The following is a 57389-nucleotide window of genomic DNA, read 5'->3' as shown; positions in this document are numbered from 1 at the left end:
ACGATCACGGCGCCCGCCAGCGTCAGGGCGAACTCGCGGAACAAGGCGCCCGTCAGCCCGCCCATCAGGCCGATAGGCGCATATACCGCCGCCAGCGTCAGCGTCATCGCCACCACCGGCCCGGCAATTTCCCGGGCGCCTACCAGCGCGGCCGCCACCGGGCTTTTGCCGCTCTCGATATGGCGGTGCACATTTTCCACCACCACAATCGCGTCATCCACCACCAGGCCGATGGCCAGCACCATGGCCAACAGGGTCAGCAGATTGATACTGAAACCGAAAGCCAGCATCAAGCCTGCGGCACCCAGCATGGATAAGGGAATGGCCACCACAGGAATAATGACGGTGCGCAGCGACCCCAGGCACAGCCAGATCACCAGCACCACGATCAGCACCGCTTCCACCAGGGTATGCATGACTTCGCCGATGGAAGCCTCGATAAAGCGCGCCGTTTCGAATGCCAGCTCCACATGCACATCGGGCGGCAGGGTTTTCTCGATTTCCGGCAGCAGCTGCCGGATACCGTCAACAATCACCAGCGGGTTCCCGGCAGGGGTGGAAAACAAGCCCAGGTGCACCGCATTCCTGCTATCCATGCGGGCGCTGGTTTCCGTCGCGGCCGCGCCCAGCTCCACCGTGCCGATATCGCGCAGGCGCACCAGGCCATTGCCGTCATTGCGTATCACCAGATCCTGGAATTCCTGCACGCTGCCCAGATCGGTATTGACCCGGACATTGGACACCACATACTGCCCCCGTACCTGCCCGGGCGCCGCCTGATAGTTATTGCGCCGCACCGCGTCGGCCACATCACTGGCCGTCAGGCCGCGGCCCGCCAGCTTCTCGCTATCCAGCCACAGACGCATGGCCAGCTTCTGGCCGCCGAAAGTCTGCACTTTGGCCACGCCGTCGATACCGGAAAACAGCGGCTCGACCACACGCGACAGATAATCCGTCAACTCCGGGGTGGACAGGCTATCGCTGGAAAAACCGACATAAGCGACAGCCGTGGAATCCCCGGCGGACAGCTCCACCACCGGGTCATAGGCCTGATCCGGCAAGCGGTAGCGCACCTGATTGATCTTGGCCATGGTTTCCGTCAGCGCGCGCGTGGAATCGCGATTCAACTCCATGCGCAACGTCACCTGGCTATGCCCTTGCGTAGAGGAAGACGCCAGGTAATCCAGGCCTTCGACAGAAGACACCGCCTGCGCGATAGGCTGTGTCACAAACCCCTGCATCAGCTCCGCCGACGCGCCGGGATACTCGGTGCTCACAGTGACGGTCGAACTTTCCAGCAGCGGATACTGACGAATGGGCAGCTTGCCCAGCGCAAACAGGCCCAGCAGCACGATCAGGCAGCTCACCACCAGCGCCAGCACAGGGCGGCGCACAAACATATCGGTGAACTTCATGACCCGGCTCCTTCCGCAGCCGGCGCCTGCGGCGCGGCGCCGCCGGTTTCGTTCAAGGCGTCGCGCGCCACAGGCTCCACCTGCATGCCATCGCTCAGCTTGATCTGGCCGGACACCACGACCTGGTCGCCTTCGGCCAGACCGGATGCGATTTCCACCCTGCCATCCCAGCGTTCGCCTGTTTTCACTGCCATGCGGTGTACCGTCAGCCCTTGCTTGTCATTCTGGCGGGTCAGGAACACGGTCTGGCCGTACGCGTTGTAGGTCAGCGCGGTTTCCGGCACCGCCAGCACCATTTCCTGCTGCGGGCGCTGCACGCGGATTCCGGCAAACATCCCGGCACGCAGCACGCCATCGGCATTGGGCAGGCTGGCTTGCACCTGCACTGTGCGCGATGCACCTATCATCGGGTCGATGGCGGTAATGCGGGCTTCGAACGATTGTTCCGGCCAGGCGTCAAGCTGCAACACCACCGGCTGCTGCGGATGCAGATGCCGGACAGCCTGTTCATCCAGAGAAAAATTCACGTGCATGGTATGGGCATCTACCAGGCTCGCCACAGCATCACCGGCATTCAGATATTGCCCTTCATGCACGCGGCGGATACCGATGACCCCTGCAAACGGCGCACGCACCGCCTTTTGGGCGATCACCGCCTCGACACGGCGCAGCTCGCCTCTGGCCATATCGCGGGCAGCCACGGCATTGTCCAATTGCTCCTGTGTGGCCACCTGATCCGCCCGCAGAACACGCGTACGCGCCAGCACAGTTTCCGCATTACGCAATTGCGCCTGCAGCCGCAGCCGTTCGGCCTGCTCCGGCGCATCGTTCATTTGCACCAGCAACTGGCCTGCCTTGACCGTTTGCCCGGACTCAAAGGCAATGCGCGTTACCCGTCCCGGCGTTTCAGCCGCCAGCTCCACCTGGCGCGCCGCTTCCAGCGCCCCCACACCATGCAAAGCCCGTGGCGCCGCAAGGCGTTCCACCGGCGCCAAGGCCACTTTGGTGGCAGGCCAGGCGCCGCCTGCTTCAGCGCTGGAACGGTCTGTCACCAGCAACACCACCACCGCCAAGGCCGCCACGGCGACAGACACCGTCGCCATCCCCCAAAAACCCGTATTTCTTTTCATGATTTCCTCACTTCCCATCAGGGCCTAGCGCAGCCGCACCGGAATGGCCGCAGGCCGCTGGCGCAACCGGCTGGCAATCGCCGCTGCTATCAGCCCGCCAACCACCGATGCATGCTCCAGCGCCCAGAACAGCGCCAGCTTCGCCTGCGCTTCCGGCAGCGCCCAGAAGCGGTGCACAATCACCACTGCCAGCACCATAAAAACCGCCAATGCGCCGGCACCCAGCCACAACGCGCGGTCCAGCACGATCAGCAAGGAACCGCCCAGCAGCAAGACAGCGGTCGCAATATTGAAAAACAGGGCAGGCTCCAGGCCCGCGGCACGCATTTCCGCCAAGCCCCCTTGAAAGTCGATCAGCTTGGCCAGCCCGGAAGATACAAACACCACAATCAGCAGAATGCGGGCCAGCCACCAAAGCCATCTGCTTTCCAAAGCGTTATCGACAAAACTGCGCATGTGCATGACTCCAGAAGACGAGCCGGCAAGCGCTGCCGGGCTCACGAAACCGTAGGGGAACGAGAACAATGCAGACTTGCATTGGGGCTTGGGCTGGACTATAAAACCTCAAGTTAACTTGAGGTCAAGCATCATGGCGACGCAACAACCCATAGACTTATCCCGCCCGCTGACGGTGGGCGAAGTGGCGCACCGCAGCGGCGTGCCTGTCTCGACAGTGCATTTCTATGAATCCAAAGGCCTGATTGCCAGCACCCGCAGCGGCGGCAATCAGCGCCGTTTTCCGTCGCTGGTGCTGCGCCGCATCGCCATCATCAAAGTGGCGCAACGCGCTGGTATTCCCCTGGAAGAAATCAAGGAGGCACTCTGCCGCTATCCCGCCGACAGCAAACTGAGCGCCAAACAATGGCACGAGATGTCGTCGCTCTGGCGCGTCAGCCTGGACGAGCGCATCACCCGCCTGCAACGCCTGCGTGATGAGCTCGATAGCTGTATCGGCTGCGGCTGCCTGTCCATGGAGGACTGTCCGCTGCGCAACCCCGGCGATATCCTGGGCCAGGAAGGCGCGGGGCCGCGCATACTGGAACGGCCCCTCTCAGCACCGGAACAAGCGCAGGGCTAGGCCTGGCCGATTGCAGTGCCAATGGCCGCGGCAGTGAGGGGCAGAGCGCTCAGGGCTGGCCTTGCGCCAGCACCTGGGTCATGGCTTCCAGCAGGAAGTCCAGTTCCTCCGGCGTGATCGTGAACGCTGGCGTGACATAGGCGATCCGGCCAAATGGCCGGATCCAGACCCCGGCATCGGCAAAGCGGCGCTTGAGCGCTTCGCGGTCCTGAATCTGCCGCAGCTCCACCGCACCGATCGCGCCCAGCACGCGCACATCCGCCACCCAGGGCAAATCGGCCAACGGCGCCAGCCGCGCGCGCAACACGGCTTCGATGGCAGCCACCTGCACCAAGCGCGGCTCCTGCTCGAACAGATCCAGCGAGGCGTTGGCGGCTGCGCACGCCAGCGCATTCCCCATGAAAGTCGGACCATGCATCAAGGCGTGGCCCGGGTCATCAGACAGGAAACCATCGAATACCCGGCGGCTGGCCACCGTTGCTGCCAAAGGCAAGGTGCCCCCGGTCAGGGCTTTAGACAGCGTGATGATATCCGGCCACACGCCCGCCTGCTGAAAGGCGAACATCGTGCCGGTGCGTCCAAAACCGGTAAAAATCTCATCGAAAATCAGCAGCAGGCCGTGGCGGTCCGCCAGACGCCGCAAGCGCTGCAGCACAGCAGGCGCATGCATGAGCATGCCGCCCGCGCCCTGCACCAGGGGCTCCACCAGAATGCCAGCCAGCGCATGTGCCTCGCGCGCGAGATAACCGTCCAGCGCCGCTTCGGCGGCATCGTCCGTTGGCAAGGCAACGATGTCATGGCCAATCAGCATGCCCTGAAAGCGCGTGTGCATGCCTTCTTCCGGGTCACACACCGCCATCGTGCCCAGGGTATCGCCGTGATAGCCGCCACGAAATGCCAGAAAACGCGTGCGGCCAGTTTCTCCCTGGTTCAACCAATACTGCACGGCCATTTTCATCGCCACTTCCACCGCCACCGAGCCCGAATCGGTATAGAACACCCGTTCCAGCCCGCCGCCCAGAACGGCTGCCAGGCGCGCCGCCAACCGCAGCGCCGGTTCATGCACCAGCCCGCCAAACATCACATGCGGCATGGCTGCCAATTGCTGCTGCACCGCCGCGGCGATATGCGGATGGTTGTAGCCATGGCAGGCCGTCCACCACGAGGCCACGCCATCGACCAGCGTGCGCCCATCGGCCAGCTCGATCTGGCTGCCCGCGGTACGCACCACCGGCAGCGGCGGCGTGGCCGTCTGCATCTGGGTGTACGGCAACCAGATATGCCGCATGCCTGCCGCCATCCAGGGATTGGAATACGCGTCCATTTCACTTCACCCCATTAAAAAGTTAAAGATGAATATTGAATTTTGGCGCCATAAAGAACGCCGATAGGCACATTTTGAGCGACGATTGCCAAGCCAATTTTCCTGACTACAATCCGCCAAAACGCGATTCGGCGAGTGTACCCATCTCTTCGAAACCTCCAATTGCCGCTAAAACGCACCCATCTTCGCTCAATTGATGTCAAAAATAGATTCCATTTTGCAGCAGCACCTGGATAGGGCAGACGCGGCGCAGGCGCGCCGGCACTTGCGGCCCTGCCGTTCGGCGCCCGCCGGCTATGTCTGGCGGGAGGGGCAATTGCTGATGAATTTTTCCAGCAATGATTACCTCGGCCTGTCACGCCACCCCCTGCTCGTTGAGCGCGCTCACGCGTGGAGCCAGACATGGGGGGCAGGGGCCCAGGCTTCCCGGCTGGTATGCGGCACCTTCGATATCCACCAGCAGGTCGAAACCCGCCTGGCAGCGCTCAAAGGCACGGAAGCCGCGCTGCTGCTGGCCTCTGGCTGGCAAGCCAATGCCGCCGTGCTGCCTGCCTTGCTCAAGGCGGGCAGCAGTGCCGCGCCCCCGCTGGTTTTCTGTGACAAGCTGAACCACGCCAGCCTGCACATGGGCTGCCAGGCAGCCGGCGCGCGGCAGATCCGCTACCGCCACAATGACCTGGCGCATCTGGAAACCTTGCTGCAAGCGCGTGCCCATGAGCCCGGCACGCGCTTCATCGTCACTGAAAGCGTGTTCAGCATGGATGGCGATCAGTCCGATGTCGCCGCGCTGGCCGCGCTGGCCCGCCGCTACCATGCCTTTCTCTACCTGGATGAAGCCCATGCCACGGGCGTGCTGGGCCAGAATGGCATGGGCCTGAGCAGCGGCATCCCCGGCGTGGACCTGGCCATGGGCACCTTCAGCAAGGCGCTGGGCGGGTTTGGCGCCTATATCGCCGGATCCCGCGTCCTGTGCGACTATCTGGTGAACACCTGTTCCGGCCTGATCTACACCACCGCCTTGCCGCCCGCCGTGCTGGGCGCCATGGATGCGGCGCTCGAACTGGTGCCCGGCATGCAGGCCGAACGCGCCCGCCTGCAGTCTCACGCCAGCGGCATCCGCGGCCTGCTGCAGGAGCTGGGCCTGGATTGCGGCCCCTCCAGCACGCAAATCATTCCTGCCATCGCCGGCAGCGCCGAACACGCGCTGGCGCTCAGCCAACACCTGCAAGACCTGGGCTGCCTGGCCATTGCCATCCGTCCGCCCACCGTGCCCAGCGGCACCAGCCGTCTGCGGCTGACACTGTCTGCCGCCCACGGCGACACCGAAATAGACCGGCTCGCCAGCGCCTTGCGGCAGGCGGCCAGGCACTTGCCCCGGCGGCCCTGAACCCATGCCCGCCCCATCATCCCGCCCCGGCGCCAGCCTGCCGCCATGCACGCTTTTATTCGTCCACGGCTGGGCCTTTGACGCCAGCTTCTGGGCCGAGGTGCGCGCCCATCTTGCGGCCCGGCTGCCGCAATATCCGCAAGCCGCCCTGGATGCGGGCTACTTCACAGCCCCATCAGCCGCAGGCGCTGTGCCTGCCCATCGCCCGCAACCGCCAGCATGCCCTGGCAGCGGCCCCGTGATTGCCATCGGCCATTCCCTGGGCGCCATGCGCCTATTGGGCGAGCTGCCGCCCGCTTGCGCCGGGCTCGTGCTGGTCAACGGTTTTGCCCGATTCAGCCGCGCCCCGGATCATCCTCATGGCACACCGCCGCGCGCGCTCACACGCATGCTGGAAAAGCTCGCACAGGCGCCGCGTGAGCTTGTGGACGAATTCCGTGCCCGCTGCGGGGCGCCCGCCGCCGCCGGCGTGCCCGCGGCAGCCGCGCTGGCGGATGGGCTGCGCGCCTTGCGCGACCGGGATGAACGCAATGCGCTGGCATCCTTGGCGCTGCCGGTGCGACTGCTTGCCAGCCTGGATGACCCCCTGGTCCCCGCCGCCCTGTCCCAAGCCATGGGGATTCAAGATACCCACTGGCATGCGGGCGGCCATCTGCTGCCCCTGACGGACAGCGCCTGGTGCGCCAGCCGGATTGCGGAATTTGTACTGGACACCTATCCAGCGGGTAACGCCCATCCCCCTGGCCGCCCCTGTGATTCGCCCCCGCCAGCCATCGTTACTCACAAACTTATCCACAAGCCGGACATTGCCCGGCGCTTCAATGGCAGCGCCGCGCGCTATGACCAGCATGCCAGCGTGCAACAGCATGCCGCCCGTGAATTGGCGCAGCGCATTGCCCGTCTGCCGCTGCCGCCGCGCCCCCGCATCCTGGAAATCGGCTGCGGCACAGGCCTGCTGACGCGTGAGCTGGCAGGCCTGCTAGGGCCCGCTTCGTGGACCCTGACAGACATTTCTCCTGCCATGCTGAGCCAGGCCCGGCGCCACTTTCCCGGCGATTCGCAGCAGTTCCTGGCGATGGACGGCGAATATCCGTCAGGCCTGACAGGCCACTTTGATCTGATCTGCTCCAGCCTGGCCGTGCAATGGTTCGACGACCTGAACAGCGGCCTGGCACGCCTGGCGGCCTACCTGGCGCCTGGAGGCTGGCTGGCGTTCAACACCCTGGCGGCGGGCACTTTCCGCGAATGGCGCGCGGCCCATGAGCAACTGGGCTGGCAGGCCGGGACACGAAGTTATCCACCGGCAGCGCACATAGGCCGGAGCCTGCCATTTTCCGGCCATCTCGTGACGGAATCCCTGCGTGTGGCGCACACCGGCGGCCTGTCATTTCTGCGCGGCTTGAAGGCCATCGGCGCCACCTGTCCGGCCAGCCATCACACCCCCCTCTCGGCCAGCCAGTTACGCGCTGTCCTGCAGCGCTTCGACAAGGAACACCAAAGCGTGAGTTACGAAATTGCTTACGGCGCCTGGCGCCGCCCCCCCGCCGGCGTGTTTGTCACCGGCACGGATACAGGCGTTGGCAAAACCCTGGCCAGCGCCGTCCTGGCCCATGCCTGGCAAGCCGATTACTGGAAGCCCCTGCAAACAGGCCTGGCCGACGAAGCCGGTGACACCGACACCGTCGCCCGCCTGGCCGGGCTGCCGCCGGAACGCATCCACGCCCCGGGCGCCGCCTTGCAAGCCCCGCTATCCCCCTGGGCGGCCGCCGCCCTGGAACACACCGCCATCGACATGCACACGCTGCACCTGCCGGGCACGCAGGCGCCGCTGATCGTCGAAGGCGCAGGCGGGCTGCTGGTTCCCATCAATGAACACGATCTGATGCTGGATCTGATTGCCCGCTTCGACCTGCCGGTCGTCCTGGTGGCGCGCAGCACCCTGGGCACCATCAACCATACTTTGCTGAGCCTGCAGGCGCTCGCCGCCCGCCGGATACCTGTGCTGGGCGTCATTTTGAATGGCCCGCCGTCGCCCGGCAACCGCCGCGCCATCGAACATTTCGGCCAGGTCAGGGTACTGGCAGAGTTCCCGCCATGCGGCACGCTGGACACAGCCGCCGTGCATCACCTGGCCGCGCTCGTGCCTGCGCTGGATCGCTGCCTAGCGCAAGCGCCAGAATCTGCGCCAGACTCTGCGCCAGACTGTTCGCCATAACACCGCGCCGCCACGGCCTGCCAGCCCCAGGGCAGACCGGTCTGCCCTGGGAAAACACTACTACCCCCCAGTACCCCAAACAGGCTTCACTGTTCCGTGCCGGCCATCCTCACGCCCATGCCACGCTGCGCTGCGACCACGCCCGTCCGGGCAAGACGCGGCCCTCCATGCCTCCTGGACAGACTCTGCGTGCGGCAACCGGCAAGGAGACCAGGCATCATGGCCGCAACAGAAATACGCACCAGCAGTGTCCAGCAGTGGAGCGATATCGCCAGCAAGAACTTCCTTGAACTGGATATCGAATCCTCACGCAGCACCCGTTTTTTCACTAGCGCCCTGATCGCGCAATTCGGCGACAGCATTGCAGCCGAGCTCTACCTCACCGCCACGCGCGTGCTGCGCCCCCGGCTGATTGCCGAAAACGGCCCGCTGCCCTGTTTCAAGCTGTATTGGCAGCTCGATGGTGAAAGCCGCATCTGCCAGGGCAACCAGGACACGCGGCTGCGCAAAGGCATGTGGTCGGTCTATGACACGACACGCGAATACAGCATCGAGTCCTCCGAATACAGCCGTTCACTGGTGTTGCTGGTGCCCCAGCACGAAAGCCGCGGCTGGTCGCCTGCGGTGGCGGCGCTGGCGGGCCGCGCCATGGCAGGCGGCGGCACCGCCCATATCGTGCTGTCCAGCCTGAGCGCGCTCTTGCGCGAACCCGGCCCGCTGGATCCCGGCAGCCAGCAAGCGCTGCAAGACGCCACCGTCAACCTGCTACAGCAGGCGCTGGCCAGCCAGGCCCGCCAATATCTGGATACCCGCATCCAGGAACCCGACGCCCGGCTTCAACGGGCCATCCGCCTGATCAACGAACGCCTGTCCGAGCCGGGCCTGACAGCTGATGTCGTCGCGCGCGAGCTCGGCATGGCGCGCCGCACCCTCTACAACCTCTTTACCCTGTCCGGCACCACCCCTCGCGCCTTCATTCAGCAGGCACGCCTGGACTGGGCTTGCCAGATGCTTGCGCAACCGGCCTGGCGCGATACGCCAGTTGCCGAAATCGCGCGCCATACGGGCTTCGCCGACCCCGCCCATTTCAGCAAGGTATTCACCGCCAGACATGGCGTATCGCCCGCCATCTGGCGCATCGGCCAGCACAGCGGCAAAACCCCAGAACGGCCGCGCCCGCGCCCCGCCGCCCGCGAGCACTGACGCCTGCCCCGCGCCTGGCCTGACAGGCGCCAGCCCTCAGCGCCGCAACGCAGCCTGGCACGGGTGCGGGGCGCAAGCGGGCGCCCACGCATCCCGCCGCCGGCTGTCGGTGTTTTCCCTGAGCCTGCACAACCGGCCAAGACCGGTGCACATCCACACAAGGCCTGCCGCTTGCGTCTTCCTAGAATGGTTTCACCACAACAGGAGACACGCATGCAAGCAGCCGAACTTGCCAAAACAGCCATCCGCACCCAGCTTTTCATCCAGGGCCGGTGGTGCGATGCCGAGCAAGGCGCCACCTTCCCCGTTTACGATCCCGCCACAGGCGCCGAGATTGCCCAGGTTGCCGCCGGCACCGAGCAGGACATAGACCGCGCCGTGCAAGCCGCGCGCCAGGCGCTGCAATCCGATGCCTGGCGCCGCATGACGCCCGCCGCCCGGGAACGGCTGATCCTGCGCCTGGCCGACCTGCTGGAAACCCACGGTGATGAAATTGCCGCGCTGGAAACCCTGAACCAGGGCAAGCTGCTGCCCTGGTCACAAGCCATAGAAGTTGGCGGCAGCGCGCAATGGCTGCGCTATATGGCCGGCTGGGCCACCAAAATAGAAGGCAGCAGTTTCGACCTTTCCCTGGCCTTTCCGCCGGGTGTCCGCTACCGCGCCAGCACCTTGCGCGTCCCGGCAGGCGTGGTCGGCGCCATCGTGCCCTGGAATTTCCCGCTGGCCATGGCCATCTGGAAAATTGCCCCGGCTCTGGCCTGCGGCTGCACGGTGGTCCTCAAGCCCGCTGAAGAAACCCCGCTGACCGCGCTGCGCCTGGCCGAACTGGCCCATGAGGCCGGTTTTCCTCCCGGCGTGCTGAACGTCGTCACCGGTGATGGCCCGCATGCGGGCGCGGCCCTGGCGCGCCACCCTGGCGTGGACAAGATCACCTTCACCGGTTCCACCGAGGTCGGCAGGATGATAGGCGCGCAATGCGGCCACGATATCCGCCGGGCAACGCTGGAGCTGGGCGGCAAGAGCCCCGTCATCATCATGGACGACATGGACGTCGCCCAGGCCGTGCAAGGCGCCGCCGGCGCGATCTTCTTCAACCATGGGCAGGTATGCACCGCCGGCTCCCGTCTCTATGTGGCCCGGCCGCTGTATGACGCTGTTCTGGCTGGATTGGCTGACATTGCCGATGGCACGGTCCTCGGCAGCGGCTTTGACCCCGGCGCGCAGATGGGCCCCATGGTGTCCGCGCGCCACCGCGCCCGCGTGCTGGGATTTGTCGATGACGCCATCCGCGAAGGCGGCGACATCGTCGCGGGCGGCGATGCCGACGACAGCAACGGCTTCTTCGTGCGCCCAACCATCATCGCCAACCCCGGCGGCAAGCCCCTGACGCTGCTGCGCGAGGAAGTCTTCGGCCCTGTGCTGACGGCCATGCCTTTCGACGATTTCGATGAGGTGCTGCGCCAGGCCAATGACAGCAGCTATGGCCTGGGCGCGAGCATCTGGACCAACCGGCTGGACAGCGCCCAGCATGCCATCGACACCCTCCAGGCCGGCACAGTCTGGGTGAATAGCCACAACATGGTTGACCCCAACATGCCCTTCGGCGGCTTCAAGCAGTCAGGCCTAGGCCGCGAGCACGGCCGCAGCGCCATCGACGCCTATACCGAACTCAAATCGGTCTGTATCGCCTACTGAAGCCGTGCCGCTGACCGCCCCCTGCCTCCGCATCACTTCCCCATCACCTCCCTCTGATTTCAACAAGGAACCCTCCATGCCAGTCTCTCCCCACCACGCCGCCGGCCTGGCCTTGCGGCACCAGATTTTCGGCGCTGCCGCCACGGATGCCCAGATCGCCAAGGCCAGCGCCTTTCTGCGCCCCATGCAAGACATGGTGACCGCCGATTGTTTCGGCCAGGTCTGGACCCAGCCCGGCCTGGATCTGCGCCAGCGCAGCCTGGCGACCATCGCCATGCTGATCGCCCTGGGGCGCTCGCACGAGTTGCGCATTCATGTCCGGGGCGCCATTCAAAACGGCGTCACCGTGGAAGAACTGGGCGCGCTAATGCGCCATGCCGCGCTCTATTGCGGCATTCCCGCCGCCGTCGATGCCTGGCTCAATACTGATGCCACCTTGCAGGATCTGGGCCTGGTTGCTGCCGCGCCGGAGCAAACGCCATGACCGGGACCACGCAAATTGCCTTCATCGGCCTGGGCAACATGGGAGAACCCATGGTGGCCAACCTGGCCAAGGCCGGATTTCCCCTGCGTGTCTTCGACCTTGCCCCGGAACGCCGCGACCACATCGCCAGCCAATATGGCGCCGTGCCATGCAGCAGCTGGGCCCAGCTGGCCGCCGGCACCCGGATTGTCATCACCATGCTCCCTACCGGCAAAGAAGTCCGTGCCGTGCTGCTGGAAGCCGATGGCGGCCTGGCCGCCCATCTGGCCCCAGGCACCATCATCATCGACATGAGTTCCGCAGACCCGCTGGGAACCCGCGCCCTGGCGGCGCAATTGCAGGCCGCCGGCCTGACCCTGATCGACGCGCCTGTCTCCGGCGGCGTCCCGGGCGCGGTGGCTGGCACGCTGACCATCATGGCCGGAACGAACGCCGCAGACGCCATCGACACGGCCATGCCGGTGTTCAACGCCATGGGGCAGCGCGTCTTTCGCACGGGCGGCTCGGGCTCAGGCCACGCCATGAAAGCACTCAACAACTTCGTCGCCGCTGCCACTTATGCGGCCACCGCGGAAGCCTTGATGATAGGGCAGACCTTCGGCCTGGACGAAAGCCTCATGGTGGACATCATCAACCTATCTACCGGGCGCAGCTTCAATAGCGAAAAAGTCTTCGCCGGACATGTCGTCACCGCCACCTACCAAACCGGCTTCGCCCTGGGCCTGCTCACCAAGGATGCGGGCATTGCCAGCCAATTGGGCCAGGCGCTGAACACCAACGCGCCTGTCAGCCGCCTGGTGGCCGAACGCTGGGCCGCCGCCTGTGAGGCGCGCGGCCCGGCCTGCGACCAATCGACCGCCTGGCTCGCCTGGCGGGCGGGGCATTAAGGAAACGCCATGACCACTGTGGATCACTCCCTGCCCGCGCTGGGCTTCATCGGCCTGGGTGTGATGGGCCGCCATATGGCGTCTCATCTCTCCCGCGCCGGCTATCGCCTCAGCCTCTATGACATTGACGCGGCCGCCGCCGCGCAATTGGCGGCCACGCTCACGCACGCCCGCGCCGCCAGCACCCCGGCGGACGTCGCGCGCCATAGCGACATCATCATCACCATGCTGCCTAACGGCCAGGTGGTGCAGCAGGTCGTGCAAGGCGAAAACGGCTTGCTTGCCGAACTGCGCCCGGGCAGCCTGCTGCTGGATACCTCATCGTCCGAACCCTGGATCACGGAACAAACAGCCGCTGCCCTGGCCGCCCGCGGCGCCAGCATGGTCGATGCGCCGGTTTCCGGCGCCCAGTGGGGCGCCGAAGCGGCCGAGCTGGTCTTCATGGCTGGCGGCACCGACGCGGACATGGCGCGCGTGCGGCCCCTGCTGGATTGCATGGGCCGTGCCACCTTCCACCTGGGCGGCCTGGGCGCCGGGCATGCCATGAAATCGCTCAACAACATGATTACCGCCATGAATCTGCTGGCGCTGTCGGAAGGTCTGGCGCTGGGCACCCGGCTCGGTCTGGATCCTGCCGTCATGACGGATGTCCTGCTGCAATCCACAGGCGGCTCCTGGGTCTGCCAAACCCATGTCCGCCAGCGCGTGCTCAACCGCCGCTTCGATGATCCGTTCAAACTGGAACTGATGCTCAAGGATATTGGCATCGGCATGGAGCTGGCCGCGCGCCAGCACATGCCCGCGCCATTTTCCGGCAACGGCCAGCAACTCTGGCGGGCCGCCTCACTGGCCGCCGGGCCCGGCGCCAGCGTCAGTGAACTGGTGCGCTGGGTCGAGCAATTGACCGGCACGGACATCGTCTCGGCCTCCGAACCGCCAGCACCTGCCTGACCAGCAGGCAGCCACCCCCGCGGCTGCCCCCGCAGCCGCTGCCTCACCGGCAACACCCCACCCGCGACACCTCAGATATCCCATAAGAAAACGAGGAGACATCATGTCCAAGATCATCCGCCACTGCCGCCAGCTCTGTCTGGCCCTGGGCCTGCTGGCCAGCCTGCCGGGCAGCGCCAGTGCTGCCACCGAACTGACCGTCTCATCCTGGCTGCCGCCGGGCTATTTTTTCGTCACTGACGCGCTTCGCCCGTGGGCCGAAGCGGTGGAAAAAGAAACCGAGGGCAGGGTCAAAGTCACCATCCTGCCCGCGCCGTTAGGCCGCCCGCAGGCCGCCTTCGACGTCGTCCGCGAAGGGCAGGCCGATGTCAGCTATGGCGTACACGGCTACCAGCCCGGCCGCTTTGAACTGACCAAGATTGTTGAACTGCCTTTCACCGGCAACTCTGGCGAAGCGATCTCGGCCGCCTACTGGCGTATCTACAAAAAATACCTGGAAGCGGCCAATGAACACCGCGGCGTGCAGGTGCTAAGCGTCTATACCCACTCGCCCGGCCATATCTTCCACCTCACCCGGCCCATGCTGTCGCTCGACGACCTGAAAGGCCAGAAGATGCGTGTGGGCGGCGGCATCATGAATGAAACCGCGCAGAAACTGGGCATGAGCCCGCTGTTGCATCCGGCGTCCGAGCTTTACCAAATCCTTTCCAACAAGATTGCCGACGGCGCGCTGCTGACCCTGGATGCGCTGGAAGGCTTCAAGATCAGCAACCTGATCAAGCACATCACGGAAGTGCCGGGCGGCCTCTACAACTCGTCCTTTTTCTTCGTCATGAACCGCGATAAATTCGGCCAGTTATCCCCGGAAGACCAGGCCATCATCATGCGGCTGTCCGGCGAAAATTTCGCGCGCATGGCCGGCCGCTCCTATGATCAGGTTGCCAATAAAGCGGCGGATGTCATCCAGGAACACAATATTTCCCTGCATGCCGCGCCGCAAGACCTGCTGGCGGACATCCGCGAACGCACCGCCCCCATGGAGGCCGCCTGGATCGCCAACGCCGGCAAAAAAGGTGTGGACGGACGCAAAGCCATCGACGAACTGCGTGCGCTGGCGGCTGAATTCGCGGAAGCCCAGCCATGAACCGGCCGCCCTCACTGCCAGTCAGGCTCGTCGCGGGCCTGACCACTGCGCTGAACGCCATCGCCGCCATCCTGCTGACGGCCATGATGCTGCTGACCGTCATTGATGTCGGCGGGCGCTACTTTTTCAACCGCCCCGTGCTCGGCTCCTTTGAAATCACCGAAATCATGCTGGCGGGGCTGGTGTTCTGCACGCTGCCGCTCGTTACCCTGGCGCATGAGCATATTTCAGTGGACTTGTTCGAGAACGCGCTGCCAGCCCGCCTGCGGCGGCTGCGCAATGCGCTGGTGCAATGCCTGTGCGCCGTCGCCATGCTGTTTGTTGCCTGGCGTCTCGTGCCCAAGGCCATGGACGCCAGCGCCTATGGGGATACCACGGCTTCGCTGCTGATCCCCATGGCTCCGCTGATCTGGCTCATGTGCGCCATGGCGGCGCTCACCGGCCTGGTATTTCTGGGGCAGGCCGGGTGCTCGCTCTTCGCCGCCCCGGCTTCAGGCTCCGGGACGCCTCTTTCTCAGGCAGAACAACAATGACTGCAACCCTGATCGGATTTCTGGTGTTATTCACCCTGATGGGACTACGCGTTCCCATCGCCTTCGCCATGGGCCTGGTGGGCTATGCCGGGTTCGGCTTTCTGGTCAACTGGAATGCCGCCTCCGCCATGGTCGCCAGCACCGTCTATGAAACCGGACTGACCTACAGCCTCGCGGTCATTCCCCTGTTCATCCTGATGGGCAACCTGATTACGCAGGCCGGGCTATCGCAACAGCTCTATGCCGCCTCGTATGCCGTGCTGGGGCACTACCGCGGCGGCCTCGCCATGGCCACCATCCTGGCCTGCGGCGGGTTCAGCGCGCTATGCGGCTCCAGCCTAGCAACCGCCGCCACCATGGCCAAGGTTTCCTATCCGTCGATGTCGCAGTATGGCTATTCCCCCCAGCTCGCCAGCGGTTCGATTGCCGCCGGCGGCACACTGGGCATTCTGATTCCACCCAGTGTCATCCTCATCATCTATGGCCTGATGACTGAACAGGATATCGGCAAACTCTTCATTGCCGGCCTGTTGCCCGGCCTGCTGGCCATCCTTGGGTATCTCGCGGCCGTGATGTTCGTCACCTGGCGCAATCCCAAAGCCGGCCCGCCGGGCGCCAAGCTGCCGCGCAGCGAACGCATCCAGGCCATCAAGAACGTCTGGGGCATCGTCGTGCTGTTCGGCGTGGTCATCGGCGGCATTTATGGCGGCATTTTCACGCCCAACGAAGCCGCCGGCATCGGCGCGGCAGGCGCACTCTGCTTCACCCTGGCCCGGCGGCAACTCACCTGGAAGCTGTTCTTCCGCATCCTCGTCGATAGCGCGCGCACCTCGGGCATGATTTTCGCCGTCCTGATCGGCGCGATCATCTTCTCGAACATGATCAACATGACGCAAACGCCGCTGCGCCTGACGGAATGGATCATCGCTCAGCAGCTATCGCCCATGCTCGTCATCCTGGTCATCATCGTGATCTACCTGCTGCTGGGCGCCGTCATGGAAAGCATGTCCATGATCCTCCTGACCGTGCCCGTGTTCTACCCCATTATCGCGGCCCTGGATCTGGGCGGCATGATGGATCCCGGCATGGTTTTGATCTGGTTCGGCATCGTCGTGGTCGTGGTGACGGAAATCAGCCTGATTACCCCGCCAGTCGGCATGAATGTCTTCGTCATACGCGCCGTGATTCCCGAGCTCTCGCTAGGCACGATTTACCGCGGCGTCACGCCTTTCTGGATCGCGGATATCGTCCGCCTGGCCATCCTGATCTTCCTCCCGGCCATCACGCTGTGGCTGCCATCCCTCATGTAAGCCCGCAGGGCGCCGCTGGCGCCCACAAAAAACCCGGCCTGCCGCGCAAGCAGCAGGCCGGGAGGCAGGCAAAAACCGTGAACTCAATATTTCATGCCATTCGCCTCGGCGATTTCCTTCAAGGCTGCCGCCAGCGCGGCGCCATCCAGTTTCTTTTCACCGGCTTCGGCAATCCAGGTATCCGTCAGCGCCTGGCCGGCATCACGCATTTTTTGATACTCCACCGTGGATATCTCGGCCACCTGCGCGCCTTGCGTGCGTACCTGCTCACGCGCCGCATTGGCAGAACGCTCCCAGTTCGCCCCCATGCTCATGGACAGCCCCAGGCCGCTGTTGCGGTCAACGATTTCGCGCAAATCATCGGGCAGCGATTCATAGCGCTTCTTGTTCATCAGCAGACTGAGCAAGGTTGTGGAAAAAATGGGCTGGTCTTCGGCAGGCTCGGCATGAAAACGCGTGACCTCATCCAATTTGAGGGCGGGCAGCACTTCCCAGCCGACCAGCGCGCCATCCACCACGCCCTTGGACAAGGCTTCCGTCAATTGCGCCGGCGGCATGCTGACCGGCGTCGCCCCCAGGCTATCGAGCAGCCGCGCCGTCATCCGCGTGGAGGCGCGCAGCTTCACGCCCTTGAAGGCCTCCAGCTCAGTCACCGGCTTATTTGCCGTGTGCAGCTGCATGCCGCCGTCGCTATGCAAGGCCAGCACATGGTAGTCCTTGAAATCATCCTTCAAGCTGCTTTCGTAAAACTCCCAGATGATCTTCGAACCGATTTCCCCCTTGGCAGGCAGCATGAAGGGCAATTCCACCGCTTCGCTGCGCGGGAAGCGGCCAGTCGAATAACCCGGCGCCGTCCAGACCACATCGGCCGCGCCGCGCCGCGCCGCACCTGGTCAGCCAATTGCGCAGGGGTGCCGCCCAGCTGCATGGAAGGGTAGATCTGGCAGGTCAGGCGCTGCTGCGATTCGCGTGCCAGCGTATCGCACCAGGGCTGAATGACATTCACCTGGGCATTGGAGGTGGCCGGCAGGAAATGGGAAACGCGCAGGACAACCTTGTCCTGCGCCTGGCCGAGCGCGGGTGCCATACAGGCCAGCGACAAGGCGATAGGGGTCAATGCCTGGGATAGACGACGCATGAAATGTCTCCGGTCTTGTTTTCTTGTATTAGGTTGCTGGTTTGTGGATATCTCTATGGATAACCCTGTTGGTATGACATGAATATCGCTGTGGATACCTGGCTGATAACCTTGTCGATAACTTTTCCGGCGCCAGCCGGAAAGCCGCATCCAGCCTGACGGATAGCGATACCGCCAGGCTGGATCTGTCTTTGCTGGACGCATGCCGCGGGCGTCCTGGCCGCGCTGCTCAGGCGGAGACGCCCGTCAGCTGCGCCAGGCGCGCCTGCGCCTCGCGGTCGGCGCGTTTTTTCAGGTAAATCCGCATGGCCACCGCAGGCGCATCGCTGCCGACCGAGATTTCATAGTGGTTTTCATCCACATCGTCGATCACGGCTTCCAGCGCCCCCAGGCCATCGACATCCTCCTTGAAGGCGGCAAACAGCTGCTCGTGCATGAATTCCCCCAGCGCCGTATCGGCCTGGGCAAAATCACGGCCATGCACAATGTGGTAATGCATGCTGTGGTCGGTTTCCGGGGTAATGATGTGCGCGGTATGGATATGGAAAACCGGGCGGGTTTCCTCGGGCAGGGCGGTGTCGTAGAACGTCACGCTGACGCGGTGCAGGCCGGGCGACAGGAATTCGGAAGTCACGATACGCGCGGCGGTCGGGCCGGTAATCCCCGTGGTATTGCCCCAGACCGGCGACAAGGTCGTCGGCACAATACGCCGCAGCAGCCGGTAATAGCCTTCTTGCTTCAGATCCAGCTCAAAGGGCGCGCTGGCGTAGTCGGGCGTGCCTATGGTGTTGGCATGCAGGAATTGCAGGTGTGTCAGATCCAGCAGATTCTCGTGCATGCTGACGTAATTGCCGGGATGGTGAAAATAGCCTGAGCTGCACTCCCAGTCAGGATTCTCTATCCAGGGCTGATGGGGCAGGGTGCTTTCATCGGCCAGCTCCGGGTCACCCATCCAGATCCACAGCAGCGGGCCTTTTTCCGCCAGCGGATAGGAACGGACGCCTATCCCGCGCGGACAGGTCTTTTGCGAGGGCGTTTCAATCAGATTGCCCTGCTCGTCATAACGGAAGCCGTGATAGCCGCACACAATGGTGTCGCCATCCAGCCAGCTGCGCGACAGCGGAAACGAACGGTGCGCGCAGCGATCTTCCATGGCGACCGCCTTGCCATCCAGCGTGCGATAAAACACCAGGCGCTTGCCCAGGATCGTGCGCGCCATCAGCTCACGCCCGACATCCCCGGAAAAAGCCGCGACATACCATTCATTAAACACAAACGGCGTATGGCGCGTGGCCATCTGCGCCGAAGCCTTACGGGAATTGACGATGATGTTCGAAGTCGGCAGGGTCATTCTTGTCTCCTCTTTCTGATGGCTGCGCGCCCGGCTTCAAACCGCTGACGCCAGCCTAAAAATCTGTTGATAACTTATGTATAAACCTGTGCATGACATGCCTCGCGCCGCTTGCGGCCTGGTGGCGATGGCAAACTCCGGAGCCGCTACAGTTCCAATTCCAGCGCAGGCGTCAGCGCACGCGAACAGCAGATCAGCATGGTGTCATTGGCCTGTTTTTCTTCATCCGACAGCACTAGATCGCGGTGATCCGGCGTACCGGCATGCACGCGCGTTTCACAGGAACGGCAAATCCCGGCGCGGCACGAAAACGCTGGCGACAGGCCAGCCTCTTCCATGGCTTCCAGAATGCTTTGTTCCTCGCTGACCCACAGCGTTTGCCCGCTCTGGCGCAGGATGACTTCAAACCCGCCGCCGCTGCCGGCAGCGGTGGCGGCGGCTGGCCCGGCATCGGCACCCGGCGCGCTGACCGGCGCGGCAAACCATTCGAAATGCACCCGCCCGGCCTGTGCCGCCGTGGCCTGCCTGACCGCTTGCATCAAGGGATCGGGGCCGCAACAGTACAGATGCTCGTCCGGCCCCAGGGAAGCTGCCAAAGCCTCCACCGCCAGCAGACGGCCAGCCTGTTCATCATTGAAATGCAGCTGCACCCGGCCACGCCCCTGATCCAGCGCCAGCAGGTCTTCATAGAAAGCCGCCCGGTGACGGCCGCGCGCGGTATAGATCACCCGCCAGGGGCGGCCCTGGCGTTCGGCCCAGCGCGCCATAGCCAGAATCGGCGTGACGCCGATGCCGCCCGCCACCAGGCAATACCCGCCAGCCTGTTCGTCCAGCGCGAAATGATTGTGCGGCCCAGTCACCTTGACGCTGTCGCCTTCGCGCAAACCGCCATGAATGAAACGCGAACCGCCGCGGCTATCCGGCGCCAAACCCACGCCCACGACGTAGCGCTGGCGCTCGCTGCAATCATTGAGCAAGGAATAATGGCGGATCATGCCGTTGCCCAGGCGCATTTCCAGGTGCGCGCCCGGCGTAAAAGGCGGCAACGCCGCGCCGTCGGGATCCACCAGCTCGATGGCCAGCACATCCTTGGCTTCCGCCGTCACGCGGCTGACCCGCAAATTCATGGAGTGGGGCGCGTTGCTCATTATCGTTCTGCCTGCGAAAGCGCCGCTGCCATTGCGCCATGGCAGCCGGCGGGAGTTGTCTCTGGCAAACAGATTACCGGCACGCGGCAGAAGCGCTGTCATCCCTGAAGAGGACAGCGCCGAAGCACCTTGCCCCCGCCCCAGCCGCTTATCCCGGCAAACTGGCGGCAATTGCCTGGCGCACAGCAGGACAAACCTGGATTGGCAGGCAGCGCCATTACACGGAGAATAGGGGCAACATCGAACCGAGAGCGTCTGCCATGATCAGTATCTGGAATACCTCCAACGCCTCGCCCCAGCCCGACCTGCAACGCATCGTCAACCTGACCCGCGCCATGGGCAGCGAGCACTTCCCGGCGTCCCTGCTCGACAGCCTGTCATTCTGGGTCAAATCGCAGCACTTCAACGTGCTGCGCATTTCCCCCCAGCACCCCAGCCTGCTGCTGGCGGGCTCGCGCCATCACGATAGCCGGCTGGTCTGGCGTTGCTGGGACGACTATTCCCAGCGTTTTCACAGCCATGACGAACTGGCCAGCCGCATGCAAAGCCATCAGCCCATGGAGCGCCCCCTGATCGGCCATCTGCTGGCTGAAGACATCCGTTTTTCGCCGTACCGGCAAGAGATTTATCAGCGCCACGACATGAGCGAACGGCTCTGCAGCCTGTCCTGGGACGACAGCGGCACGCCGCTGATGCTCAATCTCTACCGCCACCGCGATGCCGGTTACTTCAGCGACCCTGAAATCCAGGCCTTCGAGCAACTGACCCCCGCGCTCCTGCAACTGGTGCGCGGGCATCTGGCCCTGCAGCGGCAGCAATCCCCCACGGAAAGCTGGCGCATCACGCTGCTGCGCGCCGCCCCGCAACTGACGGAAAAGGAACTGGAAGTCTGTCTGCTGCTCTTGCGCGGCCTGACCCACGCTGGCATAGGCGCCACGCTGGGCATCAAGGAAACCACCGTCAAGACCTACCGCAACCGGGCCTTCCTGCGGCTGAACATCAACTTCCGCAGCCAGCTCTTCGCCTTGGTCAATGCCCCCTGTACGCTGGCGGGCACTGCCTGAGTGCCGCCCCAGCAGCCCGCAGGCAAACCGCAGCCAGGCGGCCAGGCGGCCAGCCCGGGCCGGACGGATGCCATGCGCGCCGTCCCATTCCCTGCCCGCCATTCCTTGCTCGCCATTCCCTGCTCGCCACTCCCCGCCCGCCATGCCCCAGCGCCATCGGCACTGACACTGCCAGTCATACCGGCATTACCGCCAGTCATAAGCAGACTGTTTATGATGGCAGTCCGGCCCCGCTGCCTCCCGCGCAGCGGAAACCCCTTTGATGACCCGCACCATGATCCAGTCCAAGCTGCCCGACGTCGGCACCACCATTTTCACCACCATGAGCCAACTCGCCGCAGAAACCGGCGCCATCAACCTGGGCCAGGGCTTCCCCGACTTCGACCCTGACCCGGCGCTCTGCCAGAAAGTCAGCGAAGCCATGGCCAGCGGCCTGAATCAATACCCCCCCATGCCCGGCCTGCCCGCCTTGCGCGAAGCCATTGCGGCCAAGGCGGCGGCGCTATACGGCCATTCTTACGATAGCGGCACGGAAATCACTGTCACCAGCGGCGCCACGCAGGCCCTGATGGCTGCCATCTTCTGCGCTGCCGGGGCGGGTGATGAAGTCATCATCATCGAACCCGGCTACGACTCTTACCGCCCGGCCATCCGCCTGGCCGGCGCCACGCCAGTCGCCGTCGCCATGCGCGCGCCCACCGCCAGCGACCCGTATTTCCGTTTCGACTGGGATGCCATCCGCCAGGCCATCACCCCGCGCACCCGCTTGCTCATCCTCAACTCGCCGCACAACCCCACGGCCACCGTACTGGAACCGGCCGACCTGGACGCGCTGGAAGCGCTGCTCAGCCAGCATGACCTGCTGATCCTGTCGGACGAAGTCTATGAACACATTCTGTTCGATGGCCGCCCGCACCTGAGCATGGCCACGCGGCCCGCGCTGGCGGCGCGTTCTTTCATTGTGTCCTCCTTCGGCAAGACGTATCACACCACCGGCTGGAAACTGGGCTATTGCCTGGCGCCCGCGGCGCTGACCCGCGAATTCCGCAAAGTGCATCAATTCATGGTGTTTACCTCGCCCACGCCCATGCAGCACGCCTATGCGGGTTTCGTGGGCAGGCCCGAGACCTACCAAGGGCTGAGCGCTTTTTATCAGGAAAAACGGGACTTCCTGGCGCAAGGCCTGGCCCAGACCCGTTTCCGCCCGCTGCCCAGCGCCGGCACCTTCTTTTTGCTGGCGCAGTATGAACAGATATCCGACCTGAACGGTTCCGACTTCGCCATCTGGCTGACCCGTGAGCATGGCGTCACCGTCATCCCGGTTTCCGCGTTCTACCAGGATCCGCAGGCTGCCGCTTCCAACCACGGCATTGTCCGCTTCTGCTTCGCCAAGCAAACGCCCACGCTGGCGCAAGCACTGGAGCGCCTGCAACACGTCTGAACCGGCAGCAGCCGCCTGGCTGGCCGCTGCACTGCCAAAGCCCAGCCGCGCTTGCCGCCTGGGCTTGCCACAGGCCATGCGTGCCAGAAAACGGGCGCCCCCTGGCAGCGTCCTACTGCCATCTGTTCCGCTTGTCACTCGGGAATCCCGGGCATTGTGCGGCCCTGACACGCCGTGCATACTGAGCCGGCCAAAACCAGCCTCTGCCCGCATCCCTTCGGAGACCCGCCATGCGTCCCATCCGCCTGACTGCCAGCCTGATGATGCTCATGCTCGCCGCATGGCTCACGGCCTGCATGACGTTCTCAAACAACACGCCCAACGGCACTGTCCGCCTGTTCTACCAGGCTGTCGCCGACGGTGACACAGACCTGGCGCTGGAACAGGTGCAGCATCCCGCCGAAAGCACGGAACGCAACAAGCAACGCGCCGCCATTGAGGAAATGCAAAACACCATGCAGGCCAACCAGGGCCTGGCCGAGGTGCAGATCCTGCAAGGCCGGCTAAGCCACCAAGGCACGCAAGCCGAGGTACAAGCCAGGATTATTTTCAAGAACGGCAGCACCAAGACCGAAGACCTGAGACTCCAGACAAATAACAACATCTGGAAAATCGTCCTCTAAACCGCCGCCAAACCAGGCCCCGCCGCGACGGCAACGGAACGGTCTGCCTACCTCACAGCCCCGCACAGCACCGCACGGCGCGGCTTAGCAATGCCCGCCGCCCTGTTGCGACTTGATACCTTACCGGATAGGTACGAAGGTTCTCATAAACCTACAATGCGCAGGCTCGGCCTACGCCTCACACCGCAGGCCGCAGGCCCATTTCGTGCGGCAGCGCTACAATGGGCCGTCAAAAATCAATCTCATTCACGGTTTTCACAGGATTCCCGCCATGCTTCGCTCACGCCTGTCCGCATTTTTCGCTCTGTTCTTCGCCCTGATGCTTACTGCCTGCTCCGGCGGCAAGCCCGAATCCGTGGTCGAGACCTTCTACAAGGCCGCCGCCAAGGGTGACGTCGAACTGGCCACCAAGCAAATCGCCCTGGCAGAAGTCCCGGCCTCCGAAATGACCATGGCCAAAGGCAAAATCCAGATGATCGTCGGCGAAATGCAACAACGCGTTGCCGCCAATGACGGCCTGAAGAAGGTCGAAATCATTGAAGTCACCATCGACGAAGCCAAAAACACCGCGGCTGTCCGCTCCAAACTGGTCTTCGGCAACGGCAAGGATTCCGCTACCAGCAACAATCTGGTCAAAGAAGGCGGCGACTGGAAAATCAGCCTGAAGTAAGGCTGTGCCGGGCTTGACCACAATCGCCCGCGGCGCCCGCCTGTGCCTGGCACTCGCGGGCGCTTTGCTATCCGCCGCCGTGCTGGCGGCGGGCAGCAGCACGTTGCCTGCGGACGCCAAGGCGGGCGACCTGATCTTCCGTGAAGGCACGGAAGCGGTCAGCGATGCTGTCATGACAGTCGATGGCGGGGGGTTCAGCCATGTCGGCATGCTCCTGGGCGAGCCTGGCCGCTGGCAGGTGGTTCACGCCACTCCTTCGGAAGTTCCCGGCCGCCCCGACGGCGTCGTCATCGACTCGCTGGAATTCTTTACCGATCCCAAATTATCGCGCCGCCACGTCGTCTATCATGTCGGCAAGGCCGCCCCCGGGCAACGCGAACAAGCCGTCGCAGCCGCCAAGGCCGGGCTGGGCAAGCCATTTCGTCTGGCCGACCCGGCTGGCACCTATTGCACCACCCTGGTCTGGCAAGCCTGGCGCGACGCCGGGCTGGATCTGGAAGTTGAATTCACGCCCCTGGCGATTCCGCTGATGCAGGGCGAATACCTGCTGCCCGGCCGTCTGGCCGCGTCGCGCCACCTGCACGCCCTGGACGACACGCCGCCTCCCGCCGATACCGGCGCGGCGCCTGCCCTGGCTGTGGCTGCGCCGCAGCCCTAAGATCACCGCGCCCGGAACCTAAAACAGCGCCGCAAATGCTACGGCGGAAGCGGCTGCCAGCGCCGCCCCGGGCCAGGCCTTATCCGCGCCGCTGCGCCACAAAACCGGCGTCTAGCGCCGCCGTGCCGCCGCAGCCCAAATGCGTCAAGGTTCCCAGATACTCATCCCGCAGAATATGCAGGGCATCCAGCGCGCCGTCCTCGCCCCCGCTCGCCAGGCCATACAGCGCTGCCCGGCCCAGCAGCACACCGCTGGCCCCAAAAGCCACCGCCTTGGCCATGTGCGAACCGCGCCGCACGCCGCCATCGACCATGATTTCGCACCCTTGCAGATCCATCCCCTGCAAAGCGGCCAGCGCTTCCATCCCGGTCCAGGCGCTGTCGAGCTGCCGCCCGCCATGGTTGGATAGGACGACGGCATCCACGCCCATGGCACGGCAGCGCAATACGTCCTGAGGATCCAGCACCCCTTTCACAATCAGTTTCCGGGGCCAGGCCTGGCGCACCGCTTCCAGCGCCTGCCAGGAAAAACCGGCATCCATGGAACGGCGCAACAAGGCCGCCCTGGCCTGTGGCGACTGCGCTTCCGGCGTCTGGAAATTGCCCAGGGCCGGCATGCCATGGCGCAGATAATTCCAGGTCCAGCGCGGATGCAACAGGCCATCGAGCACCATGGCCGGGGTATAGCGCGGCGGCATGCGAAAACCATTGCGCACATCGCGCTCGCGCTTGCCATTGGCCACCACATCGACCGTCACCGCCAGGCACTCGTAATCCGCCTCGCGGGCACGCCGCACCAACGATAGCGCCAGCTCCTGCTCCACCACATACAGCTGGAACCAGAGCCGCCCGCCCGCCTGGCGCGCCACTTCCTCCAGCGCAGCATTGGAGGCAGTGGACAACATGAAGGGGATACCGGCGCGCTGCGCCGCGCGCGCCAGCGCGATATCTCCATCTGGCCACAACAAACCGTTCAGCCCGGTAGGCGCCACCGCTGCCGGGAAGGCCGACGGCCCGCCCAGCAAGGTGGTTTCCGGATGCAATGCGCGCAGATCCGTCAGGCGGCTGGGCACGAAACGCCAATCGGCAAACGACGCCAGATTGTCCGCCAGGGTCTGCTCATCCTCCGCGCCGCCATCCACATAATCGAAGATGGCGCGGGGCAGGCGCCTTTTGGCCTTTTCCCTCAGCGCGGTGATATTCATTGACGCTCAGCCTCGTAGCGCTCGACCAGTTCACGCGCCTGGCGCAACAGAGCCGGGCCGTCGCCCCCCTTGGCCGCCACTTCCTTGAACCAGGTTTCCTGCACCGGTGCCGTCGCAGCAACCCAGCGCTCGTACTCGGCCTGCGGCAAATAGTGAATCTCGCCGCCCGCGGCAACGATTTGGTCGCGATAACCGCCGCTCAGATCGTCAAACGCCGTGCGGCCCGCCCAGCCGGATGCTTCCAGGCCGCTATTGGCATCGATCACCGCCTTCAGGTCGTCAGGCAGGCTGTCGTATTTCGCCGGGTTCATGCCGAACAGGAAAATAGTATTGGACAGGCGCGGCTGGCCCTCAGGCACATCGACATGATATTTCGCCAGTTCCTGCAAACGGATGGCCGGGGCGCTTTCCCAGGGCACCAGAATGCCGTCAATCACCTTCTTGGCCATGGATTCCGGCACCGCGGCCATCGGCATCTGCACCGGCGTCGCGCCCAGCGCTTCAATGCTGCGGGAGTTCAGCCGGGTGGGCGCGCGCAGCTTGAGCGATTGCAGCTCTTCCAGCTTCTCTGGCTTGTTGCCATCGGCAAAGTGCAGCAGGGCGCCTTCATGCAAATGCAGGAACACCGGGCGCACCCCCTTGAACTCGTCCTGGGCATTGTCCTGCACATATGTCCACAGCGCCTTGCTGCTGGCCTCTGCGGAACGCGTAATCCAGGGCAACTCAAACACTTCGGACTTGGTATAGCGGCCCGACGCATAGGTGGCCGTGGTCCAGATCACATCCACCACGCCATCGCGCACCTGGTCGATCAATTGCGCCGGCGTGCCGCCCAGCTGCATGGCCGGATAGATCTGGCATTGCAGGCGGTTGTCCGATTCCGCGCGGATCTTCGCGCACCATGGCTCGATCAGGTTCTTCTGCGCGCTGGAGGTCGATGGCAAAGGGTGCTGCACGCGCAAGGTGATGGGTTTATCGGCAGCCTGTACCGCGCCGACGGCCAGCAGGGCGGGCAACAGCAGCGCCATGGGGGAAATACGCATTTTCGTCTCCTCGGCCTGTCTCAGGCCTGTATTTTTTGTTGGTCCTTCTCTCCGGCGCCAGCGGCCCATGGCCGCCAGCGCCGTATCACTGCGTGGCTTCAGCGCGTTATTGCTGCTGCCCGCCAGCCTTGGGCTGGGCGTACTCCGTCACCAGGGCACGGGCGGCGTCATACAGCGCCTGCCCGTCCGCGCCCTTGGCGGCGACTTCCTTCTTCCATTCATCAACGATAGGCGCGGTTGCCTCTACCCAGCGCTGGTACTCTTCCGGCGTGATGTGATAAATCGTGCCGCCATAGCCGGTCGCTTCGTCCTGGAAGCGTTGCAGCTGTTCATCAAAACCGGCGCGGCCCGCCCAGCCGGATGCTTCCAGACCGCTATTGGCATCGATCACCGCCTTCAGATCGTCAGGCAGGCTGTCGTACTTCGCCTGGTTCATGCCGAACAGGAAAGTAGTATTGGACATACGCGGCATGCCTTCCGGCACGTCCAGGTGCCACTTGGCCACTTCGCTCAGCTTGATCGCCGGCATGCCTTCCCAAGGCACGGTCGCGCCATCAATCACGCCCTTGGCCACGGATTCCGGCACCTGCGGCAGCGGCATCTGCACCGGCACGGCGCCCAGCAGGCCGATCATGGTGGAATTGATGCGCGTCGGCACCCGCACCTTCAGGCCCTTGAGTTCTTCCAGGGTCTTGGGCTCCTTGCCCGCGAAGTGCAGCAGCGTTCCGTCATGCAAGTGAACAAACAGCGGTTTCACGCCCTTGTATTCGTCCTGGGCGTGCTCTTCCACATAGCGCCAGAACGCCTTGCTGCCCGCTTCCGCGTTATCGGTAATCCAGGGCAATTCAAAGACTTCGGTCTTGGTAAAACGGCCCGACGCATAAGTGGGAATCGTCCAGACAATATCCACCACCCCATCACGCGCCTGGTCGAAGAACTGCGCCGGCGTGCCGCCCAGCTGGGCGGCCGGGTAGATCTGGCAGCGCATGCGCTGCTCAGACTGTTCTTCGATACGTTTGCACCAGGGTTCGATGATGTTCACCTGGGCATTGGAATTCGACGCCAGGAAGTGATGCACGCGCAACACAACAGGCTTGGCGGCAGCGGCCGGCAGGGCAGTCGCCAACGCAGCGGCGGCGAGCAGGCATTGCAAAGTCTTCATGGTAAGTCTCCTCTGTGAATAATTTTTCTGCAGCTCTCGTCCCGGCCTGCGGCAAGATTGCCGCAGGCCGGATCCGGGCGGGCTTATCCGCCCATGCCGTGCACCAGCGCCAGCGTAATGCCGGGTACCCCGGCCAGCAGGATGATGCGCAGCACGTCAGTCATCAGGAACGGCATGACGCCACGATAGGTTTCCATCAAGGTCACGCCCTTGGCCATCCGGTTGACGATGAACACATTCATGCCCACCGGCGGCGTCACCAGGCCGATTTCCACCACCATCAGCGCCAGAATGCCGAACCAGATGGATTTATCCGCATCCGGCATGCCGAAATCCAGGCCCATGATGATGGGATAGAAAATCGGCACCGTCAGCAGGATCATCGCCAGCGAATCCATGACGCAGCCCAGCACGACATAGATCAGCAGAATCATGGCCAGCACTACCCAGGGCTGCGCGCCGCTGCTCAGCACCCAGTCCGCCAGTTCCGCCGGCATCTGCGACAACGCCAGCGCGGTATTGAGCACATCAGCGCCCAGCAGCACCAGCAAAATCATGGCCGAACCGGAAGCCGTGCCCAACACGCAGCGCAGCAGGCCGCGCCAGCGCAAGCCGCCCAGCACCACCGCCAGCAAACCGCAGGCGCCGGCGCCGATGGCAGCCGCTTCGGTCGGTGTCGCCCAGCCGCCATAAATCCCGACGATCACCACCAGGAACACCAGGGCCACCGGCAACACATCCAGCAAGGCGCGCAAACGGCTGGCCCAGGGCACGCGAGGGCCCGCCGGACCAATTTCGGGGCGCCGGTAAACCTGCAGCAGAATGACCAGAAAATAGCCCGCCAGCGCCACCATGGCCGGCATGATGCTGGCGACGAACAGCTTGCCTATGGATTCCTGCGTCAGAATGGCATAGATAATCAAAGGCACCGAAGGCGGGATCAGAATACCCAGTGTGCCGCCCGCCGCCAGGGTGCCGGTCGCAAAGCCGCCGTCATAGCCATAACGGCGCAATTCGGGCAGGGCCACCTGGCTCATGGTGGCGGCAGTCGCGACCGAAGACCCGCAGATGGCGCCAAAACCGGTGCTCGCGCCCAGCGCCGCCATGGCCATGCCGCCACGCCGGTGTCCGATGAAAGCGGCCACGCAACTGAACAGATTCCGGCTCAGACCGCCATGAATGGCAAATTGCCCCATCAACAGGAAAAGCGGAATCACGACCAGATCGTAATTGGACAACCTGGCGAACGGGATCGACTTCAGCATATTGAGCCAGGGCAACATGTTCCAGTCGAGCAGATACACATAACCGACCGAGCCGCCGATAAACATGGCCACACCGATCGGTATGCGCAGGCCCATCAACAGGAACACGCCCACGAAAATCCACATGCCGATGCTGATACCGCTCATTTTCCTTCCCCTTGCGACGACAGGCAGGCGGACAGGTTGCGGCCCGCCAGATACAGCCCGGACAACGCCAGCAATGCAAAACCCGGCACCATGGCAGCCTGGAACCAGCCCACCGGCCAGGCCAGGATGGCCGAGGTTTCCCCGGACTCCATGGTAGAAGCGGCGCCCGCGCCGATACGCCATGCCAGAATGGCGCCAAAAGCCGCCACGGCCAAGGAACCCAGCGTTTCCAGCAGGTGAATCCAGCGGCGCGGCAGGGCGGCCGTGAACAGATCCACTTTCAGATCGCCATGAATCAGGTGGCAATAGGCAAAGAAATTCGCGGCGGCAGCGGCGGCCACCAACTGCATGATTTCCATATCGCCCGGCACGGGCGCGGAAAACAGCTTGCGGCCAACGATGGAAATCACCGACACCACCACCAGCACCACGAACATCAGCCCGCCCACTGCCGCGGCGAACTTGCACACCCAGAGCAGGGCTCTGCCAGCCCGGCCCATCTCGACAGCAACGCCGCTGTCGTCATCCACCATGGTTTCGGCCATGCGCGTCTCCTCTTTCTTGTTTTTTCATCGGCCGTCAGCCGTTCAAGCCTGCGCCGCTGGCTTTTTCGCCGCCGCCTTTGTCACCACCGTATGCTGGTCAGCCAGACGCATCAGCGTCCACAGGGTTTCATTGCGCGGCACCGGCACGTCCAGCTTGCGGGCGGCGCGGCAAACAGCGCCGTTGATGGCGTCGATTTCCGTCGGCCGGCCCGCCAGGCGGTCTTGCAGCATGGAGGGCTGATGGCCGGTATGGTGTGCCATGGCATGATCCATCAGCGCAGCCACACGCGGCTCATTGACGGCCACATCCAGCGCGCGGGCAACCGCCAGCACTTCGGCTGCCGTCTCATGCACCAGCGCCACCCCTTCGGGCAATGCCGCCAAGCCATCCACCGGGCAGCCCGCCAAGGCGCACATACTGTTCATGGCCGCATTGAATGCCACCTTCTCCCAGATATCCACCAGAACATCCGGCGCCACATTGCAATCCAGCCCGGCCCCACGCATGGCCTCGGCCAATGCTTCCAGTGAGGAATTGGCGCTGCCATCGGCCATCATGAAACGCACATAGCCCCGTCCGTGGGAACGCACAACGCCAGGCGCCGTGACATCGGCAGGTACCGTCGTCATGCCATGCGCTACCCGGCCGGCTTCCACCACCTGCGCCAGTTTTTCGGCATTGCCCAGGCCATTTTGCAGGCTAAGCAAATACGTCTGCGGCCCAATCAGGTGGCTGACACCCGCCAGCGCGGCATCGGTGTGGACAGACTTGGTAAAGACCAGCAGCCAATCCGGCGCGCCACTGGCCGCTTCCGGACGCATGATGGGCAGCCTGACCGTGCGCCGGCCGCTGCCCGTTTCGAGTACCAGACCATCCGCCTGTATCGCCTGGATGCGGGCGTTATCCACATCCAGCAAGGTCACATCATGGCCCGCCTCGGCCAGCTGGCCGCCAAACAGCGCGCCCATGGCGCCCGCGCCCAGTATTGTTATTTTCATTCTTCGCTCCTCCTCTTGCGCCCGTGGGGCAGGGCGGCGCTGGCGCCGCCCGCCAGGCTTACTTCACAACGATTTCCAGCAGATTGGGCCCCTGCGCCGACAACAGGCCAGGCAGCGCCTGCGCCAGTTCTTCGGCGGTTTCCACCCGGCTGGCCTGGGTCAGCCCCTGGCCTTGCGCCAGCAGCACGAAGTCCAGGTCGGGCAAATCCGTGCCTTCGGGTTTCACGCCCGGCGGGTAGTCGAATACCGGCGCGAAATCTTGCAGCGCGGCATAGCGGCGGTTATTGAGGATGATGAAGCTGATCGGCAATTGCAGTTGCGCCGCCGTCCAGAGCGCCTGGATGGAGTACATGCTGGAACCGTCGCCAATCAAGGCAATCACGCGGTCATCACGCCCGGCCTTGCGCTGCGCCAGCGCCACGCCGACACTGGCCGGCATACTGTAGCCCAGGCCGCCGCTGGCCATGGTGTAGAAGCTGCTGCCGCCCGACATGGGCAGGTAGCGCTGCATCAGGCCGCGCGCGCCCGGCGCTTCTTCCACGACCGCAATCCCGTCCGGCCGGGCCCGGTCCAGCGCCTGCAAGGCATAGGCGGTGGACAAGGGCAGGCTGGCTTCGGCTTGCGGCGCGGGCGGCAACACTGCCGGCGCCTGACGCGCTGGTGGCGAGGACTGCGCCAGCAGGGCTTCCACCGCTAAATCCAGGCTGGACACGATGGCATTGCCCAGCGGCGTCCAGGCCGAAACGTCGGGATTGTCCACCACTTGCCATAGGCTGGCTGCTGCCGGAATATGCGGCCCGTTGCCTTCCACGTGATAGCTGAACGCAGGCGCACCCAGCACCAGAACCAGATCCGCGCCATCGAGACGCTCGACAATCTGCTCGCGAATCGCAGGCAGGAAGCCCGCGAACAGCGGGTGGCGCTCAGGGAAGCTGCAACGTGCCGACATCGGCGCCACATAGACCTGCGCCTGATGGCGTTCTGCCAGGGACACCAGCCTATCGACCGCGCGATCCCGGTCCACCCCGGCGCCCACGACGATCTTCACGCAGCGCGCCGCATCCATGGCTTGCGCCAATTTTTCGATATCCGCGGCCACTGGCGCGCGCGCTGGCGACACATGGCGCGGCGGCACCCACTCGGACGGCAAATCCCAATCATCGGCCGGCACCGACACCAGCACCGGGCCGCGCGGCGCCTGCATGGCGATACGGTAGGCGCGCGCCATGGCCCAGGGCACATCTTCGCCGCGCGCCGGCTCACACGCCCATTTCACATAGGGCTGCGGCATCAGTGTGGGCTGTGTCGCGCCCAGGAAAGGGTCGAAGGGCAGCATGGAACGCGCCTGCTGGCCCACGGTAATGACCATAGGCGTCTGGTTGCGGAATGCGGTGAAAATATTGCCCATCGCATGCCCCACTCCCACGGCGGAGTGCAAATTCACCAGGGCGGCGTTGCCGCTGGCCTGGGCATAGCCATCCGCCATGCCGACCACGACGGATTCCTGCAGGCCCAGGACGTAACGGAAATCCTCAGGGAAATCACGGAACATGGCCAGTTCCGTTGAACCGGGATTACCGAATACAGTATCTATGCCGAATTCACGAAACAGGCGAAACACCGCGTCGCGGACAGTCGGGCGCGGAGAATCGGGGGATGAATGGCTGTGCATGGCAATCAGTCGCTCCATAAGTTGATTGAAGCCAGTCTAGGCAGCAGCCACTTATTGCTCAATAACATGAGACTAATATCTAATATTGGTATGCCCAATATCAATGACATCGACCTGAACCTGCTGCGCGTCTTCGACGCCATCTACCGAACCCGCAGCGTCAGCCGCGCGGCGCTCCAGCTGGGCCTGTCGCAGCCCTCCACCAGCCAGGCGCTCACCCGCTTGCGGCTGCTGCTGCGCGACCCGCTGTTTGAACGCATCAGCGGCGGCGTCCGGCCAACAGAACGCGCCAACCGCCTGGCGCAGTCCGTGCAAAGCGGGCTGGCCCTGCTGGAAGCGGCCGTGCGCGATGGCGAAAGCTTCGACCCGGCCTCGTCCACCGAATGCCTGCATCTGCACCTTACCGACATCGGCGAAGCCCGCTTCCTGCCTGCCATCATGGCCAGCCTGCACCGGCATGCCCCCGGCATGCGGGTCGAGGCCCGGACGTATCCGCAGGCCAATATCACCGAGGCCCTGGATGACGGGCGGCTGCACTTCGCGCTGGGCTTTCTGCCGGAAGTCTCAGGCACGGAAACCCAGGATTTCCTGGTGGACCGCTACCGCCTGCTGCTGCGCAAGAATCATCCGCTTTGCGCGGTGTGCCATAGCCCGACAGACTGGCAAGAGCATCTGCACAGCCTGGAATTCGTCGCCGTGCGCTCGCATACCGAAACCCTGCGCATCCTCCAGGTGCTCAAACTGACCCACCGTGTGCGCCTGATGGCGTCCAACTTCCTGGCCTTGCCCGGCATCATGCGCAACACCGACCTGGCGGTCATCATGCCGCATGAAATCGCCCGGGCACTGTCGGAATACGATCACTGCGCCATCATTGACCCCAAACTGCCGCTGCGCCATTTCAATGTCGCCCTGCACTGGAGCCGCCGCCATGCCCACAAACCCATGCTGGCCTGGGCGCGCAACCTGTTGCTAAGCATGGAACTTACCCCTTCAAATTCCAGCCGCTCCTGAACCAGGGCTGGGCACCAGACGGGCCTGGCGCCTTGCGCAACCCGTCACGGCCGCTCAGGATCCCTGAAGGCCATTCCCGGGCGTTGAAAGCCGGTGCATAAGCTGTGCATCGATCGTGCACAAGCCATCGATGCGCCTGGGCCCTGTTTTCTGTCCACTTTTCATCCCGGCACCGTACAACAGCTATGCACAAGAAAAAGGCCGCGCAATCGATTGATGCCCAAGGGTTTTCCCTTAAAACTGCACTTACCCACAGGGCTTATCCATTAACAGTCTTTATATATACATAAAAGAAACCAAACAGTAAGCCTGCCTGCCAAGGGCACAACTGCTGCTTTGTGTTTGCCTGTGCCAACCCCCCAGCCCCGCCAGCCCCCTCAGAGCGGCCTGTCAGCCCTGCGCGGGATCGTTGCAAGCCTTTACGCATGGCAATGGTTCTTCAGTGGTAACGTGTGCCGGTTTCCGGTACTGCGCAGGCCGCGCCCGGCCTGCCGGCACCGATATCCTCCGATGGAGTTCCCGCCATGAAGCACCCTGCACGCCATCTCTCGCCGCCTGTTGCCCGCCGGGCCTCCCTCCTGCTGCGGCCTGCGCGCAACGGCGCCATCCTCAGCCTGCTGGCCCTGGCCTGGGCTGGGCCAGTCCAGGCGGGCGCGGCCCAGCCGGCCGGCATCCGGGCCGTCACCCTGTCATCCGGCGGTGTCGCGGAAATTCAGCGGCAACTGCCCGTCGATGCCCAGGGCCATGCCCGGATGGAAGTCCCGCTCGCGCAGGTCAATGACATCCTCAAAAGCCTGCTGGTCAGGGACAGCAAAGGCAGCCTGGCAGGCGTCACGCTGGATGGCCTGGAAACCGGGGAAGAGACTTTCCGCGCCTTGCCTTTCAAAGCGGACGATTTAGTTTCCATTCCCCGCCTGGCCGCTGCCCTGCAGGGCATACGGGTGCAGGCAAGCTCAGGGGGACGCAGTGTGGAGGGCGCAGTGCTGGGGGTCGCAACGGAAGCGGCCGCAGCGGGCAATGACGGCCGCCAAACCCAGGAATACCTGTTGTCTGTGCTGGACGACCGTGGCCAGATTCAAAGCCTCAGGCTGGGCGCCGATAGCGTGCTTTCCGTGCAGGATGACAAGGTGCGCGAACAATTGCGTCAGGCCAGCCTAGCGGTGGCGCGCCAGAAACGCGACGATAGCCGCACACTGGCCCTGACCCTCGCCCCTGGCCAGGAACGCCTGATCGATCTGTCTTATGTGGTGGCGGCGCCAGTCTGGAAAACGTCCTACCGCCTGCAAACCGATGGCGGCAAACAGGCGCGGCTGCAAGGCTGGGCCATCCTGGAAAACGCCACCGGGGAAGACTGGGAGCAGGTACAGCTGACGCTGACCTCCGGTGCGCCGGTGGTGCTGAGCCAGCGCCTGCACGAGCAATACTGGAACCCCCGTGCGGATGTCCCGGTGACTGTGGGCGCAGGAGAGCGGCCGGCTGTGGATAACCTGGCGGAAGCCAGATATGACGCCCGGGCCGCTATGGGGCTACAGGCAGCGGCACGCGCCCGGCAACGCGAGATGCCAGCCATGGCGCCCCGCCCGGCGCCAGCCCCGGTTGCCATGGAGGCGCTGGGCATGGCGGATGACGGCGGCAATACCGCGCAGACACAGGAAAGCCTGAGCCACGTCAGTTTCACCTTGCCTGGCAAGGTGGACGCGCCCAAGGGCGCGTCACTGGCCCTGCCTTTGCTGGATGCGCCGATTCAGGCGGAAATGCTGGCCATCTACCGGCCCGGCAGCCTGCACCCCGTCAGCGGGCTGGCCTTGCAGAACAACACGAAATCCACCCTGCCGCCAGGTCTGGTGACGGTCTATGACGCCCAGGGCGCCCATGCCGGTGATGCCGAGCTGGCAGGCATTCCGGCAGGCGACAGCCGCCTGCTGCTGTTTGCCGAGGATCGCAAAGTCACGGTGCGCGCGGACAGCCAGCCCGAAGAGCGCATTGCTTCCGTCACGCTGGATGATGGCGTCCTCACCGCCAGCCATGTTGACCGGCGCGTTACCCGCTATGAGATCCAGGGCGCCAGTGATGGCGCCCGCAGTGTGCTGATCGAACACCCCCGCTTGTCCGGCTGGACGCTGACTTCCCCCGCGTTATCCGGGGAAACCGCCACCCATTACCGCCTGCGGGCCGAGGTTGGCGCGGGCGCGAGCAAAACCGTCGAAGCCACGGCAGAACGCGTCTGGGCAGAGCAGGTTGCCTTGATGGATGCGGATGCCCAGGCCTTGCTGGCCTGGTCTGGCCGGATTCCTGACAGCGCGACGGCTGCCCGCCTGAAATCCCTGGCGGATATCCGCCAGCAATGGCATGCCGCCCAGGCGCAGGAAAACAATCTGCGGCAAACGCGCGAGCAAGCGGCGGCCGATCAGGGCCGTATCCGTGAGAATCTGGCGGCCGTCCCGGCGGATAGCGCGCTGGGGCAGCGTTATGCCGGCATGCTGGCCGAACAGGAAGACCGCATTGCGCAATTGGACGAGGCGCTGCTCGCCGCCCGCAAACAAGCCGAGGCCCTGCAGGAAACGTTCCGCAAAACCCTGCGCAGCGCCTGAGCCTGACTGTCTTGACATGAAAAAGGGCCCTGGAAGGCCCTGGAAGCCCCCTCAGGCGGCGTATTTCGCTATCTGAGGGGGAAGTATGCCCTTAGGCTTATTGCGCCGGATAACCGGCTTTTTCGAGCGCGGCCAGCAAGGCTTCCTCGCTGGCCGCGCTTTGCACGCTGACGCGCTTGCTGGCAGGATCGGCCTGAACGACCGCCTGAGGGTCCAGCGCCTTGATGGCCTGGGTGATGGCGGCCGCGCAGCCGCCGCACTTCATACGCGGAATCTGAAACTCTTGCATGGCAATACTCCTGTGTCAGCGCGGCACCCGCCGCTTGAAGGATCACGCTTGAGCGTGTTGATTGCCATCATGAACCTTCTCATAGGGTGAAGGTCAATCCGTTTTCAGACGTTTATTTCTTATCCCGGTGCTTGCCGACCTGATCGCCGACCACGCCGCCTATCGCCGCGCCGCCAACAGTGCCCAACAAGCCGCCGTCACTCATCACGGCCCCGGCTGCGCCGCCAATGGCCGCACCGCCAACCGCACTTTTTTCGCGGCCACTCATGCCGTCCCAGGTGGAACATGCCGCCAGCGTCCCCAGCAATACCGCCAGCGTGCCTGTGCGAAGTATGGATTTAAGGTTCATATCGTTCTCCTCGAACAATCTAGAACAATCTAGCCACTTCAGTATGTCAGATTCTTCGCTTTCAGGTTGTTAAACACGACGAGTACATGTTTCAGCGCGCCACCATGCAGGAGGCATCCCGCTATCACGGCTCAGGCGGGCCAGGCCAATATCGGCCCGGGCGGCTTATCCACAACCCTCTGTGGATAAGCCGCCCGGCTCTCCCGTTCAATCGCAATACGATAAATCCTGGTCCACCGGCCAGATCGCCTTGCCTGTCGCATTGCGCAGTATCCGCGCCCCGCATTCCGCCGCGACCCAGGCCAGCGGCCTTCCCGCGGTATCCAGCAGATAAGACGCCTGCACTGTCGAGGCAACCGCCCGGCCATTCTGGAACGGACTGACGGCCAGATAGAGGGGCGCAATGCGGTAAACCCCCTGGCTATCCACATACCCCGCATACCTGCCATCCGGCCCCATGGCGCCCGCCAGACCGTCATGCAGCATGCCCAGCACATGGTGGTTGCCGCCGACAGGCTTGCCGGTTTTGTCCTGCCAGCGGTAGCCGCCTTCCCTGGCCCTGCTCAGGACGCGTTCGCCATCGAAACCCAGCGCATGGCCTTTGACTGTCGCAATGACTTTGCCGCTGGCATCAGCAAAACGCGTGACGGCTTCACGTTCATCGTCATAGCCCCGGCCGGTCAGATAGGGGGAACCGGGCAGCCACTCCCAATCGCTATCATCCAGGCGGGCAATCCGCTTGCCTGCGGCGTCAAGCAATTCGCTGCCCTCCGGGGCGCGGCGCAGCAGGCGCTGGTCGCGCGCCTGACTCAAAAAGACAGGTGCCGGGGCGACAACCCATTGGCCCTGGCTATCCAGCGCGCCGGCCTGGGCATCGCGCTGTACTTCCAGCCAGTCGCCAATCAGGCTGATTTGCGCGGCACCGGCGGCAAAAGCCGAGCCGTCAGGCCCGACCACCCACGATTCATCGCTGTTGCCTGCCTTGGCATAGCCGTTGTCATACGCTTCTATGTTCAAGGAGCGCAGCGGCGGGGTCAGTATCTTGCCAGCAGAGCTGGCCACCACGGACGGCCATTCGTAGCTGAACGTGCTGTTGCCGGTTTTGCTGCGCAAGATCCAATAGCCCGAAGCGTGCCGTTTGATCTCGTCATACTCCGGCGCGACGGCCCATTGGCCTTGGCCATCTATCAGGCCCAGCGCACCCGCGGCGCTGCGCGCGGGCGCTAGCCCGCCGTCAAACTCGCCGATCTCCAGAAACTGCGGCGCTACCTGCGCTTGCGTGGCGGAAATGCCATCCAGCCCCCAGAGCGAGCCTTCGGCCGCATCCATGACCACCGCCAGATGATCAGGGCCAACGATCCGGACATCGAAGTAATCCGGCAGCGTCCGGCGCTCCCCGTCAGGGGTCAGCAGATAGGCGATGCCTTTGGCATAACCCAGCGCATGGCCATGGCGGAAGTGAGAGATGTGCTGCAAGGGCTCCATCTTCAAGGGGTTGCCCTGCGCGTCCAGCATGACCACGCCATTTTCACTGATGGCGGCGAAACGCAAGGCATCGGCGCCAGGCAGGCTTTCCAGGTCTTCGTCATCGTGCAGCAGAACAACTTCCTGCCAATCGGGGTGGCGCACCGCCCGTCCGTCGCTCAGCAGCAAACCGGCGCCACCTTCTTCGCATTGGCAATAGCCGGTCGTGAGAATGGCCAGGGGCGCGTTTTCAACATTCAGCGTCAGCAAGCGGTAGCTGCTGTTGGCCAGGGTTTCCCGCGCCCTATCATTCAGCAGCCGCCGGCCCTGGTCATCCAGGCTGTTGAGCAGCGTTTGCTGCGCGCTGAACAGCCACAAGCGGCCAGCCTGAAAATCAAATTGCCGGGCCTGCGATAAAGGGTCCTCAGGCGCAATTTTCTGCACCGCGCCTGCCGGGGTGACAATGGCGCTCAGCGTGCCGTCCTCATCCCGCAACAGCAGGTAATCCTCATAGTTATCCATCTGCAACCCCGCGGCGGGCAGCGTCAGCGGCTCGGTCTGACCGGGCTGGTACAAAGTCAGCGTGTCTTCCGTCCGGTATGCCAGCATGTTGCCCTGGAAAGTCAGATTGGACAGTTCACGCTCCGGCAGCGAGGCCAGCAGCACTTCCCCCTTGGCATTCAGCAATTGATAATCGCCATTGCGCCTGGCGCTATCGTCCGCCTCTGCGGCAGGCAGCGCCAGCCAGAAGGCATCACGCAGGGATTCCAGGTGCTCGTAGCGCTGGCTGCCGATCTCACCCGTACGGCCATCCACCAGATACCAGTCATTGCCTTTGCGGGCAGCGCCCATTCCGCCAGGCAAAGCCGCTTCAATGTCGTCATAGGTGGGGCGCACGGCCCAGCGCCAGCTTGCATCCAGCAAACCCTGGCGCTCACCGTCAACGGTGGCGATATAGAACGGGCCGCCATTTTCAGCATTGTCACCGTCATCCCCCAGGCGGGCCAGCACACGCTGCTTGCCATCCACATAGCGGCGCACGCCGGACGGTGACAAATATTCCCGGCGGTAATCGATGATGGCGCGCGCCGGCTTGCCGTGATCCAGCTCGATATGGGCGATGCTGCGCCCCAGGCCTGGCGGCGTGACTGGCTGGCCCCGGGTATCTATCAGCAGCGGGCGGCCATCCGCCTGCACCACGGCGATACCGGCTGCGCTGAAGTCTCCGGCCTGGGCCCACTGCGGGGCCAGCACCCATTGGCCGCGCTTATCGATATACCCCCACAAGCCGTTTTCGCGCACGGCTGCCAGGCCCTGGTGAAATGGACGCGCATCTTCATACTGCGGTGTGATAGCCAGTTGCCCCTGGGCGTCGATATAGCCCCAGCGATGGCCAGGCAGACCGTCAGCGATCGCCTTGTCGGCAAACACCGCCCCGGTATCGGCCAGCAGCATGACGGCAGCCATGCCTTCATGCATGTCCTGCATGCAGCGGTTATCCCCTGCGATCTGGTCGAGGCTGGCGCGGCTGCCATCGTAGGCCGGTTCGACCGGCAGCACGCATGAAGGCGTTTGCTCCTGCGCCAGCGACGGCATGGCCGTTGCGCCCAGGGCAATCAACAAAAGGGTGGCAAGATAAGTCCGGTATGGCATGGTCTGTCATTCAATCTGGCGCTTCTGCGTATGGATCAAGGCCACACGCGGCGCGGTTGCTGGGCAGGCGTTCAGGCGCCAGGCGCAAGGGCGGCAGGGGGAGCGGGAACCGGCGCTGGCGCCTGCGCGCGGACGGGTTCCGGGGGCGGCGGGTCTGCCCGGCTATCGGCAGCGTCCTTCACCAAGTCAGGGCATTGCAACTTGTCTGCTGCAGGCCACAAGACCCGGTCATCCGGCGTGATCACGGCAACGTGGTTGCAAAGCACGCCAAAGTAGGCGATGGCCGCGCCGCTGGTATCTATGTACTGCACCAGGCGCTCACGCCTGACCAGCGCCCGGCCTTCGCTGAAGTCCGAGACCCAGGTGAAGTCCGGCAAAATGGCGTAACGCCCGCTGCGGTCGATATAGCCATAGGCCTTGCCCGCGCGTTCCCGGCGCAAGGCCGCGGCGCGGCCATCTTTCATCGGCCCGAGCTTGTCGAAATAAGCGCCGATGACCCGTTTGCCGGCAGCATCGAGAAAACCGTACTTATGGCTGCGGCCCGGGGAGTAGGGCAACAGGCCTTCCGATGCCGATTCCGCCTCCAGGCTGTAATCACCCTCGACACGGGTGATCACCTGACCCGCCCGGTTCACCAGCAGGCTGTCGCCCTCCTGGTCATACAGCACCAGCCGGTCCATCTCATTCAAAGGCCGGGCATCTCCCAGGGCAGGCAGGACTTTCTTGCCCTGCTCATCCACCAGATAGCTTCCTCCGGTACCCACGGCCCGGGCCAGCCCGGCCGGCTGGACAAAAAAAGGATTGAAATCCGACAAAGTCGGGGCAATACGCCAATTGCCTTTGGCGTCGATGGCGCCCGTGCGGTAATCGCCGCGCACCAGCAGCCAGGTATCCGCACCGGCCACGGAGAGGTTCTGGCTGGGGTGTTCAGGCAAGGCCGACACTTTTCCGGTATTCACATCCAAGACGGCGGCGGCCTTATTTTCCGCCAGCGAGACCAGGAACTTTCCATGGCCAAGATGCCGAACTTCCTCGTTCAGCAGCGGGCCGACCGTGCTGCCATCCGGCCGGTACAGGCGCACCTGGGAAGAAGAACCTGCCTCCTCAACTTGCAGCACCCCGCCAGGCAGCCGGCGGACCGAAGGCGCATATTGCTGGCTGGGCGGAACCAGCCACTTGCCCTGCGTGCCCAACAGCCCCCATTTGCCTTTCTGCTGCGCGCGGGCATATCCCTCGTCGAACGCTTGCAGTTCCTGGAAACCCTCGGCGCTGATATCCCGGCCGGCAGCAATATCCCAAAGGAAGATGCGCTCCTGGCCGTGGCTGTTTTCGGCGCGGTATGCGACCAGCCCGTCTTCCAGGCGAACCATGCCATCAGCCACCTTGGCAGGCAGTTCAACCGGCCGGCCCTGCATGTCTATCAGCACGGCGCTGCGCCAGCCATCCCGGCTGTCATCGAGCAGGGCGCGGGTATAGCCGCCCCGGAACGCTTCCAGATCGCGGTAATCCGGCTCGACCAGCCAATTGCCCTGCGCATCCAGCGCGCCCGTGTGCTGGTTTTCCAAAGTGACGAGCAGCGGGCCGCCTTCATCAGACGCCTGGATATTCCGCCAATCCGCCGCGCTGACAATCTCACCGGCAGCGGTCAGAATGGCAGGCGGCAGGGGCCGCTCATCATTGATGGGATTAAGAATGGCCAGCGGCCAGAAGGAACGGGCGGCGTCCGACACGCGCTGACGGTCGTCGGATAAGACACGCACCGCATACCCATCGAGCAAATCCCGGGTCGCGGGCTGGCGTACCAGGGGAGCAGGGGCGGCCGCTTGATCCTGATCTGCATTGTCAGCATCCGCGGCGCCGGGCGCATCCTGGGCGGCTGGCGCGGCGCCTGGCGTCTTGTCCTGCGCCCGGGCCAGCAGCGGCTGGCCACGGCGGTCATAGACCTGGGCCAGCACACCGGGTTCGCCCAGGCCATAACGGCTAGTGCCTGCCGGGCTTTCACTGAACACCCAGATGCGCTCGTCCCAGACGCGCACGGCTTGATGGGCCAGCGCCAGCGATATTGCCGGCTGGCCATCATTCAGAATATGAATCGCCTGCCCATCACTGACAACCGCAAAATCCCATTCAGGTTTGCGCTGCACGCGCAAATCGTCCCCGGACCAGTGGCCCAATCTTTGCAGATTGGCATCCAGCAGTTCTGTTCCCTGATGGTTGCGGCCCAGCCAGTAGCCCGGCGCCAGAAGATCCAGCGTGGCATAGAGCGTGTCTTTCACTATCTTGCCCTGCAGATCGGCCAGCTGCCACTGGTGGCTTTCCTCGCGGCTGATGGCGGCCAGCTTGCCGTCCGAGACCGGTGCCAGCCGGGATTGCAGGACTTCCGGCGTTGCCAGCCAGTTGCCGTCCTGTTTCAGCAGGCCCCACCGGCCACGGTAATTGGCCTGCCGCGTCTGGGCGGCCAGCCATTGCGGGCTAACCCAGGAATCACGCCCATAGCCGGCTTCCAGCGCGCCGACGGAATCTGGGGCACGCAGCAGGCGGCCGCTGGCAATATGCCAGGCCAGCGGAGCGGATTCCTGCTCCACCATGGCCAGCTCCTGCCCAGGACGAAAGCCCCGGCTGCGCGTGCCCAGGGGAAAGGCTTTGACCGTCTGGCCGCGCCGGTCTATCAATTCGATCCGGTCCTCCATTTCCACAATGGCGGTACCGGCAGCATTAAAGCCTGTGGCGCGTTCAAACGCCGCGTCGATGACCCAGGCGCCGGTACGGTCGATATAACCCCATTTGTCGCCGCGGGCGGCGGCGGCCAGGCCGTTCTGGAATGATTCCGCGTCATCAAAAGCCGGCGCAATCGCCAGTTCGCCCTCGCGGTTCAGATAGCCCCAGGTTGGGTGGTATTCCTGCAAGGAACCGAGCTGCACGGCTGCCAGCCCTTCTGCAAAAGGCCGGTAGCAGTATGCGGCCTCGCCTTCACGGCTGCAGCCGGCATACCAATCGCCATTGGCCTGCGCGGCAGGCATCTGCCCCAGGCCTATCCACAGGCCCGCAGCCAGCCAGGCGGCAGAACGCCTCAGCGGCCGCAACTGCTGGCGGCATCGCATGAAAGGAAAAGTAATCGTCGGGAATCGAGCAGTCATACCGTAACGTCAGGCGAAGATGATGCGCCCGGAACGGAACGCGGAAAGCCGTAAAAATACCTGCTCACCGCCCGGCACTCGGTACTTTTTACGAATACGTTACATTTCTGCAGCCGTTCGGGTGCTGCCGCTGCGCAGCGTTTCCAGCGACTGAATCTGCCGCCCGTCAGCATCGAAATTGGCCGGATCCAGCCACGCCTGGAAGGCCTGCGCCAAGGACGGCCATTCGCTATCCAGAACGGAGAACCAGGCCGTATCCCGGCTGCGGCCGCGCTGCACGGCTGCCTGCCGGAAAATGCCCTCAAAGGTGAAGCCCAAACGCAATGCGGCGGCGCGCGAAGGCTGGTTCAGGCTATTGCACTTCCACTCATAGCGGCGGTAAACCAGGTCATCGAAGATATGACGCATCAGCAGATACTGTGTTTCCGTGGCCGCGCGCGTGCGGCGCAGCGCGGGGGCATAAGCGACAGCGCCCACTTCGATCACGCCATTGGCGGGATCCATGCGCATCAGCGCCACACTGCCCAACACCTGCCCGCTGGCAGGATCGACAATCGCGTAATAGCGTTCAGTCGCCGAAGCCGCCAGGCGTTGCAGCCAGGCCTTGACCTCTTCCGGGGCGCTGGGCGGGTCGGCAGGCAGATACGTCCAGGCACCTGGGCCGGCCGCCGCATAGGCCTGCGCCAGGCTATCGCCATGGCGCCCGGCATCAACCGGCTCCAGCCGGCAATAACAGCCTTCGAGTACCTTGCCCTGCGGCAGGGGGCGGGCGTGCCAATCGGGCAGCTCGCGGCCCAGCGGCTGGCCTTGTTCGTTATGCGTTGCAGTCATGTCTGGCATCCTTTCTGCCGGCGGGATAAGTCTTCCTGCCGATCATAAACGCAGGCCAGGCTTCCCGGGGGCGCACCGGCGCCGTAACGGCAGATACGCATGCATGAATGCCTGCGTATCTGCCCATACATGCATGGCGCCATGAAAAAGCCCCCTGAAGGCAGCTGCCTTCAGGGGGCTTTTTCCGGGGCTTGCGCTATCCGGCCTGATATCCGGCTCAAACCAAGGGCTGGCCCAATACCGGAAGCAAGCGCCTTAGATGTCGATATTGCCTGCCATCAGCGCGTGCTTTTCGATGAAATCGCGGCGCGGTTCGACGTTATCGCCCATCAGCGTGGTGAAAATTTCATCCGCGGCGATGGCATCTTCGATTTCCACACGCAGCAAGCGGCGCACCGTCGGGTCCATGGTCGTTTCCCACAACTGCGAGGGATTCATTTCACCCAGACCTTTATAGCGCTGCTTGCTCAAGCCGCGCTCGGCTTCGGAACGCAGCCACTGCATGACATCGCGGAAGTCTTCCACCGGCGCTTCCTTGCGCTTTTCGCCGTTTCCGCGAGCAATCACGCCGCCTTTGCCCACCAAACCCAGGAAAGTCTGCCCGGCACGCGCCAGCGCGGCATAATCGCTGCCCGCCAGGAAATCGCCATCCAGCACGCTGACACGCACATTGCCATGATGGCGGCGCAGAACCTGCAAACGCGAACGGCCGCTTTCCTCGTCCTTGTCCACCTGGACAGTCACCGCTTCCGGGTCACGCGGATCATGCAGGGCATCCTGCAAACGCTGCGCGGAAGCCTGAGCCTGGGCCTCGTCGGCCAGATTCACACTGACACCTTCGGCAATCGCCGACAACGTCGCTTCATCAAAGCGGCGTGCCAGGCGGGCAATCACGGTATCGGCCAGCACATACTGGTTGGCGAGGTTTTCCAGCGCCGCGCCGGTGATGGGGGCGGCTTCTGCCGCCGGAATCAGCTCGGCATCGCGCAGCGCCAGTTGCAGCATGAACTGGGCTTCTTCGATATCATCCTTCAGATAACGCTCGTCACGGCCGACCTTGACCTTGTAGAGCGGCGGCTGGGCGATGTAAACGTGGCCGCGCGCCACCAATTCCGGCATCTGGCGGTAGAACAGCGTCAGCAGCAGCGTGCGGATGTGCGCGCCGTCCACGTCCGCGTCAGTCATGATGATGATGCGGTGATAGCGCAGCTTGTCGATATTGAAATCGGGGCCGATGCTGGTGCCCAGCGCGGTGATCAGCGTCGCAATCTGTTCGCTGGCGATCAGGCGGTCGAAACGCGCCTTTTCCACGTTCAGCACCTTGCCGCGCAGCGGCAGCACAGCCTGGAACTTGCGGTCACGGCCCTGTTTGGCCGATCCGCCTGCGGAATCACCCTCCACCAGGTAGAGTTCGCACAGCGACGGGTCTTTTTCCTGGCAATCAGCCAGTTTGCCGGGCAGGCCAGCGCCTTCCAGCACGCTCTTGCGGCGCGTCATTTCGCGCGCCTTGCGGGCCGCTTCACGGGCCCGCGCCGCTTCAATGATCTTGCCGCACAGCGCCTTGGCGTCTGCCGGATGCTCCAGCAGCCAGGTTTCCAGTTCGCGCGCCACGGCATCTTCCACCGCGGGACGCACTTCGCTGGATACCAGCTTGTCCTTGGTCTGGCTGCTGAACTTGGGTTCGGGTACCTTCACGGACAGCACGCAGGCCAAGCCTTCACGCATATCATCGCCGGACGTATCGACCTTGGCTTTTTTGGCCAGCTCGTTATCGGCAATGTATTTGTTGAGGACACGCGTCATCGCGGCGCGCAGGCCGGTCAGGTGCGCGCCGCCATCGCGCTGCGGAATGTTATTGGTAAAGCACAGCACGGTTTCGGTGTAGCTGTCGTTCCATTGCATGGCGACATCCACCCCCACCAGCGTGCCGCCCGCGGCAGATTCCGTGGACACGGCAAACACCGTCGGGTGCAACACGGTCTTGCTGCGGTTGATGTATTGCACGAAACCCTGCACACCGCCCGAGAAAGCGAAGTTTTCTTCCTTGCCCTGGCGTTCGTCCACCAGACGGATCTTCACCCCGTTGTTCAGGAAGGACAGTTCGCGCAGACGGCGCGACAGGATTTCGTAGGTGTACTCGATGTTATTGAAGATTTCGCTATCGGCCAGATAGCGCACCGTTGTGCCGCGCTGATCCGTTTCGCCGACCACGGCCAGGGGGGCAACGCGCTCGCCCCGGCGGAATTCGATTTCGTGGTGCTTGCCATCACGGCAGATCGTCAGGCGCAGCCACTCGGACAGCGCGTTCACGCAAGAGACGCCCACGCCGTGCAGACCGCCAGACACCTTATAGGAGTTCTGATCGAACTTGCCGCCAGCGTGCAGCTCGGTCATGACGATTTCAGCCGCGCTGCGGCCGTACTCGTCATCCTTGTGGATGTCCGTCGGAATGCCGCGGCCATTGTCGGACACGGAAATCGAGTTGTCCGAATGGATGGTGACGACGATGTCATCGCAATAGCCCGCCAGGGCTTCGTCGATAGCGTTGTCCACCACCTCGAACACCATATGGTGCAAGCCTGTGCCGTCGGAGGTATCGCCGATGTACATGCCCGGGCGCTTGCGCACGGCCTCCAGGCCTTTGAGCATCTTGATCGAGTCGGAACCGTAGCCGGCGTTGTTGGCGGAATTCTGCTGTTGATCTGACATAGTCTCGGATACAAAAAGATTGCGGCCGGCGTATCGCTACCGGCCAGGGCGCAGGGCAGGGGAACAGGCGGCGCTTCATGGGCGCGCGCCGTTCCTGTCGCGCCTAGATGCGCATGGGCATGACGACGTACTTGAATTGCTCGTCGTCAGGCAGCGTGATGAGAGCCGAGGCATTGGAATCCGGCATGACGGACCAGCGCACCTGTTCGGTCTTCATGTTGGACAGCACGTCCAGCAGGTAGGTCACGTTGAAGCCGACATCCAGCGCCTCGTGCGAATAATCGACGTCCAGTTCTTCCTGCGCTTCTTCCTGTTCGGCGTTAGTTGCCGAGATTTTCAGCAGATTGTCGCTCAATTGCAGGCGAACGCCCTTGAACTTGTCGGTCGTGAGGATAGCGGCGCGTTGCAGGCTGCCCAGCAGCAATTCACGGTTGATCGTGAAGTGGCGGGTATAAGACGTCGGGATCACCCGGGTGAAATCCGGGAATTTGCCTTCCACCAGCTTGGATACCAGCTCGATATCACCGAAGCGGAAGCGGATCTGGCCGGCGGCGACATCCACCTGAACCGGCGTGTCGCTGTCGTCGAGCAAACGCTGCATTTCCAGCACGGTCTTGCGCGGCACAATGACTTCCTGGCGCGCTTCAATGCCATCGGCGCCCGTGGCACAGTGCGCCAGGCGGTGGCCATCGGTAGCGACCGCACGCACCTGGCCCGGTTCAAAGACCAGCAGCATGCCGTTCAGGTAGTAGCGGATATCCTGCTGCGCCATGGCGAAATGCACCATATTGAACAGGTGGCGCAGAGTCTTCTGCGGCAGGCTCAGGGAAACATCCCACTTTTCCGGCTGGGCCAGCGTGGGGTATTCGGTAGCTGCCAGGGTTTGCAACGCAAAGCGGCTCTTGGCGGCCTGAACCGTCAATTTATTGTCTTTCTGGGTAAAGCGGACTTCGTCGCTGCCAGGCAAAGCGCGCAAAATATCGACCAGCTTGCGGGCAGCCACCGTGGTTGCGGCGGTTTCCGGCCCAACGCCGAAATCGGCATGGGTGGTAATCTGCACTTCGAGATCCGTGGCGATGAAGGAGACGCGCTCGCCTTCCTTACGCAGCAGGATGTTCGCAAGAATGGGCAAAGTGTGGCGGCGTTCTACGATGCCGGCCACCACGGACAGCGGCTTGAGCAGGGTGTCTCGCGATGTCTGGACCAGTTGCATGATCATCCTTTCAGAGTTTGTTCCAATACGTGCAGGGTGTGATTGAGTTCTGCCTGTTTTGTGCGGGCTTCCGAGATTTTACGCACTGCATGCAAGACAGTGGTGTGATCCCGGCCGCCAAACAGATCACCGATCTCCGGCAGGCTCTTCTGGGTCAGCTCCTTGGCCAGGTACATCGCCACCTGGCGCGGCATCGCAATATTGGCAGGACGGCGTTTGGAATACATGTCCGCCACTTTAATCTTGTAATAATCCGCTACGGTTTTCTGGATATTTTCCACCGTGATCTGCCCGTTGGACACCGACAGCAGATCTTTCAGCGCATCTTTGCAGATTTCCACCGTCAGCACTTCACGACCATGGAAACGGGCATAGGCCAGCACCTTGCGCAGCGCCCCTTCCAATTCGCGCACGTTGCTGCGCAAATGCTTGGCAATGAAAAACGCGACTTCTTCGGGCATGCGCATGCCTTCCGTATCGGCCTTGCGCAACAGGATCGCGACGCGCATTTCCAATTCCGGCGGCTCGATGGCGACCGTCAGGCCGGAATCGAAGCGCGAGATCAGGCGGTCTTCAATACCGGACAGTTCCTTCGGGTAGGTATCGCTGGTAATGATGATCTGCTTGCGCTTGGCCACCATTGCCTCGAAGGCATAGAAGAACTCTTCCTGCGTGCGGTTCTTGCCCGAAAAGAACTGAATATCGTCGATCAGCAGCAGATCCAGCGAATGGTAGTAACGCTTGAATTCATCAAACGCCTTGCGCTGGTAGGCCTTCACGACGTCGGACACGTATTGGTCCGCATGCACATAGCGCACCCGCACGCCCGTCCCGGCCTGCACCATGGCATTGCCGATGGCGTGGATCAAGTGGGTCTTGCCCAGGCCTACCCCGCCATAAAGGAACAGCGGGTTATAGGACACGCCGGGGTTTTCCGCGACTTGCAAGGCAGCGGCGCGCGCCAGCTGGTTGGCCTTACCCGTCACGAAGTTGTCGAAGGTCAGCTCGGTATTGAGGCGCGAGCGCTCGTAGGCCGGATCCACCGTTTCCACAACAGGCGGCGGCGCCACCGGTGCTTGCGCGGCTTGCGGCGCGGCAGCATGGGCCATGCCTGCCGGAGCAGGCGCGGCGACCGATGGCCGCGCGGCCAGAGGGGCACGGGCGGTATGGGTCGCCAGTTCGAACTGAACCTGCACAGGGCGCTGAAACCAATCACTGGCCAGGCTTTCGATCTGTGTAGAAAAGTTCTTGCGGACCCAGTCCAGTTTGAAGCGGTTAGGCGCGGCAATACGCAGCAAGGATGTCTCCTCCTCGAACGCGATAGGCGCAAGAGGGCGTATCCATGCACTGATCTGCTGAGGGGGGAGGTCCTGCTCCAAGCGCTGGACACAGGTCTGCCAGAATTCGTTCATTTCATTTGCGATCCAAACCTCGATTCTAGCGCGTCACGGCGAAGTTATCCACAGGATGATGTGTATAGGGCAGTGGTTTTCCTTTGGATAAGGTTTGCCGCCAGTGTTTTTTACCGTGCAATCCAGCGCCATGCCAGCCTTGGGCGCAAGATTCCGGCCCCTCTCGTAAATCATCGACCTGTCATTGATTTTTCCAATCCGAGGCCGCGCCGATGTGAAAAAGTCAGCCCGGCGTCATGGCCAGCCAACGCCGCCGCAGCGAAAAAATGCGCCAAGGCTCAATAAATGAGCAACTGCGTCCTGACGGCCTGTCCACCTGGCCCGCCGCAGCCCGTCCACCCGCCCGGGACTCAAGGCAAATCCCCTGCCGCAACAGGCATCTGCGGCAGGGCAACGCATCACTCGAACAACAGCCCCCAGCCTAAAAGCCACCAACCCATTGACTCCCAACGCATTCTTTGCTGAAATAGTGGGCTTTTCCGAATTCCATTTTCCAGACTGCCGGTTTCCATGGGTGTTTGCCTTCAATCCGGCCGCTGCTCTTTTTAGGTTCCGACCATGAAACGCACCTTCCAGCCTTCCGTTACCCGCCGCAAGCGCACCCACGGTTTCCGTGTCCGCATGAAGACGCGTGCTGGCCGCGCTATCATCAATGCACGCCGTGCCCGCGGCCGCAAGCGCCTCGCCGTCTAAGGTGCCGCACGCCGGCATGGCCGGCGCACCTCGCGGTGTTGACTGCGCAGCGGCCCAGGCCGCGCCAGTCCGGGCGACAGCGCCCGCGCCAGCTCAGTCCGCAGCGGAAATTTCCGCTAGCTTTCCCCCCTCAGCCAGACTGCATAGTCCCGATGAGTTCGCTCCGGCGCTCAAGGGCAGGCGGGTGGCACGGGGGGCTTTGCTCGTCCTGACATCGGTTGATGCATCTGCCGGGCTTGCCCGGCTAGGGCTGGTCATACCCAAGCGCCATGCTGCCAGGGCGGTCACGCGCAATACCATCAAGCGGGTAGTGCGCGATGTCTTCCGCCATTTGCGTCATCGTCTGCCGCCGCGTGATTTCGTCGTCCGGCTGCACAGCAAAGCGCCCCTGGTGTCGCTGAGCGAGCTGAAACGCCAGATACGCGCCGAAGCCGAAGCGCATTTCCAGCGAGCCATTCCATGCTCAAGAAACTCCTGATTGCTCCGATCAGGTTCTACCGTTTCTTCCTGAGCCCCTGGATCGGCCGCCAATGCCGCTTCACCCCGAGCTGTTCCGCCTATGCCATCGAGGCCATAGAAACCCACGGCGCCTGTAAAGGCCTGTGGCTGGCCGCGCGCCGCATAGGCCGTTGCAACCCCTGGTCGCATGGCGGCCTGGATCCGGTGCCGCCGCACTCAAGGCATGCCTGCTGTGCCTGCGAGGCGCACGGCCCGTCCCAGGAAACCCATGCCACCTCGTCCGGCACAGTGCCGGATACCGCCCCGGCACGCACTCAGCCGGCCTCTTCCGCACAAAGTCCGCCATAAAAGCCTGCCCCGGCATCAAGCTACGTTAAACTGGCACGCTTTGCTGCGATACGCACCCACCCTTTCTGCATGCGCCAATGGATATCCGACGTACCATCCTGTGGATGATTTTCCTGTTCTCGCTGCTGCTGTTATGGAATAACTGGCAGGTTCATAACGGCAAGTCTTCGCTGTTCGCTCCGTCGAGCACCGAAGCCGCAGCGACAGCCCCGGACGCCTCCGCGCCGGCCACGCCCGCTGACGCCAGCGTCCCTGTCAGTGCCGCGCCCACGCCGCCTGCTGCTGCCAGCCTGCCTGGCGCTGCGCCTGCGGCCGCCGCAACGGCCGACAGCAAGCCCGTCACCATCGACAACGGCGTGCTGCGCCTGGACTTCGACCTGAACGGCGCGCAAATCGTGCGCGGCGCCTTGCTGAAATTCCAGGACTCCGAAGACGAGACCCGCCCGGAAATGCTGCTGGATAACGTCCAGAGCAATTACTACGTGGTGCAAACGGGTGCCGTCGGCAGCGTCAACGGTGTTGCGTTCCCCAATCACCTGACGCCCTTCGCGCTGGTCAGCCACACCCAGGCTGCCGATGGTTCTCAGGTCGTGGTGTTCGAAGCCGAATCCGGCGGCGCCGTGCTGCGCAAGACCTATACGCTGCAACAGGGCCGCTACGATATCCACGTGCGCCATGAAGTGATCAACCGCTCCGAACAGGCGATTACTCCTTCGCTGTACCTGCAGATCACCCGTGACGGCAACAATCCGCCCAACACGTCCAGCTTCTACAGCACCTTCACCGGCCCGGCTGTCTATTCCGACGCCGAGAAATTCCAGAAGGTGAGCTTCTCCGATATCGAGAAGAACAAGGCCAAGTACGAGCGCGAGACCAATAACGGCTGGATCGGCATGGTTCAGCACTACTTCGTCACCGCCTGGGTGCCGCCGGAAGGCACGCTGCGCAAAAACGAACTGGTGCAAATTCAGCCCAATCTCTATACCGCACGCACCATCGAATCGCTGGGCGCCATCGCTCCCGGTGCTTCCGCCGGCATGGACGCGCAACTGTGGGTTGGCCCGCAGGACCAGAAGGCGCTGTCTGAAGTCGCGCCGGGCCTGGACCTGGTGGTGGACTACGGCTGGCTGACCATCATCGCCAAACCGCTGTTCGTGCTGCTGACCTGGCTGCACAGCCTGCTGCACAACTGGGGCTGGTCCATCGTCGCCCTGACGGTGCTGATCAAGCTGCTGTTCTTCCCCTTGGCTTCGGCCAGCTACCGTTCCATGGCGCGCATGAAGAATGTCGCGCCGCGCCTGCAGGCGCTGAAGCAGAAGTACGGCGATGACCGTGCCAAGCTGAATGCCGCCATGATGGAGCTGTACCGCACCGAGAAGATCAATCCGCTGGGCGGCTGCCTGCCCATGATCGTGCAGATTCCCGTGTTCATCGCGCTCTACTGGGTGTTGCTGGCCAGCGTGGAAATGCGTGACGCGCCGTGGATTCTGTGGGTTCACAACCTGGCTGCGCCGGATCCCTTCTTCATCCTGCCCGCCGTCATGATGCTGACCATGTTCGTGCAGATCAAACTGAACCCCACGCCGCCGGATCCCATCCAGGCCAAGGTCATGATGATTATGCCGCTGGTGTTCGGCGGGATGATGTTCTTCTTCCCTGCCGGTCTGGTGCTGTACTGGTGCGTCAACAACGCCCTGTCCATTACCCAGCAATGGGTCATCACCCGCAAGATCAACAAGGCCAACTCCAAGGCGGCCAATAGCTGATCCCGATGCGCAGGCAAGGGCCGGTCCTGAAGACCGGCCCCGCAAAAAAAGGGCTGGAGATATCTCCAGCCCTTTTTTATTTTCCGCGCCGTCCGCGCAGCTCAGGCTGACAGCGCCCGCCCGGCCCAGGGCGGCGCAATACGGTCAGAGCACCGTGATCACTTGCTCTTGCGGCAAGCGCGACTTGGGCAGCTGGGCGTTGAAATCCGTATCGCTGTGATACCCCAGCGCCACCATCACGACGCTGCTGTAGCCCTGGGCGCGCAGCCCGAATTCCTCGTCGATGGTACGGAAATCGAAACCCTCGATAGGCGTGGCATCCACACCCAGCGCCGCTGCCCCCAGCAGCAAAGTGCCGGCCGCCAGGTACACCTGCTTTTCCATCCAGTGCTGCTCGTCTTTCTGCTCGTAGCGGTGCAGGTTGACATAGGACTGACGGGATTTGCGCTGATTCTCGCGCGCCTCGTCACTCGCAAAGCGGCCATCCTTCTGCTCCTGCGCCAGAACATCGGCCAGATGCTGGTCATCCATGCGCTGGCGGGCGCAGAGCACCACCACATGGGAAGCATCACGCACCTTGCTGGCGTTATACGCAAAATTGCCTTCCAGCCGCGCAGCGATGCGATCCCGCGCTTCGTCGCTGGCTGCCACCAGGAAATGCCAGGGCTGGGAGTTCACGGAAGAAGGGCTGGAACGCAGCAAGGTCAGCAAGGCATCCAGCTGTTCTGGCGCCAGCCGCCGGTTGGCATCATAGGCTTTGGTGGCATAACGGGTACGCACCGCATCAACCAGCGTCCGGGACGCTGCGGACAAGGGCACCTGCTTGGCATCAGTCGCAGTAGGGGCAGACATCATGAAACTCCTGGAAGAAACAAAAGAGGCTGGAAGAAATTGATTATAGGCACCTGCCGATGCCAATCAGCCGATACGGCAGCCCCATGAGCAATTTCGCGGTGCCGGTGTTCCATGCTATGTTGACGGACTATGCGACACGGGGTGTCCCTGGCCAAACCAGGGGCTGAGATGACACCCGTAGAACCTGATCCAGTTCACACTGGCGAAGGGATGTCCAGGCGCATCCGGCCCAAGTGGCCCCACGCCGTCGTCCTCTTCGCCCTTTCCGGGGGAGAGGGCCATGCCCCACCACAGCAATACGACTCCCAATCTTGACCAGCAGATCGTCCTCGTCACCGGCGGCGCGCGCGGGCTGGGGGCTGCCATCAGCCGGGCCTTCCTGGCCGCTGGCGCCAAAGTGGTCATCAACTACCACAATAGCCGCGACGCGGCGCAGGCCTTGGCTGCCAGCGCCCCGCAACAAGCGCTGGCGCTGCAAGCCGACGTCCGCGACGCTGCCGCTGTGCGCCAGCTGTTCGAAAGCGCCCAGGCCCATTTTGGCGGCAGCATTACCACCGTCGTCAATAATGCCTTGCCCAGCTTCAGCTTCAACGGCGATGCCCGGCCCCATGCCGACCAGCTGACCTGGGAACAATTGCAGCAACAGGCGGAAGGCGCGCTGCGCGGCGCGCTCAACACCATGCAGGCGGCCTTGCCCGGCATGCGCGCCGCCCGCTATGGCCGTATCGTCAATATCGGCACCAACCTCGTGCAGAATCCGGTCGTGCCCTATCACGACTACACCGCCGCCAAGGCGGCGCTGCTGGCTTTCACCCGCACGCTGTCGCAAGACCTCGGCCCGGACGGCATCACCGTCAATATGGTGTCTGGCGGCCTGCTGCGCACCACCGACGCATCCTCTGCCACCCCTGAAGCCGTGTTCGACCTGATCGCCGCGAACACCCCCCTGCGCAGCGTGACTGAGCCTGCGGAACTGGCGGACGCCGTGCTGTTCTTCGCATCGCCCTGGGCACGCGCCATCACCGGGCAAAACCTGGTGGTTGATGGCGGCCTGGTGAAAAACTGAGGCCAGTACAAATCATGATGCACCTGAATCTGTTCATTCTCGGCTGCGGCCACCACCGCGCCGCCTGGCGCCACCCGGCCTCATCGGTCGAGCGCATGGGAGATATCCGCTATTACGAAGAACTGGCGCGGCTGGCCGAACGCGGCAAGCTGGACGCCGTCTTCTTCGCCGATGGCCAGGCCGCCGGCAATGTCGCGGACGGCCCTTACTGGTTCCTCGAACCCCTGACCATGCTGTCTGCCATGAGCCGCGCCACCGAGCGCGTGGGCCTCATCAGCACCGTTTCCAGCACCTTCTTCACCCCGTTCCATGCTGCCCGCATGGTGGCCTCGCTGGATCATATCTCCGGCGGCCGCATCGGCTGGAACGTGGTGACGTCAATGTTCGACACCGAAGCCCGCAACCACGGCTACGAAGCCATGCCGCCGCACGAATGGCGTTACGAGCGCGCGGAAGAATTTGTCGATGCCGTGCTGGCTCTCTGGAATTCCTGGGACGCCGATGCCCTCAAATTCGACCGGGCAGGGGACTTCGCCGACGCGGCCAAAGTGCGCCCGGTCAAGCATCATGGCAAACATTTCCTGGTTGATGGCCCGCTGACGGTGCCGCCCATGCCGCAGCGCCATCCGGTCCTGTTCCAGGCTGGCGCCTCCGACCAGGGGCGGGATCTGGCGGCGCGCCGCGCCGAAGCCATTTACGCTGTCGCCTATGACCTGCCTGCCGCCCAATCCTACTATCGGGACATCAAGCGCCGCGTGCGCGAAGCCGGGCGCACGGAAAATGTGCCCATCATGCCTGGCCTGGTGACCTATGTCGGCTCCACCGAAGCAGAAGCCCGCGCCAAGCAGCGCGAACTGGATGAACTGCTGCCCAGCGAAGCCTCGCTGCGCCAGCTGGAAACCTTCATTTACCAGGACTGCATGAACTGGGAGCTGGACGCCCCGGTGCCGCCTTTGCCGCCGCTGGAAACCTTCCCCGGCCCCAAAGGGCGCTACGGCACCATTCTGCGCATCATCGAAAAAGAACAGCCCACCCTGCGCCAGCTGCTGGGCCGGCTGGCGGCAGGCGGCGGCCACTGCACCATGATAGGCACTCCGGAAAGCATTGCCGATGAAATGGAGCACTGGTTCCGCAATGAAGGTGCCGACGGCTTCAACCTGATGCCTCCCGCGCTGCCGGCCAGCATCGAAGACTTCATCGAGCAGGTTGTGCCTGTCCTGCAAAAGCGCGGCCTGTTCCGCAAGGAATACGAAGGCAAAACCTTGCGCGACCACCTGGGCCTGGCCAAACCGGCCTGCTGAATGCGCGCCAGCCTGGCTCAGCCTGGCCAGACAGTGCTGCCAACGTACGGCCATGAAGCACTGCCAAAGCGCTGCCATCACGCACATGGGCAACCCCGCCCATGTGCGCGCCCTCGCCATCCAGGCTTCACTCCTGCGGCCGGCCCGGCCCCACGCCTTGCGGGGGCTTCGCTGCCGCTGGCCCGCAGCATGGTGCCCGCGTGGCTGCGGATAGCTTGCCCACAAACTATCCACAACCCCTCCACAGGGTTACGCACAGCTAGCGCACAAGGTTTTCCATAGACTTACCCACAAGCCGGCCAACCCTGCAGCCGGCCAGCGCACGCCCGCTCGTGCTGAACGCTTTAGCAAACACCTTGCCCAGCACTTTGCAGAGCGCCCGGCTGTCTGGCCTCTGGCGCATGACGTTGCAGTATCCGCACAGACAACTCAAATAATGTTGAGATCGTGTCTTATTTTCATGTATCTTAATATGCAGCGTTGGCTTCCTTTTGCGAATACTGCCATGACACCCATTGATTCGCTGCGCCAGCAGACCCTGTCTGACCTCTACCATGCGCATCACAGCTGGCTGATCTCCCTGCTGCGACGCAAGCTGGGGCGTGACGGCGATGCCGCAGCCGACCTGGCGCAGGATGCCTTCCTGCGCTTGATGCGTATAGACCTGACCCCGGTTCTGGCAGCGCCGCGCTCCTATCTCACCGTCGTGGCCGACAGCCTGATCGTCAGCCGCCACCGGCGCGCCCGGCTCGAACGCGCCTATCTGGAAGCCCTGGCCGCCCAGCCTGACCAATACGCGCCATCCGTCGAAACCCGCTGCATCGTCATGGAAACCCTGGAAGCGCTATGCGCCATGGTGGAAAACTTCGATCTGCGCACCCGGCGCATTTTCCTGCTGGCCCAACTTGAAGGCCTGAGCTACCCGGAAATTGCCGAACGCCTGGGACTGCATCTGAGCGCCATCAAACGTGACATGAGCAAAGCCTACCTGCAGTGCTACCGCATCGCCTACGGAGCCTGATCCATGCGAGCCTTGCTCAGCCTGCCCGCCACGGCCCGCCAACCCGATGAAAGCATTGTTTCCGCCGCCATCGACTGGCTGATCCGCCTGCGCTGCGAAGAGGGCGCGGATCTTCGCGCCGCCTGTCAGCGCTGGCGCGCGCAACACCCGGACCATGAACTGGCCTGGCAGCGCATCACCGCGCTGGACGCCGATTTCGGCAAACGCCGCCAGCAGCTAGACGGCCTGGCCGCAAGCAGCGCCGTCGAACAGATATTGCGCCGCGACGGGCGCCGCCAGGCCTTGAAAAAAGGCGGCATCGGGCTGTCCTGTCTGTTGCTGCTTGCCGCCTG

At 63.6% G+C, this 57389-nt stretch carries 47 protein-coding genes, 2 pseudogenes and 1 riboswitch (1 of these 50 running past the window's edge); of the genes and pseudogenes, 26 read left to right on the top strand and 23 right to left on the bottom strand.

Translation table 11 applies throughout. The features are described from left to right. The 3 genes in view from ACTJGZ_RS05485 to ACTJGZ_RS05475 are tightly spaced (at most 24 nt apart) and all read right to left on the bottom strand, a layout consistent with a single transcriptional unit that may run on beyond the window. Positions 1–1415, bottom strand: partial view of a MexW/MexI family multidrug efflux RND transporter permease subunit gene (locus ACTJGZ_RS05485; RefSeq protein ID WP_441661933.1) — the start only. Its footprint begins 1672 nt before the window's first position; the window shows 1415 of its 3087 coding nt (coding positions 1–1415); its start codon is at positions 1413–1415; its stop codon lies off the left edge, out of view. Then, on the bottom strand, positions 1412–2545 hold the full coding sequence (locus ACTJGZ_RS05480; protein ID WP_441661932.1) for an efflux RND transporter periplasmic adaptor subunit: 1134 nt from the start codon (positions 2543–2545) through the stop codon (positions 1412–1414). The genes ACTJGZ_RS05485 and ACTJGZ_RS05480 overlap by 4 nt, the downstream gene beginning before the upstream one ends. Before the next feature lie 24 nt (positions 2546–2569). After that, on the bottom strand, positions 2570–3001 hold the full coding sequence (locus tag ACTJGZ_RS05475) for a DoxX family protein (RefSeq protein ID WP_441661931.1): 432 nt from the start codon (positions 2999–3001) through the stop codon (positions 2570–2572). 133 nt (positions 3002–3134) lie between these two features. Between ACTJGZ_RS05475 and soxR the strand changes: the two genes are divergently transcribed. Next, positions 3135–3623: a redox-sensitive transcriptional activator SoxR gene (soxR, locus tag ACTJGZ_RS05470; RefSeq protein WP_441661930.1), complete on the top strand. Its 489-nt coding sequence runs from the start codon at positions 3135–3137 to the stop codon at positions 3621–3623. Between the two features lie 49 nt (positions 3624–3672). On the opposite strand, the gene ACTJGZ_RS05465 is transcribed toward soxR, so the two are convergent. Then, complete coding sequence (locus ACTJGZ_RS05465) at positions 3673–4947, bottom strand: adenosylmethionine--8-amino-7-oxononanoate transaminase (protein ID WP_441661929.1); 1275 nt, start codon at positions 4945–4947, stop codon at positions 3673–3675. A 196-nt stretch (positions 4948–5143) separates the two neighbouring features. Here ACTJGZ_RS05465 and bioF point away from each other — a divergent pair, with 196 nt between their 5' ends. From bioF to ACTJGZ_RS05415, 10 genes are all read left to right on the top strand, one after another. Beyond that, a complete protein-coding gene (bioF, locus tag ACTJGZ_RS05460; protein ID WP_441661928.1) occupies positions 5144–6334 on the top strand; it encodes an 8-amino-7-oxononanoate synthase in 1191 nt (396 codons plus the stop codon). Positions 6335–7124: 790 nt separating this feature from the next. Then, positions 7125–8549, top strand: a complete 1425-nt coding sequence (gene bioD / locus ACTJGZ_RS05455; protein WP_441661939.1) for a dethiobiotin synthase — start codon at positions 7125–7127, stop codon at positions 8547–8549. Positions 8550–8768: 219 nt separating this feature from the next. Next, on the top strand, positions 8769–9752 hold the full coding sequence (locus tag ACTJGZ_RS05450; RefSeq protein WP_441661927.1) for a helix-turn-helix domain-containing protein: 984 nt from the start codon (positions 8769–8771) through the stop codon (positions 9750–9752). Between the two features lie 213 nt (positions 9753–9965). After that, entirely contained in the window at positions 9966–11447 is a 1482-nt protein-coding gene (gene styD / locus ACTJGZ_RS05445) for a phenylacetaldehyde dehydrogenase StyD (protein ID WP_441661926.1), read from the top strand. A 76-nt stretch (positions 11448–11523) separates the two neighbouring features. Continuing rightward, positions 11524–11931: a carboxymuconolactone decarboxylase family protein gene (locus tag ACTJGZ_RS05440; protein ID WP_441661925.1), complete on the top strand. Its 408-nt coding sequence runs from the start codon at positions 11524–11526 to the stop codon at positions 11929–11931. Further along, entirely contained in the window at positions 11928–12818 is an 891-nt protein-coding gene (locus tag ACTJGZ_RS05435; RefSeq protein WP_441661924.1) for an NAD(P)-dependent oxidoreductase, read from the top strand. The genes ACTJGZ_RS05440 and ACTJGZ_RS05435 overlap by 4 nt, the downstream gene beginning before the upstream one ends. A 9-nt stretch (positions 12819–12827) precedes the next feature. Then, a complete protein-coding gene (locus ACTJGZ_RS05430; RefSeq protein ID WP_441661923.1) occupies positions 12828–13769 on the top strand; it encodes an NAD(P)-dependent oxidoreductase in 942 nt (313 codons plus the stop codon). 103 nt (positions 13770–13872) lie between these two features. After that, positions 13873–14913, top strand: coding sequence for a TRAP transporter substrate-binding protein (locus tag ACTJGZ_RS05425; protein ID WP_441661922.1), 1041 nt, complete (start codon positions 13873–13875; stop codon positions 14911–14913). Next, entirely contained in the window at positions 14910–15446 is a 537-nt protein-coding gene (locus ACTJGZ_RS05420) for a TRAP transporter small permease (protein WP_441661921.1), read from the top strand. Before ACTJGZ_RS05425 ends, ACTJGZ_RS05420 begins: the two co-directional genes overlap by 4 nt. Further along, positions 15443–16756 (top strand): TRAP transporter large permease, encoded by a 1314-nt coding sequence (locus ACTJGZ_RS05415; RefSeq protein ID WP_441661920.1) that lies wholly within the window; start codon positions 15443–15445, stop codon positions 16754–16756. The genes ACTJGZ_RS05420 and ACTJGZ_RS05415 overlap by 4 nt, the downstream gene beginning before the upstream one ends. Before the next feature lie 83 nt (positions 16757–16839). Here ACTJGZ_RS05415 and ACTJGZ_RS05410 read toward each other — a convergent pair. The 3 genes and pseudogenes from ACTJGZ_RS05410 to ACTJGZ_RS05400 all read right to left on the bottom strand — a co-directional run. Next, positions 16840–17625, bottom strand: a pseudogene (locus tag ACTJGZ_RS05410) (TRAP transporter substrate-binding protein); the annotation flags it as partial. A gap of 498 nt (positions 17626–18123) precedes the next feature. Then, positions 18124–19245, bottom strand: coding sequence for a Rieske 2Fe-2S domain-containing protein (locus tag ACTJGZ_RS05405; protein ID WP_441661919.1), 1122 nt, complete (start codon positions 19243–19245; stop codon positions 18124–18126). A 146-nt stretch (positions 19246–19391) separates the two neighbouring features. Further along, complete coding sequence (locus ACTJGZ_RS05400; protein ID WP_441661918.1) at positions 19392–20393, bottom strand: PDR/VanB family oxidoreductase; 1002 nt, start codon at positions 20391–20393, stop codon at positions 19392–19394. A 260-nt stretch (positions 20394–20653) separates the two neighbouring features. On the opposite strand from ACTJGZ_RS05400, the gene ACTJGZ_RS05395 reads away from it, so the two are divergent. From ACTJGZ_RS05395 to ACTJGZ_RS05375, 5 genes are all read left to right on the top strand, one after another. Further along, positions 20654–21457 (top strand): helix-turn-helix transcriptional regulator, encoded by an 804-nt coding sequence (locus ACTJGZ_RS05395; protein WP_441661917.1) that lies wholly within the window; start codon positions 20654–20656, stop codon positions 21455–21457. Positions 21458–21731: 274 nt separating this feature from the next. Next, entirely contained in the window at positions 21732–22898 is a 1167-nt protein-coding gene (locus tag ACTJGZ_RS05390) for a methionine aminotransferase (RefSeq protein WP_441661938.1), read from the top strand. A 230-nt stretch (positions 22899–23128) separates the two neighbouring features. Next, positions 23129–23521, top strand: a complete 393-nt coding sequence (locus ACTJGZ_RS05385) for a DUF4878 domain-containing protein (RefSeq protein WP_441661916.1) — start codon at positions 23129–23131, stop codon at positions 23519–23521. 271 nt (positions 23522–23792) lie between these two features. Further along, complete coding sequence (locus tag ACTJGZ_RS05380; protein WP_441661915.1) at positions 23793–24191, top strand: DUF4878 domain-containing protein; 399 nt, start codon at positions 23793–23795, stop codon at positions 24189–24191. A gap of 13 nt (positions 24192–24204) precedes the next feature. Then, positions 24205–24849, top strand: a complete 645-nt coding sequence (locus ACTJGZ_RS05375; RefSeq protein WP_441661914.1) for a YiiX/YebB-like N1pC/P60 family cysteine hydrolase — start codon at positions 24205–24207, stop codon at positions 24847–24849. A gap of 79 nt (positions 24850–24928) precedes the next feature. Here the strand turns inward: ACTJGZ_RS05375 and ACTJGZ_RS05370 are convergent, their stop codons facing one another. From ACTJGZ_RS05370 to mdlC, 7 genes are all read right to left on the bottom strand, one after another. Further along, the gene (locus ACTJGZ_RS05370; RefSeq protein WP_441661913.1) at positions 24929–26053 is read right to left on the bottom strand and encodes an alpha-hydroxy-acid oxidizing protein; all 1125 of its coding nucleotides are present in this window, start codon (positions 26051–26053) and stop codon (positions 24929–24931) included. Then, positions 26050–27096, bottom strand: a complete 1047-nt coding sequence (locus ACTJGZ_RS05365) for a TRAP transporter substrate-binding protein (RefSeq protein ID WP_441661912.1) — start codon at positions 27094–27096, stop codon at positions 26050–26052. Before ACTJGZ_RS05365 ends, ACTJGZ_RS05370 begins: the two co-directional genes overlap by 4 nt. Before the next feature lie 106 nt (positions 27097–27202). Beyond that, complete coding sequence (locus ACTJGZ_RS05360) at positions 27203–28258, bottom strand: TRAP transporter substrate-binding protein (RefSeq protein WP_441661911.1); 1056 nt, start codon at positions 28256–28258, stop codon at positions 27203–27205. An 83-nt stretch (positions 28259–28341) separates the two neighbouring features. Then, positions 28342–29670, bottom strand: a complete 1329-nt coding sequence (locus ACTJGZ_RS05355; RefSeq protein WP_441661910.1) for a TRAP transporter large permease — start codon at positions 29668–29670, stop codon at positions 28342–28344. Then, on the bottom strand, positions 29667–30215 hold the full coding sequence (locus ACTJGZ_RS05350; RefSeq protein WP_441661909.1) for a TRAP transporter small permease: 549 nt from the start codon (positions 30213–30215) through the stop codon (positions 29667–29669). The genes ACTJGZ_RS05355 and ACTJGZ_RS05350 overlap by 4 nt, the downstream gene beginning before the upstream one ends. 42 nt (positions 30216–30257) lie before the next feature. Then, the gene (locus tag ACTJGZ_RS05345; protein WP_441661908.1) at positions 30258–31214 is read right to left on the bottom strand and encodes a ketopantoate reductase family protein; all 957 of its coding nucleotides are present in this window, start codon (positions 31212–31214) and stop codon (positions 30258–30260) included. Between the two features lie 58 nt (positions 31215–31272). Beyond that, positions 31273–32886, bottom strand: a complete 1614-nt coding sequence (mdlC, locus tag ACTJGZ_RS05340) for a benzoylformate decarboxylase (RefSeq protein WP_441661937.1) — start codon at positions 32884–32886, stop codon at positions 31273–31275. Between the two features lie 90 nt (positions 32887–32976). Here mdlC and ACTJGZ_RS05335 point away from each other — a divergent pair, with 90 nt between their 5' ends. Together ACTJGZ_RS05335 and ACTJGZ_RS05330 are read left to right on the top strand one after the other, a co-directional pair. Continuing rightward, positions 32977–33900: a LysR family transcriptional regulator gene (locus tag ACTJGZ_RS05335; RefSeq protein WP_441661907.1), complete on the top strand. Its 924-nt coding sequence runs from the start codon at positions 32977–32979 to the stop codon at positions 33898–33900. 524 nt (positions 33901–34424) lie between these two features. Further along, positions 34425–36491, top strand: a complete 2067-nt coding sequence (locus tag ACTJGZ_RS05330) for a DUF4139 domain-containing protein (RefSeq protein ID WP_441661906.1) — start codon at positions 34425–34427, stop codon at positions 36489–36491. 97 nt (positions 36492–36588) lie between these two features. Here ACTJGZ_RS05330 and ACTJGZ_RS05325 read toward each other — a convergent pair whose 3' ends face one another. The 8 genes from ACTJGZ_RS05325 to dnaA form a co-directional block, all read right to left on the bottom strand. Further along, on the bottom strand, positions 36589–36780 hold the full coding sequence (locus tag ACTJGZ_RS05325) for a heavy-metal-associated domain-containing protein (RefSeq protein ID WP_441661905.1): 192 nt from the start codon (positions 36778–36780) through the stop codon (positions 36589–36591). Between the two features lie 112 nt (positions 36781–36892). Next, a complete protein-coding gene (locus tag ACTJGZ_RS05320) occupies positions 36893–37129 on the bottom strand; it encodes a glycine zipper 2TM domain-containing protein (RefSeq protein WP_441661904.1) in 237 nt (78 codons plus the stop codon). A gap of 207 nt (positions 37130–37336) precedes the next feature. After that, complete coding sequence (locus tag ACTJGZ_RS05315; protein ID WP_441661903.1) at positions 37337–40246, bottom strand: WG repeat-containing protein; 2910 nt, start codon at positions 40244–40246, stop codon at positions 37337–37339. A 71-nt stretch (positions 40247–40317) separates the two neighbouring features. Then, the gene (locus ACTJGZ_RS05310) at positions 40318–43383 is read right to left on the bottom strand and encodes a WG repeat-containing protein (protein ID WP_441661902.1); all 3066 of its coding nucleotides are present in this window, start codon (positions 43381–43383) and stop codon (positions 40318–40320) included. 99 nt (positions 43384–43482) lie between these two features. Next, a complete protein-coding gene (locus tag ACTJGZ_RS05305; protein ID WP_441661901.1) occupies positions 43483–44214 on the bottom strand; it encodes a GNAT family N-acetyltransferase in 732 nt (243 codons plus the stop codon). A 255-nt stretch (positions 44215–44469) separates the two neighbouring features. Next, positions 44470–46923 (bottom strand): DNA topoisomerase (ATP-hydrolyzing) subunit B, encoded by a 2454-nt coding sequence (gyrB, locus tag ACTJGZ_RS05300; RefSeq protein ID WP_441661900.1) that lies wholly within the window; start codon positions 46921–46923, stop codon positions 44470–44472. A 103-nt stretch (positions 46924–47026) separates the two neighbouring features. Next, positions 47027–48136 carry a DNA polymerase III subunit beta gene (gene dnaN / locus ACTJGZ_RS05295; RefSeq protein ID WP_441661899.1) on the bottom strand — a complete coding sequence of 370 codons (1110 nt, stop codon included), beginning with the start codon at positions 48134–48136 and terminating at the stop codon, positions 47027–47029. Between the two features lie 2 nt (positions 48137–48138). After that, entirely contained in the window at positions 48139–49548 is a 1410-nt protein-coding gene (dnaA, locus tag ACTJGZ_RS05290; RefSeq protein WP_441661898.1) for a chromosomal replication initiator protein DnaA, read from the bottom strand. A gap of 558 nt (positions 49549–50106) precedes the next feature. Between dnaA and rpmH the strand changes: the two genes are divergently transcribed. From rpmH to yidC, 4 genes and pseudogenes are all read left to right on the top strand, one after another. Beyond that, a complete protein-coding gene (rpmH, locus tag ACTJGZ_RS05285) occupies positions 50107–50241 on the top strand; it encodes a 50S ribosomal protein L34 (RefSeq protein ID WP_441661897.1) in 135 nt (44 codons plus the stop codon). 109 nt (positions 50242–50350) lie between these two features. Further along, on the top strand, positions 50351–50719 hold the full coding sequence (gene rnpA / locus ACTJGZ_RS05280) for a ribonuclease P protein component (RefSeq protein ID WP_441661936.1): 369 nt from the start codon (positions 50351–50353) through the stop codon (positions 50717–50719). Continuing rightward, positions 50701–50949: pseudogene (yidD, locus tag ACTJGZ_RS05275) on the top strand (membrane protein insertion efficiency factor YidD); the annotation flags it as partial. The gene rnpA and the pseudogene yidD, both read left to right, overlap by 19 nt. Positions 50950–51125: 176 nt before the next feature. Beyond that, entirely contained in the window at positions 51126–52814 is a 1689-nt protein-coding gene (yidC, locus tag ACTJGZ_RS05270) for a membrane protein insertase YidC (protein ID WP_441661896.1), read from the top strand. A 144-nt stretch (positions 52815–52958) separates the two neighbouring features. Here the strand turns inward: yidC and nfsB are convergent, their stop codons facing one another. Further along, the gene (gene nfsB / locus ACTJGZ_RS05265) at positions 52959–53666 is read right to left on the bottom strand and encodes an oxygen-insensitive NAD(P)H nitroreductase (RefSeq protein WP_441661935.1); all 708 of its coding nucleotides are present in this window, start codon (positions 53664–53666) and stop codon (positions 52959–52961) included. Between the two features lie 130 nt (positions 53667–53796). Beyond that, a riboswitch (TPP riboswitch) is annotated at positions 53797–53897 on the top strand. Between the two features lie 52 nt (positions 53898–53949). On the opposite strand from nfsB, the gene ACTJGZ_RS05260 reads away from it, so the two are divergent. The 4 genes from ACTJGZ_RS05260 to ACTJGZ_RS05245 form a co-directional block, all read left to right on the top strand. Continuing rightward, positions 53950–54735 carry a 3-oxoacyl-ACP reductase gene (locus ACTJGZ_RS05260; RefSeq protein WP_441661895.1) on the top strand — a complete coding sequence of 262 codons (786 nt, stop codon included), beginning with the start codon at positions 53950–53952 and terminating at the stop codon, positions 54733–54735. Between the two features lie 14 nt (positions 54736–54749). Then, the gene (locus ACTJGZ_RS05255) at positions 54750–56036 is read left to right on the top strand and encodes an LLM class flavin-dependent oxidoreductase (RefSeq protein ID WP_441661894.1); all 1287 of its coding nucleotides are present in this window, start codon (positions 54750–54752) and stop codon (positions 56034–56036) included. Positions 56037–56541: 505 nt separating this feature from the next. Beyond that, positions 56542–57057, top strand: coding sequence for a sigma-70 family RNA polymerase sigma factor (locus tag ACTJGZ_RS05250; protein WP_441661893.1), 516 nt, complete (start codon positions 56542–56544; stop codon positions 57055–57057). A gap of 3 nt (positions 57058–57060) precedes the next feature. Beyond that, positions 57061–57389: FecR/PupR family sigma factor regulator (locus tag ACTJGZ_RS05245; RefSeq protein WP_441661892.1), on the top strand; the 329-nt coding region annotated here is incomplete at its 3' end.

Source organism: Kerstersia sp. (genome assembly GCF_052103615.1).
Classification (GTDB): domain Bacteria; phylum Pseudomonadota; class Gammaproteobacteria; order Burkholderiales; family Burkholderiaceae_B; genus Kerstersia.
Note: the sequence above shows the minus strand (reverse complement) of the source record. Positions and strands in the feature narration are given on the sequence as shown.

What these genes read in the sequence shown, in the direction of transcription:
- ACTJGZ_RS05255 (WP_441661894.1), top strand. Translation starts at nt 54,750, where the DNA reads ATGATGCACCTGAATCTGTTCATTCTCGGCTGCGGCCACCACCGCGCC.
- ACTJGZ_RS05475 (WP_441661931.1), bottom strand. Translation starts at nt 3,001, where the DNA reads ATGCGCAGTTTTGTCGATAACGCTTTGGAAAGCAGATGGCTTTGGTGG.
- ACTJGZ_RS05360 (WP_441661911.1), bottom strand. Translation starts at nt 28,258, where the DNA reads ATGAAGACTTTGCAATGCCTGCTCGCCGCCGCTGCGTTGGCGACTGCC.
- ACTJGZ_RS05250 (WP_441661893.1), top strand. Translation starts at nt 56,542, where the DNA reads ATGACACCCATTGATTCGCTGCGCCAGCAGACCCTGTCTGACCTCTAC.
- ACTJGZ_RS05440 (WP_441661925.1), top strand. Translation starts at nt 11,524, where the DNA reads ATGCCAGTCTCTCCCCACCACGCCGCCGGCCTGGCCTTGCGGCACCAG.
- ACTJGZ_RS05405 (WP_441661919.1), bottom strand. Translation starts at nt 19,245, where the DNA reads ATGACCCTGCCGACTTCGAACATCATCGTCAATTCCCGTAAGGCTTCG.
- ACTJGZ_RS05345 (WP_441661908.1), bottom strand. Translation starts at nt 31,214, where the DNA reads ATGAAAATAACAATACTGGGCGCGGGCGCCATGGGCGCGCTGTTTGGC.
- ACTJGZ_RS05365 (WP_441661912.1), bottom strand. Translation starts at nt 27,096, where the DNA reads ATGCGTATTTCCCCCATGGCGCTGCTGTTGCCCGCCCTGCTGGCCGTC.
- ACTJGZ_RS05370 (WP_441661913.1), bottom strand. Translation starts at nt 26,053, where the DNA reads ATGAATATCACCGCGCTGAGGGAAAAGGCCAAAAGGCGCCTGCCCCGC.
- ACTJGZ_RS05355 (WP_441661910.1), bottom strand. Translation starts at nt 29,670, where the DNA reads ATGAGCGGTATCAGCATCGGCATGTGGATTTTCGTGGGCGTGTTCCTG.
- ACTJGZ_RS05385 (WP_441661916.1), top strand. Translation starts at nt 23,129, where the DNA reads ATGCGTCCCATCCGCCTGACTGCCAGCCTGATGATGCTCATGCTCGCC.
- ACTJGZ_RS05425 (WP_441661922.1), top strand. Translation starts at nt 13,873, where the DNA reads ATGTCCAAGATCATCCGCCACTGCCGCCAGCTCTGTCTGGCCCTGGGC.
- gyrB (WP_441661900.1), bottom strand. Translation starts at nt 46,923, where the DNA reads ATGTCAGATCAACAGCAGAATTCCGCCAACAACGCCGGCTACGGTTCC.
- nfsB (WP_441661935.1), bottom strand. Translation starts at nt 53,666, where the DNA reads ATGTCTGCCCCTACTGCGACTGATGCCAAGCAGGTGCCCTTGTCCGCA.
- ACTJGZ_RS05335 (WP_441661907.1), top strand. Translation starts at nt 32,977, where the DNA reads ATGCCCAATATCAATGACATCGACCTGAACCTGCTGCGCGTCTTCGAC.
- ACTJGZ_RS05435 (WP_441661924.1), top strand. Translation starts at nt 11,928, where the DNA reads ATGACCGGGACCACGCAAATTGCCTTCATCGGCCTGGGCAACATGGGA.
- dnaN (WP_441661899.1), bottom strand. Translation starts at nt 48,136, where the DNA reads ATGCAACTGGTCCAGACATCGCGAGACACCCTGCTCAAGCCGCTGTCC.
- ACTJGZ_RS05480 (WP_441661932.1), bottom strand. Translation starts at nt 2,545, where the DNA reads ATGAAAAGAAATACGGGTTTTTGGGGGATGGCGACGGTGTCTGTCGCC.
- ACTJGZ_RS05450 (WP_441661927.1), top strand. Translation starts at nt 8,769, where the DNA reads ATGGCCGCAACAGAAATACGCACCAGCAGTGTCCAGCAGTGGAGCGAT.
- ACTJGZ_RS05310 (WP_441661902.1), bottom strand. Translation starts at nt 43,383, where the DNA reads ATGACTGCTCGATTCCCGACGATTACTTTTCCTTTCATGCGATGCCGC.
- ACTJGZ_RS05350 (WP_441661909.1), bottom strand. Translation starts at nt 30,215, where the DNA reads ATGGCCGAAACCATGGTGGATGACGACAGCGGCGTTGCTGTCGAGATG.
- ACTJGZ_RS05420 (WP_441661921.1), top strand. Translation starts at nt 14,910, where the DNA reads ATGAACCGGCCGCCCTCACTGCCAGTCAGGCTCGTCGCGGGCCTGACC.
- yidC (WP_441661896.1), top strand. Translation starts at nt 51,126, where the DNA reads ATGGATATCCGACGTACCATCCTGTGGATGATTTTCCTGTTCTCGCTG.
- styD (WP_441661926.1), top strand. Translation starts at nt 9,966, where the DNA reads ATGCAAGCAGCCGAACTTGCCAAAACAGCCATCCGCACCCAGCTTTTC.
- ACTJGZ_RS05330 (WP_441661906.1), top strand. Translation starts at nt 34,425, where the DNA reads ATGAAGCACCCTGCACGCCATCTCTCGCCGCCTGTTGCCCGCCGGGCC.
- ACTJGZ_RS05415 (WP_441661920.1), top strand. Translation starts at nt 15,443, where the DNA reads ATGACTGCAACCCTGATCGGATTTCTGGTGTTATTCACCCTGATGGGA.
- rpmH (WP_441661897.1), top strand. Translation starts at nt 50,107, where the DNA reads ATGAAACGCACCTTCCAGCCTTCCGTTACCCGCCGCAAGCGCACCCAC.
- bioF (WP_441661928.1), top strand. Translation starts at nt 5,144, where the DNA reads ATGTCAAAAATAGATTCCATTTTGCAGCAGCACCTGGATAGGGCAGAC.
- ACTJGZ_RS05380 (WP_441661915.1), top strand. Translation starts at nt 23,793, where the DNA reads ATGCTTCGCTCACGCCTGTCCGCATTTTTCGCTCTGTTCTTCGCCCTG.
- ACTJGZ_RS05325 (WP_441661905.1), bottom strand. Translation starts at nt 36,780, where the DNA reads ATGCAAGAGTTTCAGATTCCGCGTATGAAGTGCGGCGGCTGCGCGGCC.
- ACTJGZ_RS05305 (WP_441661901.1), bottom strand. Translation starts at nt 44,214, where the DNA reads ATGACTGCAACGCATAACGAACAAGGCCAGCCGCTGGGCCGCGAGCTG.
- ACTJGZ_RS05260 (WP_441661895.1), top strand. Translation starts at nt 53,950, where the DNA reads ATGCCCCACCACAGCAATACGACTCCCAATCTTGACCAGCAGATCGTC.
- dnaA (WP_441661898.1), bottom strand. Translation starts at nt 49,548, where the DNA reads ATGAACGAATTCTGGCAGACCTGTGTCCAGCGCTTGGAGCAGGACCTC.
- ACTJGZ_RS05430 (WP_441661923.1), top strand. Translation starts at nt 12,828, where the DNA reads ATGACCACTGTGGATCACTCCCTGCCCGCGCTGGGCTTCATCGGCCTG.
- soxR (WP_441661930.1), top strand. Translation starts at nt 3,135, where the DNA reads ATGGCGACGCAACAACCCATAGACTTATCCCGCCCGCTGACGGTGGGC.
- ACTJGZ_RS05315 (WP_441661903.1), bottom strand. Translation starts at nt 40,246, where the DNA reads ATGCCATACCGGACTTATCTTGCCACCCTTTTGTTGATTGCCCTGGGC.
- ACTJGZ_RS05390 (WP_441661938.1), top strand. Translation starts at nt 21,732, where the DNA reads ATGATCCAGTCCAAGCTGCCCGACGTCGGCACCACCATTTTCACCACC.
- ACTJGZ_RS05320 (WP_441661904.1), bottom strand. Translation starts at nt 37,129, where the DNA reads ATGAACCTTAAATCCATACTTCGCACAGGCACGCTGGCGGTATTGCTG.
- ACTJGZ_RS05395 (WP_441661917.1), top strand. Translation starts at nt 20,654, where the DNA reads ATGATCAGTATCTGGAATACCTCCAACGCCTCGCCCCAGCCCGACCTG.
- ACTJGZ_RS05465 (WP_441661929.1), bottom strand. Translation starts at nt 4,947, where the DNA reads ATGGACGCGTATTCCAATCCCTGGATGGCGGCAGGCATGCGGCATATC.
- mdlC (WP_441661937.1), bottom strand. Translation starts at nt 32,886, where the DNA reads ATGCACAGCCATTCATCCCCCGATTCTCCGCGCCCGACTGTCCGCGAC.
- ACTJGZ_RS05400 (WP_441661918.1), bottom strand. Translation starts at nt 20,393, where the DNA reads ATGAGCAACGCGCCCCACTCCATGAATTTGCGGGTCAGCCGCGTGACG.